Below are 44,308 nucleotides of genomic sequence, written 5' to 3' on the forward strand. Positions count from 1 at the left end.
CATTTCACCAGCCTCGCCGAATCGGCACCTCACGCGCCACGGCTGATTCTCCTGGACGATGCCTTCGCCAAGGTCGACGAATCCACCCACGGTCGGCTGGGCCGTATCCTCGTCGACCTCGATCTCGACTTCATCCTCACCAGCGAACGGCTCATGGGCAGCTGGCCCGAGGTTCCGTCCCTGCACATCTACGAGTGCCTACGTGATCCCCATGTGCGAGGCGTGGCCACCCTGCACTACACCTGGAACGGCCGCCACCGGCGTCTGGTGTCCGTGTGAGCGCACTACCCACCGCGACGCGCGAATGGCTGACGGGCCCCGGGCTCACCCGGCTCTGGGAGAACGTACGCAAACGTCTGGAGGGCAACGGCGTACAGGCCACCGGCTCCCTCCGGCTCACCGCGATGAACCCCCAAGAACGCAACGACCTGTCACTCCTGCTGGGCAAACCCCTCACCGGTGCCGCCGTGACGGTACGGCTCGACGTGCTCGACGCACGACTTCGCGCCTCGGCCGCCGGACTCGGGCTGAGGCAGACCCTGGAGGAAATCGGCCCGCCTCTCACCAACCGCCGTGCCGCCCGCGCGGACGCGACGGCGCGGCGGGAGCAGGTGTGGTCGTCTCTTGCTTCGTCACTGGATGCCTCCCCGCTCACCGGCCAGGAATGGATCCGGCAGTGGTACGACCTGTTGCGCCGGGCCGGCGTTCCGCGAGGGGTGACGCCCGAAGCGGCGGTGTGGACACTCCAGCAGGCGGTCCAGGTCCTCACCACCCTCCTCGGCTCCGAGCGGGGCGGCGCACGCGGCCGAGGTGAACTCGCCGCCATGGCGACCGGCTCCGCACACGGCCTCGACGACGGCTCCTGGCTCGCCCGCCTCGTCCAACGCGGTGTCGCCCTCGCCCACGGCGCCGAGTTCCCCGACGACGCTGCCGGTCGACGCGCACTGTGGCGGCTGGTGTCCGTCACGCCGGATGAGGTGTCCAGCACGGTGCTGACCTACGGGCTGCGCCCCGTCGGCGAGGGCTGGCGGGAGCATGCCCTACGTGAGCGGGCCGAGCATCACGCCGAAACGCACCTGACGCCGCGCGACCTGCACTCCCTGTGTCTGCAACTCCCCGCCGGAACACTCATCCACGTCTGCGAAAACCCACGTGTGGTCGAAGCCGCAGCGGACGCGGCATGCGTCCAGCCCCTGGTGTGCACGTCCGGCAGCGCCGCCACGGTGGTCTTCACACTTCTCGACGCCCTCGCTGTCACGGGCTGCCGCTTCGCGTACCACGGCGACTTCGACTGGCCGGGGATCGCTCTCGCCAACCGGGTCATCCGGCGCTACGAAGCCCAGCCCTGGCGCATGGGCACCGCGGATTACGAGCACCTGGCCGCTCGCAGCCAGGCTGAGGGCATCCCCCAACTGGCGCTCGACGGCCAGCTGATCAACGCGGACTGGGACCCGGATCTCGCCCCGGCCATGACTGCCCTCGGCGTCGCACTCCATGAGGAGGCCACTCTCGACCTTCTGGTGGACGACCTGTCGCGTCAGACGTAGGGGGCGTCGGCGCCATGCTGGGTTCTGGGAGCCATCTGGGAGCCGACCCGCTCCCCGAGCCCCTTCGACACCACCTCACACCAGCACCCTGACCAGGCGAAACACCAATCCATCTGGTGTCGATCCTGACGGAACCTCACTCGGGACCAAGAGGTCGTGGGTTCAAATCCCGCTGCCCCAACAGTTGAAATACCAGGTCAGGGCCCTGATCCGCATCGCGGGTCGGGCCCCTGAGTGGTTGGCCTTGACTGAAGATCGGCAGCGTCCCTCAACCGGTCCGTCACCGCCGCCAGACGCATGATCCCGGCCGACCTTGTCCAGAGCGTCAGCAGCAGTCCATGGGCGCAACGCGGTGATTCTGGAAGGCCGCCTGTTGTCTCCTGCCGAAGCACTAATGTGGACAAACACGTGTGGCGGAAGGATGAGGCATGCCGGAAGTGCCTGCAGAGAAGAACGAGTTGGCGCTGACAGAGGTCTTGAGACAGGCCGAGGTCGGCGAGGCGGTCGCATCCGAGCTCGAGAAGTGGCAGCAGGCACACGACACGCGGATCGTCTTCGACCGATGGCTCACCCCTGGCAAGAGCAGGGCAGTTCTGGCGGCGGTCGCACTGACTGGCCCGGTCTTCAACGGCAAAGTCGTCATGAAGGTGTGTCCTCCGGGTACGACCACTGGCCGGGAGCCCGGTCGGCACGCCAAGGCACTTGAGGAAGCCCCCGAGGGATTCGCCGAGCGGCATCTGGTCAGGCAGCCAGTTGAACCCGTCAGCGTTCCGGGTGGTATCAAGGTGATGTTCCAGGAGATCGCCGGCGGCAGCATTCGCGATGTCCGGCCGCTCTCGGCCACTCTGCGTGGTCGTGAACTGCCGGAACTCGTCGGGGAGGTGGCGCGCTCGATCCTCAGCGACTGGAACCCTACTCCGACGGACATCCGCCGCATGGCAGTGCGAGACTTCGTTCTGGACCATGTGGGCACCCGGACGGATAAGGACGGCCCGGTCGCGAAGCTGGCCGAGCAGCTGGCCTACGATCCGGTGGACGATCAAATGCCACTATGGATCACGTTCGCAACCGGTGGGGTCGTACCTAACGTTGTTGCCTGGCTGGAACGCCCCATCTGGGACGGCCTGGACAGCGCCCACGTGCTCGCGATCCTCGGCCGGGCCCACGGCGATCTTCACGCCGACAACATTCTGCTGCCGATGTCGCCAGTCGCGGACGCCACCGCGTACCGGCTGATCGATCTCTCCGGATACCGGGCTGATGCACCGCTCTCCCGAGACCTCACCCACCTGACGCTCGCTCTCATTCTCAGAGAGTTGCCGGAGCTCACGGAACGCCAACGCAGCGTCCTGGCTGAGTTCCTGGTCGATCCTGAGGCGGACACGGATGCCGTGCTCCATGTTGTGGGTCTGGGCAACCTCTCAAATGACATCGCCCAGGCCGGTGAGGTGTACGCCAGACAGCTGTCGATGCCGGACGACTGGCAGGACCAGTACCTCCTGTCGCTGGCGGGGAACGCGCTGCTTTTCGCGACGCGGGACACGACGGTTGGGCTTCAGGAGCGGGCGTGGTGCTTTCAGTTGGCCTGCAGGTCCCTGGGCCGGTTCTTCTCCATGCACGGACTGCACGCGCCCACAGCGACTGCTCCGCGATGCACCCTCACTCGGGCCGTCGAAGCTACTCCACAGGTCTCGGCCGCAGTCGACCGGCTTGCCGAGAACTGCGACCGCTGGACCGCCCGTCGTACGACCATTGCTGTCATCGACTCAGCCGCTTTCGGGGAGGAAGATCTCCAAAAGTTCGCCGGGCTCGGCTGGAACCTGGTCGTGGAGCTCAACCCGGACACCGATGTCGACGGCGGTTGGAAAGCGGCTACCTCCACGGGCGGCGGCCGGATCCACCGGCTCCAGCTGCGTGATCAGGACATGATGTTCGGCCGCAACAGCACCAACTGGATCGCGGCGGCAGGGATCCGCGGCGCGGACCCGGTCTCTCCAACCACCGCCCTGCGCCGCTGGCGCTCCACGTATCTGCCGTTCGTACGGGAGTCAATTGAAGCGCTCAACCGTCACTCAGGGAGGCCAGCGACCGTCGTCTGCTTCGGCGAGGGCGGCAGCGCTGAACGAGCTCTAGTCGAAGCTTGCATCGACGTCTTCGGCGACCGGGCGAGGATTCTCTCGATCTCGGGCACCGGCGAGGGCAGCCTTGCCGAGTACGACGCCGAACTCCTCGCGTGTGAGCCCGCGGACCTTCTGGGCGCGTTGCCTAAGCCCTCGTCGGTTGAGGCGCTACGTCGGCGGCCGAGGGTGCCGGCCGAGAAGGGCTTCGTGGATGTCCCCGACGGGTTGCTGTCGCGCTTCGAGGACGCGGCGGTACTGCTGCATTCCGAGGTCGGGGTCGAATCGGAGGCGGGCGAGTACGAGGTGGGTGCCTTTTACCGGGGCCGTCCCATCTCGTGGTTCGAGCTGGACCTCCACCTGGATCTGCCGCGGGCGATCACTGAGGACTTTATCGGCCAGGTGCGCACGGCTCTGGAACAGCGCGACACCCTGCGGGTGATGCTCGCCCACAGCCCCGGCGCCGGGGGCACGACCATCGCCCGCCGGGTGGCCTGGACTCTCAAGGACGAGTTCCCCACGGTCGTGGCCCGCAGCAGCCAGGACGAAGCAGTCCTCTCTCAGCTGGCGTCCGACCTGTCGTCCGAGACGGGAAGCCCTGTCCTTCTCCTGTTGGAGCTGCTCTCTGAGTCCTCCCAGGAGCGGTTGTACGAGTTGCTGCGGGCGAGCAGTGTGCCGGTCGTCATGCTGATCACCGCACGCCGCAGTTCTGTCGGCCCTGGTGTCGCCCAGGCGTCGACCCAGCGCAGTCTGCGGGTCGGGGCGATGCAGCGGGACGACCGGTTCAAGATGGCCCGGCACTTCACTGATCTAGTGCCGGACCGAGAGGAAGCCCTATTTGGGTTGGTTACGGAGGATTCCGACCACAGCGTTCCGTTTTTCTTCGCCCTGACTGCATTCAACAATGAGTTCGAGGGGCTGCCCGGATACGTCGCCCCGTTCCTCGACCAGATCTCGGACGTCGACCGGGAGATCTGCATACTGCTGGCCCTGGCCCACCGCTTCAGTGGTGTTCCGGTGTCCTCGGACTTGTTCACGGACCTGCTCGGGGTGGCGCCAGCCGACGACGTGGATCTCCGTCTGCATGTCGACGATCGAGTGCTGCCACTTCTGATCGAGGAGAGCGACGGAATGTGGCGGCTGTCGCACAGCCTGATCGCCGAAGAGGTGCTACGTCAGCTGCTGGCACCGTCTGGAGCGACCACGGGTCCGGAGGACTGGAAGGCCGCGCTGCCGGGTTGGTCCGAAACGCTCATCGCTCAAGCTGGCCGGGTCTTCCAGAACCGCCTCCCGGACGACATGAAGATCCTGCTGGACCGCCTCTTCATCATGAGGGATGCCCGGGAACCCGTGGAGTTCCAGCGGACCGGCACTTACACGGAGCTGCTTCAGCAGATGACCGTGCCCGGGCGCAAGCAGGTGATGCATGCCCTAGTACAGGCGTTCCCGAACGAATCGCACTACTGGGGCCACTACGGTCGCCTGCTGTCCTACGACTCGAGGGACTTCGAGGGGGCCCTGGGCGCGGTGGACAAGGCCATCTTGCTCGCTCCAAGCGACCCGCTGCTGCACCACATGCGAGGCATGGTCTTCCGGAACGAGATCAGGTCCGTGATTGAAAACCGGACCTACTCCCGCCTGGACATGAAGACTCGCGAGGGCCGCATTCTTGAGCTCGTGGAGTCCGCCCGGGCTTCCTTCGACAAGGCCACGGAGCTGGATGACTCCAGCGAGTACGGCCACATCGCCCTGGCTCAGATGTGTATCAAGGTCATCGAGTTCGGGTTCTCGCAGTCCGGAGCCGCCACCTACTCACAGTTCCTTGCCCGACAGAGTGCTGGCGCCTATCGGGCACTGCTGGAGGAGGCCGAGAACGCTCTCGACGCGGTGCTGGAGATTCGCGGCTCGGACCGCCTGTCCTACCGGGCGGAGGAAGCGGAGGTCGAACTGCAGAAGCTCTACGACAATTACCAGGCGTTGTTGCAGGGTTGGCGGAATCTCCTCTCCCGCGCCGACGTGTACAAGCCGCCCGTGCGGCGTCGGCTGGCCCGTGCGTACCGCCAGCGCAGCGGGTCGTGGCGCAAGGCGACGGCGCGTGACGTGCGTCAGGCGGTTGAGCTTCTGAACGCGAACCTCGTGGACAACCCGCGCGACTTTACGAGTCTGCGGGAGTGGCTACAGGCGGCGCGGTTCTTGCCCGCGTCTCTCGACCGCGCGGCCGATTACGTGACCACGTGGGCTCGGACGGAGTCCACCCGGGATGCCCTCTTTTATGACTACGTGCTCGCCTGTCTGCGAGTTCTCGACGGCCAGGACTCGGCTATCGAGGAGTACCGCGTGAAGTTGAACAGGTGCCGCGATCGCACTAATGGCTTCGCCAACCGTCACTCGACCGCCTACGAGTGGTTGGGGGAGGGACAGGAGATGGGTCGGCTGGTCTCCCACCAGGACTTGAAGGAGTGGAACCGCAGAGAGGGAGAACCACCACCTGCTCATCTGGCTCGCCTGCAAGGCCGCGTTTCCCAGATCAAGAGCCGGGCCTCAGGAACCATCGACTTCGGTCGGGGCATCCAGGCATTCACCGTGCCAAGCCGGGCCGGGCTGGTGCGTGGCGTGCATGAGAACTGGCCCGTTACCGCGCTGATCGCCTTCCGCTACGACGGCCCCGAGGCGTGGGCGGTCGAACTCGGTCAGCCTTGATCTGGATGACCCAAGATCCGGCTGTTCAGCCTGAGATAGGCGAAAGTAGCGCAAGAGGCTTGACCGACATCAACGCAGGGAAGCGTCCACGGTGCCGCCGCAGGCTCCGCACGGACTACGTCGACACGCTTCGACGCCGAGCTGCGGACAACGCACAGAACCGCCGATCGGTTACTGCCCGAGAGGGCTGGGCCCCTTGGGAGCCATCTGGGAGCCGACCCGCTCCCCAAACCCCTTCGAATCCGCCCGAGACCGCCACAGCCCAACGCTCTGACCAGGTAGAACAGCGTCTACGCTGGCAAGATCACCAACCGAACCTCATTCGGGACGAAGAGGTCGTGGGTTCAAATCCCGCCACCCCGACAGGTAAGAAAGATCGAGAGAGGCCGTTTCCCCAGGTGGGAGGCGGCCTCTCTCGTTTTTCCCTTAGCGAAGATCATGGCTCTGAGTAGCCCTTCGTGGGGCAGCGTGGGTGCTCGTGCCCCAGTGCTGCCTCAGTCCGGGGCAGCACCTCAGCTACTCCTCGCGCCTTTCTCGCTGCCTATCCCCCCAGTTATCGCAAATCCAAGTATCTATAGGTGAGTTGCGGCCTCGATGGGCACCTCCGCCCACATCGTCTTGCCTACGGATTGACGAGGCGCCGACCCCCAGCGCACGGCCAGGACGTCCACCAGGAGCAGTCCTCGGCCGGACTCGCCCTCGGGGTACGACGAGGGCGGGGCTGTGGGTGGCCGCTTCGCCGAGGCGGCGTCTGCGACCTCGATGCGGACCAGGCCCGCAGCCGTGTCGAGGGTGAGCCGGAGGGCGAAGTCGCGTCCAGGAACCTGGCCGTGCTGTACGGCGTTCGCCGCGAGTTCGTCGACGACGAGGGCGACCGTGCACGACGCGTCCGACGCCGGCGGGTAGCCCCACTCCTCCATACGCCGGACGGCGAGGCGTCGGGCGAGTTGTGCACCTCGCGGTGAGGAGAGGAACTGCTCTGCAAACGAGGGGAGTTCGGGGGCTTCGTCGACGAGAGCGACGGTGTGAGCCGCAAGGGACGTGGTGCTCCGCCGTGGCTCGTGTCCCGGGGTGGTCGTTCCTGTCGGCACGGCTTGTCCGTCCTTGTCTGTCGAGTTGAGTCGTCCCGCGGCGTACGCGAGTCGTCACGTTCTGTGCTCAAGAGTCGTCCGATCGCCCTACGCTCGACAGGTGACACAGCCTTACTTTTCATCCCGTAAGGAACGGAAGTGACGCTTTGGCCAACGGAATTGACCCCAGTACGTCGATGGCGGCGCTGTTCGGCTCGCGGGTGCGCAGGCTCCGTATGGCGGCCGGACTGACGCAGGCCGAACTCGGCGTCAAGGCGCACGTGGTGAGCACCCGGATCACGCAGATCGAGCGGGCGTCCGGGGCGAGGCCGACGCTGGAGCTGGCGCGTGCGCTGGACGTGGCCCTCGACGCGGACGATCTGCTGGTCGACCTGTGGCCGTATGTGTACCGGGAGGCGTTTCCGGACTGGTTCCGCAAGTTCATGGAGTACGCGGCGCGGGCGGTGATCATCCGTGAGTACGCGGCTCATGTGGTGCCTGGTCTGTTGCAGACGGAGGACTACGCGCGGGCGCTGCTGAGAGTCGGCCGGACACTCGGCAGCGAGGAGCAGTTGGAAGAGCGGGTCTCGCTCCGGATGGGGCGACAGGAGCGGCTCTGCACGCCCGATCGGCCCGAGCTGTGGGCGGTCCTCGACGAGGCGGTGCTCAGGCGGCCCGTCGGAGGCCACGTGGTGATGAGGGAGCAACTGGCGCGGCTGCTCGGGACCACCGCGGAACCTCATGTCACCGTGCAGGTACTGCCGTTCGACCAGGGTGAGCACGATGTGCTGGGCGGCTCGCTCACGGTGCTCACCATGCCGGACGGCTCTGAGGTCGCCTACACGGAGGGCGCGCACTACGGCCAACTCATCGAGGATCCGGACGAGGTCAGGAGTTTCGCGCTGTCCTACGATCGGCTGCGGGCGGCAGCTCTGCCCCCGCTCATGTCACTGGACATGATCCGATCCGTGATGGAGGACAACCACCGTGGAGCGAAGGTCCCGTCCCGAACTGAACGGCGCCGCCTGGCGCAAGAGCAGCTACAGCAATCAGGAGGGCGGCAACTGCGTGGAGGTGGCCGACGAGTTCCGGGCCGTCGTCCCGGTCCGTGACAGCAAGGTCCCGCAGGGTTCGGCGCTGTGCTTCGATGCCGCCTCCTGGGCCGCCTTCATAGGCGCTTTGGTCGAGTTGAAGGTCTGAGGCCACCCGCCCCCGAGGCGGCCGGGCCCCGGCCGCCGTCCGTCGTACGGGCTCACCGGGCCCTTGTCCGCGAGGGTCCGGCGGGCCACTGACCTCCCCAAAGAACCGGGGGAAAGAACTACCCGCCCACCCTCCCTCCCCGGCCGCGCAGCCCGCGTCACCCGTACGAGTGACCGGCTTGCAGGGGCGGGATACGGGCGGTTACGTTCGCCGAAACAACCGCAAACAGATACGGCCCTCGACCGGGATTGCCGTCCCGGCACGAGGGCCTGACCGATCAGGAAGACAACACCTTCCCAATGGCTGAGCCGCAGTCTAACGCGCGTCTGCGCGCCGACGCCGGAGCTCCGACCTCCGGCGTGATCCACGTACGCACCCGCCTCACGGCCGACTTCACGGTGATCTCCAACGCCCTCGCCCAGCGACGCGGCAGCGCGGTCACGGTCGGCGTCGCGGCGTACATCTCCTCGTTGCCGGACGGCTCTCCCGTGAGCATCGCCGCCCTGTGCGAGCACTTCAGCGAGGGCGAGATCCTCATCTCGCGGGCGCTGAGGGAACTCGAAGAGGCCGGTTACCTGGAGCGCCGCCGAGAGCGCCTGTCCACCGGGCAGATCCGCACCCGGACGTACTTCTACGACGTCCCCGGCGGCGATCCGGACCCGGACCCGGATCGGGATCGGGTTCGGGATCCGGACGGGCCTCCCGAGCCGCCCAAGCCCCGCCGATCCCGGAAGCAGCCCGCCGACGCTACGGTCGCCCCCGCGTCCGCGCCCGTGGAGGAAACGGTGGCCGCGCCCGTACAGGCCGAGGCTGAGGTCGAGGCAGAGGCACCGATCCCGCTCGCTGAGGCCGACGCCGACCCGCAGGCCATCGCCGTACTCGCCGCCCTGCGCCGGGTCGACCCCCGCCTTGTCCTGTCCGCGCAGGAAGCCGCCCGCCTCGCCCCAGCCGTCACCCGGTGGCTCGCCGCAGGCCTCCTGCCCACCCACATCACGGACCACCTCACCGCACGGCTCCCGGACCACTTCCTGACCCGCCCGGCCGGCATCCTCGCCTACCGGCTCAAAGAGACTCCCCTTGCCCTGCCCGCACCGGCCGGCAGCGCAGAACCTTCCGTACGTCCGGCGGTTGTGCCCATGCGGAACTGCGACGGCTGCGACCGGGGATTCCGCACGGCGGAACCCGGCCGTTGCAGGGACTGTCGATCCGGGAACCGTCTCCGTGCGGCCGGCTGAGCCAGTGGCTGGGTATGCGGTCCACCCGCAGGTGGGAGCCTTGATATGCGACGATGCGAAAATCAGCGCCAAGAGGAGGTGGAGCATGGTCGACAGGTTCCAGGACGGGCTTCTGACGCCCGCACGCTGTGATGCGATCCACCGGGCCGTCGAGAAAGGCGGTCCGGCGGCGTACGCCGTGCGGCACGACCGTATTGAGCGCACTTGGCCCTGACGCCCGTGGGCGGCTGTTCGCGGGCATGCGGACTGGCTGTGGCCCCGTGATCAGTGCCCGTCCGGCGTGCCGCTGCCCGCCACTTCGCTCCGGGCGCCCACAGGGCGGCCCCGCCAACACCGTCCCTGATCCCACCCAGAACCAGAACCAGAACCAGAACCCGGTACGCCGTGCTCCGGAGCGTTCGCGAACTGCTGATGGTTACCTGGCTCGCGCACAACGCCTACGGGAATCCGCGCGCCGCCAGGAGCGGCCCGTGGCGAGGTCGACGACGATGATGCCGTTCGAGCCGTCGGAGCCGTCGGAGTCGGTGATGAAGGCCGTGTCCGTCGCGCCGCGCCGCAAGTCCAAGCGCACGTCGTCGCAGGAGCACTAACGCCCTGCGGTCGGCCGCTCCACCGGCCGGCTCACGCCCGTCAGTTCCTCCGACAGCGTCCACAACCGTCGGGCCACCTCCGCGTCGCTCGCCGCCGCCGACCGTCCGACCAGCGTCGGTCCGCCCCGCATCTCGCCCAGCCCGTCGGGCCCGACGTAGCTCGCCCCGGGCAGGTCCTGCGTCGCGGCGTACAGCGTCGGCAGGGCGCCGGCGCTGTCGTCCTGGGCGAAGAACCTGTTGCCGACCTTCATGAACGCCCGCATCACCGGACTCGCGGCATGGCTCTGCAGGTTGGTCGCCGCATAGCCGGGGTGGGCGGCGAGGGCGCGGACCGGGGAGCCGGACTCCGTCAGGCGGCGCTGGAGTTCCAGCGTGAAGAGGAGGTTCGCCAGCTTCGACTGGGCGTACGCGCGCCGCGGGTCGTAGTCGGACGTCCAGTTCGGGTCCTCGAAGCGGATCCGCCCGTCGGCCCAGCGGTGGGCGCCGGAGGACACCGTCACCACCCGGTCGGTGATGTGCGGCAGGAGCAGGTTCGTGAGCGCGAAGTGGCCCAGATGGTTGGTGCCGAACTGCATCTCGAAGCCGTCCGCCGTCTGCTGCTTCGGCAGCATCATCACGCCGGCGTTGTTGATCAGCAGGTCCAGCGGTCGGGCCTCCCAAGCGTCCGCGAACTCCCGTACCGAGGACAGGTCCGCGAGGTCCAGGCGCCGTACCTCCGTGCTGCCGTTGACCGTCGCCGCCGCTGCCCGGCCGCGCTCCAGGTCCCGTACGGCGAAGACCACGTGTGCGCCGGCGCGGGCCAGCGCGTCGGCCGCGGTGAGGCCGATGCCGCTGTTGGCGCCTGTGACGACGACCGTGCGGCCGGTGAGATCGGGGAGGCGGGGCGCGTCCCATGCGTTGTTCTTCGTCTTCTCAGCCATGAGTCGAATGTAGGCGTCGCCAACAATGCTGTCAATGACAACAATGATGGCAACGACAACTATGCTGGCGATGCCTACATGGAGCTACGATGTCCCACATGCCCCAGAGCCGCCCCTACCACCACGGAGACCTGCGCGCCGCCCTGCTCGCAGCCGCAGAACACACCCTGCGTGAGAGGGGGGTTGGCTCCCTGTCACTCCGCGAGCTCGCCCGCGAAGTCGGTGTGAGCCACGCCGCGCCCGGACGGCACTTCAAGGACAAGCAGGCCCTGCTCAACGACCTGGCGCTGGCCGGGTACGAGCGGCTGGGCCTGGCCCTGGACGCCGCCGATGACCCGGCACTCACGATCGAACCCCGGCTCACCGCTCTCTCCCGGGCCTACCTCGGCTTCGCCGTCGACAACACCGAGCTGCTGGAGTTGATGTACGCCCGCAAGCACGACCCCGACGCCTCGGAGCAGATGGCCGCCGCCGTCGAGCGGACGGTGGGCAGCCTCGTCCAGGTCGTCGCGGACGCCCAGAAACGCGGCGAGATCATCGCGGGCGACCCCGAGGAGCTGAACCTCGTCACCGGCGCCACCCTCCACGGCATGGCCGCCCTCATCTCCGGCGGCGTGCTGACCTCGGAGGCGGCCCTGGCCGGCGTGGACACCCTGGTCCACCACCTGCTCCACGGCCTGAAGCCCCGCTGACGCCGCACGTTTTCAGGTGCTGCCAGGAGCCTTTCGGGAGCCGTCCGCGGCGACCGGACAAGGGCGGCCCACCCGGGAGTCGACGACTGCTGAGGCGAAGCTCGCACGTCAGCAGGACGCACCCCACGGACGGCTGACGAGCCGAAACCATCAACTCCAAAGGGCTGATGAAGTGTTTTCAGGACACGGGGGGTGCTGGCCCATAGGATCCAGGCCGCCGCGTAACGCGCCGGGGCCGGAGGAGCCAGTGCCCAGGCCCCGTGCCGTTTTCGCTCCTATCGTGGAACAAGCACAGCAACGCTCGGCGCCGAGGCAGACAGGCAGGACATGAGGAAACCGCAGATCGACTACGCGGCGGTCTTCCGGGCCCTGCCCGGCATGGTGGCCCTGCTCACCCCTGAGCTGGTGTACGCCGACGTCAACGACGACTTCGTGCGGCTGACCGGGCGGAGCCGTGAGGAGTTGGTGGGGCGTTACATCTTCGACGTCTTTCCCGAGAACCCCAACGATCCGGCCGCCGCCGGCATGCGGGAGACCGAGGCGTCGATGCTCCGTACGGTGGCCACCGGCGAGCGCGACACGATGGCGCTGCTCCGCTACGACATCGAGGACCCCGCGCGGCCGGGCCACTGGCAGGAGCACTTCTGGAGCCCGGTCAACGCACCGGTCCTCGGCCTCGACGGACACGTCGAACTGATCGCGCACCGGGTGGAGGAGGTCACCGAACTCATCCGCGCCTTCGGTGGTCCTGGCGGTGACAGCCGGAACCGTGCGCTGGAGGCCGAGCTGTACACCCGTGCCCGGGAACTGCAGGAGGTCAACGAGCGGCTGCGCGCGGCTCATGCCCGTGAGCGTGAGGTCGCGCTTGCCCTGCAGGCGGCGATGCTGCCCCCGCCGGGGCCGACCGGGGCGCACGATGCCGCCGTGCGGTACCAGCCCGCCGTCGGCACGCTGAACGTGTGCGGCGACTGGTACGACCTGGTCGAACTACCCGGCGGGGGCCTCGCGGTCGCCGTCGGCGACGTCGTCGGGCACGGGCTGGCCGCCGCCTGTGCCATGGGGCAGTTGCGCAGCGCCCTGAGCGGGGCCACCCGTGTCGCGGGCGGGCCCGCCCAGGCACTGGAGGCCCTCGACCTGTACGCCCGTTCCGTCGAGGGCGCCGAGTCGACCACCGTCGTGACGACCTTCATCGACTGGGACAGCCGCACCATCGCCTACAGCTGCGCCGGTCACCCGCCCCCCGCCCTCGTGCACCCCGACGGCACGGTCGCCTTCCTCGACCAGGCCACCGACCCGCCGCTCGGTGCCCGGCCCGAGCGTCAGCCTCGTCCCCAGGTCCGTACGCCCTTCGCCGAAGGGGCCGTCCTGGTGCTGTACACGGACGGTCTCGTCGAACGCCGCGACGAGGACATCGACGCCGGCCTGGCCCGCCTCGCCGGCTCCCTCACCCATCACCGGCACGCGGCTCCCGAGGCCCTGGCCGACGCACTCCTGGCCGACCTCCTGCCAGCCACCGGCACCACCGACGACGCCGCCCTGATCGTCCTGCGTCTGTGAAGCGCCCCAGGCAGGCAGCGCGACAGCAACCCCCGCCCGGTAGACAGGTCCGTCGGAGGATCGCTGCCTCACCCTGGCGCCCACGGCTCCGATCCGGTCCGCTTCGCCAGGCGGAGAAAAGGGTTTCGGCCGGCGACCTGGTGTGTGACAGCGCTGGGCGCAAGTCCACGCTCTCCCGCAAGATCGATGTCGGGTACGCAGCCAGCTGACCAAGGCCTACGCCGGAGGGTGTCCGGGAGGCTCTTGGGAGCCAACCCTCTCCCTGAGTCCCTTCCACACAGCCGGAGACCAACCGGGACCATGTCCCTGACCGGATCAGGCCCCTTGAGTGGTTTGAGGCCGGCCCTTCCGCCGACTGATGCATAGTCAAACTATCTGTGATTTTCGGCATAGCATCGGGCAGTCGTCGACGGCACAAGACGTTGAAATCTGCCGGTGAGCTGGAGGGATCCTGCGATAAGGCGTCGTCGACCCGGCATCGTCTGCCCAATGGTCAATGATCCAAGAGTTGTTGACAGCATCTGACACCAGGGCTTTACGCTGAGGAGTCGGCTCAGAACCCGCTGTTCATATGCACGGATCACGCTGAGGAGGGTGCGGTGAGGCTTTCACTGCCGGGTCGACAGAGAGCGGCCGACGACGTCCGCATCCTTGTGGCGCTGTTTCCGGGGATGTGCCGGTACCCCTGACAGAAGGCCGCGCGGTCGGCGCCGCCGGGAGCACGCCCTTCCCCCCACCAGTTACTCGTTGGAGGACTGTCATGCGCGTGCTCCTCGTGGAGGACAACGCCGCTTGCGCCCAGTACGTCGTGAAAATGCTGCAACGGAACGGATACGAAGCCTGGAGTGTCGAAACGGGCGAGGCCGCGCTGAAACAGCACGATCAGGCCGACTTGATCTTAGTCGACCTCGGCCTGCCCGATCTCGACGGTCTTCAGGTCTGTGCCGAGATCCGCGGCATGTCGGACACCCCGATCATCGCCTTCACCGAGCGGCGCACCGAACTCGAACGGGTGCTGGCCTTCCAGGCCGGCTGCGACGACTGCCTCGACAAGCCGTACGGGATACAGGAGTTGATGGCCCGCGTCGACGCGGTCCTGCGCCGCGCCCGCCCGACGCCCCTCACCAGGCGCATCGTGCGCGGCCCGCTGCAGATCGACGTGGCCGTGCGCGAGGCGCGCCTGGGCGCCGAGTTGCTGTCGCTGACACGCAAGGAGTTCGACCTGCTCCACGTTCTCGCCTCCCGTCCCGACTGCGTCTTCAGCCGGAAGGAGCTCATGGAACGGGTGTGGAACAACGGATCAGCGGCTGCCGGCCGAACCGTCGACACCCATGTCAACAGCCTGCGGCACAAACTGGGCGGCAGCAGTTGGATCGTCAACGTACGCGGTGTGGGCTTCCGTCTGGGGCGGGGAGTCAGCGCCGGAGCGGCGTGAGTGCCGTTCCTGGGCGCCCTGTCCTGAAGCTTGGGGGAAGGTCGTGCCCCGGCCGCCGGCCCCGGTTCCGTACGGGGTCGGCGGCCCTGCCGGTCACTCCCCGTACGGTCGCTTCTCGCGGGCCTCGCGCAGGGACTCACCCCACCACACGAGCTGGTCCAGCATGGTCTTGGCCGCCGCGTTGACGCTTTCGGGCTCTGTCGGGGATCCGTTCTCGTCGAACTTCTCCCAGGCCATGTGGAAGCTGACCTGCTCGCGGATGGTCACCGCGTGCAACTCGGCGAAGACGGGCCGGAGGTGTTCGGCGGCCCGCAGGCCGCCCGCCAGGCCGCCGTAGGAGACCAGGCCGACCGGCTTGGCCTGCCACTGCGTGTAGTGCCAGTCGATCAGGGACTTGAGCGACGCGGGATAGCTGTGGTTGTACTCCGGTGTCACCACGATGAACGCGTCCGCGTTCGTCAGCCGAGGGGTCACCTGCGAGAGCGTCTCGGTGACGTCCGGGGACGGGGACTGCGACAGCCGCACCGGCAGGGGGTGATCGTCGAGGTCGATGTAGTCGACCTCGACGTCGCCACGCTGACGGGCCTGGTCCGCGATCCACCGCGCGGGTGTGGGGCCGAACCTGCCTTCGCGGACGCTGGCGCAGATGACGGCCAGGCGCAGGGGAGACATGGACATGATCCTCTTTCCGGAGTGGGTGGTTGGACTGCCCGGCCGCGCGTACCGCCGGCCGGAGAGGGAAGGCACGAAGCGTCGGCCCGTCAACCGTCAGCCCGCGAGGGCCGGCCGCGACAACGCCTGGAGGTAGATCTCCTCGGACTGCGCACCGGACAGGGTGGCGCCGGTGTCGAGGCGGATGAGCGGCACCTGGCGGACGCCCAGGCCGCGGACCCGCGCCAGTTCCGCGGTCAGTTCCCGTCCGGCCTGCTCGTCGTCGCCCGTGGTGACGAGCGTGACGCCGGTCTCGGCAGCGAGACGGTCGAGTGTGTCCGGGTCGCCGATGTTCAGTCCGTCGGAGAAGTAGGCGCGGAAGAGACGTTCCGCCATTTGTTCCCCACGGCCCTGGCCCCCGGCGGCGGCCAGTAGCCGGTGCGCCCGGAAGGTGTTGACGAAGACCGCTCGGTCGAAGTTCAGCTCCAGCCCCTCCCGGGCGCCGACGGCTGCCATGTGTTCCACCATCCGCTCGGCCTCGGCTCCGAAGTCCCGCCGGTGGCGGTCGGACAGCGGTTCGCCCTGCGCGGGAGCATCCGGGGCGATCCGGAAGGGAAGAAAGGTCACCTCGATCCGAGCGCCGTCGGCGCGACGACGCTCGACGGCTCGTTCCAGGCGGGTGAACGCGAGATAGGAGTGGACGCAGATGAGGTCGAGGACGAACTCGACCCGCCGGGTGGCGCTCGTGTCGGATGGCATGGCTGGACCTTGTGTGAGCGGGGCGGGAGGGAGACGGGCAGGCACCGTGGGCGTCATCGCGCTCGACCGGCCCTGCGGCCGGGTTCCTGTTCCTTGGGTGCCTTGGGTTCCTTGGACAGGTCGGCCGACCCTGGCTGCGGCGTGGGGTCCGGGACGGCGGCCCGCGCTCGTCCCCGGGATCCCATGAGGTAGACAGCGGCGACGACCAGGGCGCCCAGGGCGATGACCAGGAACAGCGGCTGGATGTCGAGGGCGTTGACCACCGGCTGGGTGACGACCGGTGCGAGGAACTGTCCGAGGAAGAGCGCGGTGGTCAGGAACCCCGCGTATCGGCCGCGTGCCTCGGGCGGAGCCGCGTTGATCACCCAGTTGTTGAGGTTCGGCATGAGGACGCCCAGCCCCATGCCCATCACCAGCGTCCCCGCCGCCAGGACGGCGACGTGCGGTGCCAGGAACAGCACCAGGTAACCGGTGCCGATGCACCCGAAGGCCGCCGCGACGAGGGCGTACTCACCGGCCAGGCGCCGGATGTGGGCGAAGCGGAGCGACACCAGGCCTGTGGTGAGGGTCTGGACCGCGATGACGGCTCCGGAGACCACCGAACTCGCGTGGAAGTGGTTCTCGACCAGGAACGGGACCTGCACCGGCACCGAGTAGAACGCGATCTGCCCCAGAAACATCGCCGTGAGTGCTGCCGTCAGACCTGGAGGCCGGCGCCGCCGGGTCGGTGCGGAGCCATCGGCGGCGGAGTCGACGGCCACCGACCGGGTTCCCGGCAGGTACCTGAGCGCGGGGACCATGAGGGCCGCGCCGAGGAGGTAGACGAGGAACACCATGCGCCATCCCAGGCCGGCGAGGGCGCCGCCGCCCACGAGAAGCACCACGCCGCCGAAGGCACCGGCGGCCGTCTGCCGCCCCAGCAGCCGCTGTCGTTCGGACCCCTCGTACAGGTCCGCGATCAGGGCCACGCTGTTGGTCATGACGAGCGAGACCCCGAGCCCGAGAATGACCCGGCCGACGAGGATCATCGCAAGGTCGGGCAGGTAGAAGCCCGAACTGCCGCCCAGCGCGAAGGCGAGCATGCCTATGACGAGGGCGCGCTTGCGGCCGATGCGCTCGGACAGCGCGCCCGCGAAGGGCGAGAACAACACGATGGCCAAGGCGTGCGTGCTGGTGATCATCCTCGCCAGCAGGTCGACATCGGCCGTGTCCGCGAAGGCCGCCCGTATACCGGGCACCGCGGGCGACACCACCGCCCCGGCCATGATCGTCAGGGTTCCGGCGAGCACGAGCACGGCCGCCTGACCGTCGGTGCTCCGCCCTGAGGATTCCTTTGCCGTCGATGCTGGGCGCACGTCTACCTCATCCTCCAGCGACTCGGTGCCCGGTCCTGGGCGGCCGATGCCACCGTAGAAGTTCAACCTAAGTTGAAGTCAAGCGGTGGCCGATGGACCGTCACCGCTGCCCCCACACCGAGAACAGGAGTGTCGTGACGTCCCGGGCCTCCGGCCGGTCGAGGCAGGCGATGAACTCGGCTATCTCCGCCGCGCTCACCCAGCCGTTGTCGACCAGCGGCTGCCCCTGCAACTCCAGGCGGCGGCGCATCAGTTCGTTCTCGTACTCGCCCTGTCCCGGCCCCAGGGGCCTGAGGTGCAGGTCGACGGAGGTCAGACCGGCCTGCGCCAGCCGGACGGGCAACCGGCGGGCGAACCGCATGTCCGCCCCATGGCCGCGGAAGGCCCGCAGGTACGCGTCGATGACCGCGCGTCCGACCGGGGTCGCGGCGTCCTCGGCGGGCAGGAAGTAGAAGTCCTCCGCGACCAGCCAGCCGTTCGGTGCGAGCCAGCGCGCCGCGCGGGCGATGAGGGCGTCGGGGTCGCGGAGTACGGAGAGCACGCCCCTGACGAGGATGAGGTCGAAGGATCCGGGCTCGAACTCCTCGCGCTCGATGTCCCCCTGTCGCACGGTCAGACCAGGTGCCCGCGACGCGTCCAGCAGACCGGTGTCGACATCGACGGCGAGCACGGAGCCGTCCGGCACCCGCTCGGCCAGCCAGTAGGACAGGGAACCGGCCCCGGCGCCGATGTCCAGGCAGCGGGCGTCGGGGCGTAGTGCCAGACGGCTGATGATCTCAGTGGTCAGCGGATCGTAGTTCCGCTCCCACAGCTTCGACAGGATGGCTTCGGACTGGTCCGTACCCTGCTCGTGCCGGCTCATGTGTCACCTTTCGTCACGCGTGTTGTCCGGCCCGCCCCCGCGCGGGTCCGGGGCGACCTCTACGGCCCCCATGGGGCAGCACTCCTCGACGGACCGGGCGATCCGCAGAGCCTCGTCGTCGCGCAACTCGGCTTCGACGGCGACCGCGTGGCCCGCACCGGTCAGCCGGAACAGCTCGGGTGCCATCGCCTGGCACAGACCGGTCCCCCGGCACAGCCGCTGGTCGATCCGCACGGTGGCCCGCACCCCGGCTTCTTCGTCCACGTTCACGCCGCCTCCGCGTCGGCGGCCCGCACCGGGAGCCGGACGAGCCGCCGCATGGCCCAGTTCTCGATGTAGCGGACCTCGTCGCGCGGGATCGCCGCGACGAGCCGCGGAAACCTGCGGAACAGCGCCGGAATCGCCGCCTGCCCCTCCAACCGGGCGAGGGCCGCGCCCAGGCAGTTGTGCAGGCCGTGACCGAAGCCGACGTGGCGCAGCCCGGCGCGGGTGAGGTCGAGCCGGTCCGGGCCGTCGAACTGCCGTGGGTCACGGTTCGCCGACAGCAATGCCGCGATCACCGGTGCCCCGGCCGGCAGCACTGTCCCCGCGAACTCCATCTCCTCGGTCGTCACCCGGAACAGTGCGGTGGTGAGCGCTCCCTCGTACCGCAGGAGTTCCTCCAGCGCGCCGGCCTCCAGGTCGGGCCGGTCGAGCAGCAGGAGGCGCTGGTCGGGGTGGTCCAGCAGGGCCAGCACGGCATTGCCCACGAAGGCCCGGATCGTGTCACTGCCGGCGAGGATCATGGCCGCCACCATGGCCACCAGCTCTTCCTCCGAGAGCCGGTCCTCGTCCTCGCGGGCGTGGACGAGTGCCGTGGTGAGGTCGTCCGCCGGGTTCTGCCGCTTCTGCGCGACCAGCTCCGCCGCATAGTCACAGATCCGCGTGAACCCCTCGGGCACCTGTTCCATGCGGGAGGCGTCCGACGGGAAGGCCTGGGCGAGCGCGTCCACCAGTTCCTTGTGGCGGTCGATGCGCAGGCCCAGGATCTCGCCCATGACCGCCGACGACACCGGACCTGCGTAGTCATCCATGACGTCGAACTCGCCCCGGGCCTCGCACTGGTCGAGGACGGAGGTCACCACCCGCTCCACGGACTGCTGCCACTGCGCGATCCGGCGCGGTGTGAAGGCGCTCATGGCAAGCCGACGCAGCCGGGTGTGCGCCGGTGGGTCGACCACAGTGACCGACTGCTCCAGTACGCTGCCCGCGCCGCTGACCAGGCCGGCCTCCTTGAATTCCGGGTTGCCCCAGGTTCCGCCCTCCGAGCTGAAGCGCGGATCCGCGAGCAGCGCCCGAACGTCGTCGAAACGCGTCACCAGCCAGGTGCGCACATCACCGACCGGGAACCTGAATTCATGGATCGGGGAATTGTCACGGAGCCATGCGAACGTGGGATATGGATCCTGGAAATACTGCGGACTGAACAGCGGGGCACGCGATTCCGCCACCATCGCCATCACTTACCATCCCCTTTTCGAGTTTTTTCGACTTGAAGTCTGCTGTGCACGCGACGACGACAGCAAGACGAGAACTCGGACTTTTTCGAAACAACTTCGTCAGGAAATTCAAGAGGACTGAAAACTCCCGGAAATTCCCGCAGAATCGGCGGTCTCAAGAGTTGAAGCACGGGTGAGGTTTGTCTAACCTCGTGCATGTGTCCAACATCCCCCCGATTCCCAAGGAGTTGACCGTCGGTGAGCTGGCACGGCGCAGCGGTGTCTCCACCTCGGCACTGCGCTTCTACGAGCGCGAGGGACTGATCCGCAGCCGGCGCACCACGGGCAACCAACGCCGCTATCCGCGGGACACCTTGCGCCGGGTCGCCTTCATCCGCGTCTCCCAGCGCGTCGGCATCCCCCTCACGACCATCCACGACGCCCTGCGTGTGCTGCCCGAGGGCCGCGCGCCCACCCAGGAGGAGTGGGCCTGTGTGTCCCAGAACTGGCGGGCGGATCTCGACCGGCGTATCGCGCAGTTGCTCAAGCTCCGTGATGAGCTGGTCGACTGCATCGGCTGCGGCTGCCTGACGTTGGAGCGGTGCGTGCTGGCCAATCCCTACGACGTGCTGGGCGAGGAGGGAGCGGGGCCCCGCAGGCTTCAGGTCGACTGATCAGCGGTCGGCTGGTCGGGAGTCGGCTGGTCGGGAGTCGATCGGTCGGCCACGGTCGGTCTGCTTCGGCGATCCGTGAGGCACTCCTCCAGAAAGGCCAGAGCCCGCAGATGGTACGTACGGGCCGCCCAGCCCAGGCTGATGTTGTGCCCGGCCCGCGGCAGCCGGTCCACGGACACGGTCGGCGACGCCAGCAGACCGGTCATCTCGGCCAGCGTCCCGTCGTCGTGCCGCCACCAGCGCTCGTGCTCGGCGAAGGTGAGCCGGACGGGGGTCCGTACGCGGGACGCGAGGTCGGGAAAGACCTCGGGCCACTGCCGGACCTGACGTTCCTCCTGTTCGGGCATCGGTCCCACGAGCGGCGCGGCGAGGCGGAACGTGTCCGCCGGGTAGAGCCCGAGCGGTCCCCAGTGCAGCGCCGCCGTACGCCGGTCGGGACGGGAGGCGAGCCGGCCCGGGTCGACCGCGTGGCGATGGCCGAGGCCGGAGATGTCCAGCCCGATCAGGTCGGTTCCGGCCGCGGCCAGGGCGAGGGCGAGCTTCCCGCCGAAGGAGTGGGCCACGACGAACACCCCGGCTCCCGTGCCGTGTCGCGGGCCGAAGCCGTTCAGTGCCGCTCGCACAGTGGCGGTCTGCTCGGTCAGCGTCTGCCCCAGGGGCAGCGAGGCGGCGGACAGCCCGTAGCCGGGGCGGTCGAGGGCCAGCACGGTGTAGCCGAGGGCGGCGCCGAGCGTGAGGAGTGACAGCCCGGGATGGGCCCGGCCGTGGAAGTAGCCGGCCCGCATCCCTCCCCCGTGCAGGGCGACCACGACGGCCCGCGGCGGACCGTCGCGCGGTTCGCTGAGCAGCGCCGACAGCCGGATGCCCGCGGCGTCCAGAACGGTCTCCCGCACCTCCGGCTCCGGGAGGGTGTGGGCTCCCGTGGGGCGTGGAGCGCGGCTCGCGGACGGGGCAGCGGCCTGGTTCCGGGTCAATGGTCCCCTCTCCCTCAGCTCGGTCGCGATCGGCGTGGGACGGCCGGTGCACCGTCAGTCGATGCCGCGGATGATGTGCGACTCCGCCGGATCGCTGTCGTCCGCTCCGGCCAGGAGCGGCACCGGAGAAGGCTCGTGGTCTGCCGTGGCGGCGGCCTGCCGTGGCTGCCGTCGAGCGGGCCGGCCCGCTTCCCCGGCCGCTGTGGAGGGGATCAGGGAGTCCAACGCGAAACCTCCGGGATGTCCTGGGCGGCGGTGTGCGCGGCCACGGTGCAGACCAGGTACTCGGGCGGGGCGGCCTCCAGGCGGGCGATCTCGGCCTGCCCTTCGGCGATCCGGGGGTCTGCCATCCAGGCGTCGTAGGCGGAACGGTCCACCCACATCGGGTAGTTGACGAACAGCCTGCCGTCGGAGCCGAGATAGGCGGTGGCTGAGACGAAGCCCGGGAAGTCGCGCTTCCACTGCCCGGTGCGGTGGAGCAGGTCGACGACCGCGCGGGCCGGTCCCGGTCCGCTGAAGTGGCGGGTCGCGACGGCCACGACGCCTGGCGGTCGCCCGGCCGCGGGTCCGGTGATGCCGCCCGCCGAGCTGCCCCCGCGGACCGAGGACGCGAGAACTCCCGGCCGCTCGCCGAGACCACGCAGGACACCGGCGTCCGGGGCGTCGAGGAACGAGGTGCGATAACACCCCTCGTCCGTCCAGCGAGTGTGGTGGACCACCGCGCGGCCGTCGAGGCCCACGTGAACGCGTGACAGGAGGAACCCCGGCGCCGCGCTCACCCAGGCGCCCACCTCCCGCGTGATGGAGGCGACGAGGGCATCGGCCGTGCCGGCGCCGTCGACCCTCAGCACTTCGAAGGCGGCGAAGTGAGTACCGTTCTGGAGCGCCGTCCGTCCTGGCTCGGGCTCCGCATGCGTCCGGTCGGGGGGATGAGCTGATGTCATGGTGTCTCCCAAAGGGGTCTCAGCGGAAGCTGTCCGCGTGTTCCTCGGCCCACTGCCGGAAGGTGTGCGCCGGCCGCCCGGTCACCTCCGCCACGACCGACGAGCCGACCTCGGGCTTCTCGGTGAGCATCGCGAAGTAGTCGAGCGCGCCGTCCGCGTACGACGGCGGCCAGCCGGTCGCCACCATCTGCCGACGCGCCTCCCGCGCATGTACGTCCTCCCAGCGCACGGAGCGCCCGATCACCTCGCCGATGATCTGCGCCTGCTCCTCCTGGGTGAGCGCCTCCGGCCCGGAGACCAGGTACTTCCGGCCGCCGTGACCGCCCTCGGTCAGGACGCGGGCGCCGACCGCGGCCAGATCGCTCTCGTGCACAGGGGTACGGGCCGCGGCCCCGTACGGGAAGCGCACCAGATCCCCGCCGCGGATCTGCGCGGCGAAACCGAGTGCGTTCGCCATGAAGCCCGTTGTGCGCAGGAACGTCCACTCCAGGCTCGTCCGCTCGATCAGCTTCTCCAGGTAGGCGTGGCAGTTGTTGTCGACGGGCTCCAGGCCGATGTGCACGCCCACGGACGACACGAGCGCGATGCGCCGCACCTGCTGCTCGATCTTCTTCAGGACCGCGGGCGCCGTCTCGACGTTCAGCGTGAAGAACGGCCACATCCAGAAGACGGCGTCCGCGCCCTCCAGGGCCGGATCCAGGCTGTCCGGGTCGGCCAGGTCGCCGTAGTGCAGTTCCACGTCCTGGGGCAGCCGGGCGATGCCGGGGTCGTCCTTCAGTACGAGGGCGCGGACCCTGGCTCCGGCCCGCAGCAGGTGGGTGGCGGCGTGCGGGCCGATGTTGCCGGTCGCCGCAGTGATCAGCACGGTGGGCTGTTCGGTCATGAAACGTTCTCTCCTCTGCTCATCGGTACTCGGTACTCGGCTTCTCGGTACTCGGCTTCTCGGTCTGACGTTCGAACCGCGGTCGGACGGCCTGACGGCGCGGAAGTCCCGCCACGGCCACCGCCAGCCCCACCGCTCCGAGGGCGGTGACCAGCCACAGGGCGGACCGGTAGCCCGCGGCCCGGTGCGCTGTCACCAACGCGCTGACCAGTGCGGGCACCAGGACGGCGGCGGTCTGCACCGCGGTCTGGTACAGCCCGGTGGCCATCGGCCGGTCCCCCGTCGGCACGCTGGTGACCGCCTGCACGTTCAGCGCCGCGAAGCTCAGGGCGAAACCGACCCCGACCAGCAGCATCGTCGGCAGCACGTCCGTGACGTACGCCGTCCCCGGGTGCAGGGCCCGCAGGTACAGGGCGCAGCCGACCGTCGGGCCCACGGCGCCCAGGGCGATCAGTCGTCGGGTGCCGAACCGGTGGATCAGCCGGCCGGAGACGGGAGCGATCACCACCAGGGGCAGGCACACCGGCAGGAAGGCGAGCGCGGTCCGCGACGGCGACCACCCCTCGACCGTCTGCAACTGGACCGTGGCCAGGAGCAGCAGGCCCAGGTACGAGCCGTTGAGCACGGCCGCGCCCAGCATCGACCGCGCCAGCGCCCCGTGGGCCAGGACGCGCGGCCTGAGCAGCGGGTCCGCGGCGGACCGCTCCACCAGCGCGAAGACGGCCGACAGAAGTACGGCGGCCAGGAACGCGCCGAGCGGCAGCGGGCTGGTCCAGCCTCGCTCCGGCACCATCACGATGCCGCCTGTCAGCGCTGCCACGGCGGCGATGAGACTGGCGGCGCCGGCCGCGTCGTAACGGCGGCGAGCCGCACCACGGGGTCCGTCGGCCGGTATCAGGCGCACGCCGAGCGCGAACAACAGCAGCACCACCGGGGCCGGGAACAGGAACACCGCCCGCCAGTTCGTCCCGGCCAGCAGGCCGGACACGACCAGGCCGCCGGCGAAGCCGCACGCCGCGACAAGCGTGTAGACCGAGACCGCCCGCTCGCGTTCCGGGCCCTCGCGGAACGTCGTGATGATGATGGCGAGCCCCGTCGGGGCGGTGAGCGCGGCGCAGAAGCCCTTGACCACCCGGGTGGCGATCAGAAGCGCGGCCCCGTCGGCCACTCCGCCCACCACGGACGCGGCGGCGAAGCCCAGCAGGGCGACCAGATAGACCCGTCGCCGGCCGAGCAGCTCCACCACCCGGCCGCCGAAGAGCAGCAGGGCACCGAATCCCAGCGCGAATCCGGTGACGAGACCCTGAAGCGTCGTCAGCGGCAGGTCCAGCGCCCGCCCGACCGAGGGCAGCGCCACGATCGTCATCGACACCTCGATCGAGTCGATGAGCATGTTGCCGGCCAGTACCAGCAGCAGGCCCCACCGGGCGGCGCCCCACTTCCGGGGCCCTGGAACGGCGGAGCCGGCCGACGCGCCCGGCGAGGGACTCATGCGCCGAGCAGGGTGCCACCGGTGGCGTCGAGGAAGGCGCCCGTCACCCAGCGGCCGTCGTCGGAGGCGAGGAAGGTCACCACGTCCGCCACGTCCTCAGGCTCTCCGACCCGGTTGAAGGCGGACATCCGCGCCATCTGCTCCACGGCCTCGGGTATGTCGAACACCGGGTTGCCGTTGCGGGTGATGCCCGGCGCGACGCTGTTGATGGTGATTCCCCGCGGCGCCAGGATCTTGGCGAAGTGGAGGGCGAGCTGTTCCACCGCTCCCTTGGTCATCGCGTAGGCGATCTCGTCGGGGTTGGCGAACCGCGTCAGCCCGGAGGAGATGTTGATGATCCGGCCTCCGGCGGCGAGGTTCGCCAGAGCGCGCCGGATGATGAAGAAGGGGGCCTTGGCGTTGACCGCGAACAGCGTGTCCACCTGCTCAGGGGTGATCTGGTCCAGCGATACACCGCCCGTCTGCCCGGCGTTGTTGACCAGGATGTCCAGATCGGTCGACCCGGTACGTTCCTTCAGCCCGGCCTCGAAGCCGAGGAACAGGTCGTGGACGTCGCCGGGCACCCCGAGTTCCGCCTGGAGGGCGAAGGCCCGGCCACCGTCCTTCTCGATGGACGCGACGACCTCCTCGGCCGCGTCCCGGTTGGCGGCGTAGTGCACGGCCACCAGGGCGCCCTCGGCGGCCAGTCGCACGGCGATCGCCCGGCCGATGCCCCGGCTCGCGCCTGTGACCAGCGCCGTCTTGTCAGTGAGCCTGCTCATGTCTCTGCCTCCGTGTTGTGCGTCGGTCACCACTGCGTGTGCCGGCCGGGTCCGGCCGTACGAACGGACTGCGTCGCCGCTGCTGTCGGCCACTTCGTCGGGCACCGGCGCCGGGGGCCCGAACCACCGCTCCAGCGCCGCTTCCGGACCCTGCGGCCCCGCCTCGGCAGCCCAGACCACGTGACCGTCCGGGCGCACCAGCACCACCTCCGCCCCCGGGTGCGGGTGCGGCCCGGCCGGGACCAGATCGACCCGGTCCAGCCAGGGGCCCGCGGCCCGGCGCAGCAGCGCGTGCCGGGCGGGGTCGCCCGAGGTGTCCAGGAGCAGGCCGCGGCCGGAGCGCAGCAGCGCCGCCGTCGTCGTGGCACCGCGATCGGTGATCAGCTCGGCTGGCATCAGACGGCCGCCGAGCAGCGGATGGCCGGCGGGGCCGACGTCGTAGCGGGTTTCGAGCCCGGAGATGGTCCCGGCCAGTCGGCGTCGAACCGGCTCGTACGCGGTCAGCTCGGCGAGGACGGACCGTACGGCCTCCACCTCGGGGCCGCCCAGCAGGACGGTCGTCTGTGCCTCGATGTCGGCCAGTACCCGCGCTCCGACGGCGTGCCGCTCGCGGTGATAGGAGTCCAGCAGGTTCTCCGGTGCCCGGCCGCGGACCACGGCGGCCAGCTTCCAGCCGAGGTTGACCGCGTCCTGCAGGCCCAGGTTGAGTGCCTGGCCGCCGACGGGCAGCTGCCGGTGGGCGGCGTCACCGGCGAGCAGGATCCGGCCCGCGCGGTAGCGGGCGGCCAGCCGGGAGGCGTCGCCGAAGGCGTTCAGCCACAGCGGGGTTCCGCCGCTGATGTCCTCTCCGGTGACGTGCCGCCACGCTTCGCACACCTCGGCGAACTCCGGTGCGCCGTGGCGGCCGGCGGGCTTGCGGCCGTAGACGTGCACCATCACCCGGGTCACGCCGTCGCCCCGCCGGGCGGCGATCGCGAGCCCGTTGGGGAGGCGCTGGAAGCGGCGGTCGGGGATCTCGATGCCGTTCACGTCCGCGCGGATCAGCTCCCGTACGGCGTCGTGGCCGGGAAAGTCGATGCCCGCCAGTCGACGCGCCGTGCTGCCCTCGCCGTCGCATCCGACCACGTACCGGGCGCGCAGCAGGACCGCTCCGCCGGGTCCGGCGGCTTCGGCCTCCACCATGTCCTGGCGCTCGGTCAGGCCGCGCACCTCGTGGCCGCGTCGGACGTCCGCGCCGAGGGAACCGGCCCACTGCCGCAGGATCGCCTCCGTCCGTGTCTGGGGTACCTTCCACTGGCCCGGACGAGGTCCGGGCAGGCTCAGGTCCAGGGGGATCCCGCCGAAGTGGCCCATGACGTCGTTCGGCAGCTCCCCGAAGCGGTCCAGCAGGCCGCGGCTGTCCAGCACTTCCATGGTGCGGGCGTGCAGGGTCGAGGCCCGGGACTCGGTGGTGGGCGCGTCGAGCCGCTCCAGTACGGTCACCCGCGCGCCGCCGAGCCGCAGTTCCCCGGCGAGCATCAGCCCGACGGGCCCCGCACCGACGACGATCACGTCGGTGTCCAGCGATGGGGCGCCCATGGTCAGCGCTTGTTCTCGGCGTAGTCCTTGGCGTGGCCCAGGGTGGCGCTGCTGTTGGTGCTCAGCGCGCCCCGGACGTACTCCCTGGCGTCGGAGACGGTGGCCTCGGGACCCAGGATCCCGGCGATGTTGGCCGTGTTGAGAACCACGGTGTGCTGCGAGGTCGCGGCGACGCCCCGTTCGTTCTCCGCGAAGGTCCAGATCCCGGTGTGCAGGGTCATCAGCGCGGGCAGGGTGACCTGCTTGTACGCGATCCGGTGGTGCGGGAAGGTCACGCGGTACGACTTGGTGGTGTGTGTGGAGCCGTCCTTGGCACGGGTGTCCATCTCCAGGGTCTGGAGCCCCGGAGTGTCCTCGGTGAGCCGGACGCGGGCCACGTGCGGCAGCCGCCGCTCCCACAGCCCGGCTTCGTCGATGAAGTCGTAGGCGTCCTTGGCAGAGCCGTCGATCTGCACGGTGTCCTCGAAGGAGAAGGTGAACTCCTCGGCCACGTGGGCGAGTTCGACGTTGGTCTGCAGCGAGGCGAGTTCGGAGCGCGAGTTGCGGTCGACGGCCTCGTCGATCCACCTCAGCCCCTCCGGGTCGTCGTCCACGGCCCGGTAGTCGTGCAGCAGCCGGACCCGGGAGGCGGTCTCGGACAGCGGCTCGATGATCCAGGTGCCGCCCATGGCGGCGACCGGTGGCGCGGAGACCTCCTGGCGGAAGGTGATGCGCAGCCGTTCCGGGTCGAGAGTCCGGCGGGACGTCCAGTTCTTGGCCTCCCCGTTGGCGGTGGCCCAGATCCGTATCCGCTCCTCGCCGGCGCCGCGCTCCAGGTGGTCGACGTAGATGGTGGGCGGGAAGATCCGCGGCCAGTTCCCGACCTCGGCGATCAGTCGGTAGACGGCGGTGGCGGGGGCCTCGACGGTGATCTCGTGCTCGACCTGACGCGTCGTCATGATGTCGTTGTCCTCCGAGTGGTCAGAAGTTGCCCAGGCCGCCGCAGACGTTGAGGGCCTGGGAGGTGATGGAGGAGGCGGTGTCGGAGGCCAGGTAGGCGACGAGGCCGGCGACCTCCTCGGGGGTCGAGTAGCGGCCGAGCGGGATCTTCGCCTGGAACTTCTCCAGGATCGCGTCCTCGGTGGTGTCGTAGGCCGCCGCGTAGCCCTGCCGCACCCGCTGGGCCATGGGCGTCTCGACGTAGCCGGGGCAGACGGCGTTGACGGTGATGCCGGTCGGCGCGAGTTCGTTGCCGAGCGCCTTGGTGAAGCCGACCACGCCGTGCTTGGACGCCGAGTAGGGCGCCCCCAGCACCACGCCCTGTTTGCCCGCGGTGGAGGCGATGTTGATGATGCGGCCCCAGTTCTTGCCGCGCATGCCGCCGGTGTTCAGGGCCTCCCGGGCCATCCGGAAGACGCTGTTGAGGTTGGTGTCGATGACCTCCTCCCACAGCTCGTCGGCGATGTCGGCGGTGACGCCGCCGCCACTGCGGCCCGCGTTGTTGACGAGGATGTCCACCGAGCCCCAGCGGTCGACGGCGGCCTGGACGAACGTGTGGACGCCGGAGCCGGACCGCACGTCCAGCGTGGTTCCGTCGGCCGTGTGACCCTGCTCGCGCAGCTGCTTGACGGTGGTGGTGACGTTCTCCGCGTTGCGGGCGCCGACGAAGACCCGGTGCCCCTGGGCGGCCAGGGTCCTGGCGACGGCCAGGCCTATGCCGCTGGTGGCTCCGGTGACGAGGGCGACTCGTTGGTCCTGCTGAGACATGACTTCTCCGGTGCGCGTCGGAAACGGTGGAAGGTGCCGCGTGCGCCCGGTGCCGGTGGTGCGACGCAGCCGTGGCCGGCATCGGACGGGTGGCGGCGGTCAGGCGGCGGTGGCGGCGAGCTGCGCGTTGACGACGTCCCGCAGCGCCCGCGGGGTGGCGGCGTCGGCGAGCGCCGACTCGTCCAGCGTGATGCCGTACTCCCGCTCGATGCGGCTGCCGGTCTCCAGCAGAGCCAGCGATTCGTAGCCCAGGTTGTCGAAGGTGAGGTCGAGGATGTCGCCGTCGAGGTCGACGCTCTCGTCGGCGCCGGCGCTCTCCAGCAGGATCCGCTTCAGGTCGTCCAGGGTGAACTGCACGGTGGGTGACTCCGTTTCCGTTGCTTACGGGCGGTGTGGGCGTGCTTCGGGGAGGAGCGGAACGTGTGTCGGTGTCAGGCGGCGGCCCGGACGACCATCGCCGAGTTGAAACCACCGTGGCCGCGTGCCAGCACCAGGGCGGCGCGCACGTCGGCGGGCCGCGGGGCGCCCGTCACCAGGTCGAGCTGGTAGTCGGCGACCGGCTCGACGTTGACCGTGGGCGGTATCAGGCCCTCGGCGATGGCCAGGACAGCCATCGCCAGGTCCAGCGGGGCCGCTCCGGAGTACAACCGTCCGGTCATCGTCTTGGGCGCGGTGACGGGGACGCCCCGCGGACCGAAGACGGCCGTGATCGCCTCGGCCTCGGCGCGGTCCTCCTCGGGCAGCGCCGCCGCGTCCGCGAACACCACGTCGATGTCGCGGGCCTCGGCACCGGCGTCGGCCAGCGCCAGTTCGACGGCCCGGCGCAGGCCGCGTTCACGGCCGCTGCCCGGCCTGGGGTCGAAGGTGGATCCGTAGCCGGCGATCTCACCGTAGGGCCGCGCGTCGCGCCGCCGCGCCGCCGCGGCATCCTCGACGACGAGGATGGCGCCGCCCTCACCGGCCACATGACCGCGCGCCGCCGCGTCGAACGGCAGATACGCGCGCCCGGGGTCGTCGCTGCCGCTCAGCCGTCCACCGGCCAGCTGGGCCACCCATCCCCAGGGGCAGACCGAGGCGTCGACGCTGCCGGAGACGATCAGCGGGGTCCCCTTGCGGATCTGCCGTCGGGCCTGTGCGACCGCGTCCAGGCCACCGGCCTGGTCGCTGACCACCACCCCGCTCGGCCCCTTCATCCCGTTGCGGATGGAGATCTGGCCGCTGTTGACGGCGTAGAACCAGGCGAAGGACTGGTAGGCGCTGACGTACTGGCTGCCCTTGCTCCACAGCTGTCGCAGCTCGTTCTGTCCGAACTCGAAGCCGCCCGACGAACTGGCCGTGACGACACCCATGTCGTACTCGGGCAGTTCCTCGGGCCGTACTCCGGCGTCCGCGAGAGCCCAGTCCGTGGCCACCAGGGCGAGCCTGGTCATCCGGTCGGTCTGCGGCAGCAGGCGGCTGGGCAGGTGCTCCTCGGCGGCGAACCCCGGCACCTCACCGGCGAGCCGCGCCGGGTAGCCCGACGGGTCGAACCGGCTGATGCGGCCGATCCCGCTCTCGCCCCTGAGCATGGCCGACCAGCACTCCTTGAGCCCCAGCCCGTTGGGCGAGGCGACGCCCAGCCCGGTGATCACCGCCGGCTCGCTCATGCCGCCCTCCGGTCCGGACGGGCGAGGACCATCGCGGTCTGGAACCCGCCGAAGCCGCTGCCGACGGTCAGGACCGCGTCCGTGAGCTGGTCCCGGGCGGTCAGCGGTACGTAGTCCAGGTCGCACTCGGGATCGGCGGTGTGCAGGTTCGCCGTGGGTGGCACCAGGTCGTGCTCGATGGCCAGGGCCGACGCCGCGATCTCGATGGAGCCGATCGCGCCGAGCGAGTGGCCGACCATCGACTTGATGGAGCTGACCGGTGTCCGGTAGGCGTGCTGGCCCAGGCTCCGTTTGAACGCGGCCGTCTCGTGCCGGTCGTTCTGCTTGGTGCCCGAACCGTGTGCGTTGATGTAGTCGATCTCCTCCGGGTTCATCCGCGCCTCGTCCAGCGCGACCCGAACGGCCTCGGCCATCTCCGCACCGTCGGGCCTCAGCCCGGTCATGTGGAAGGCGTTGCAGCGTGAGGCGTAGCCGGCGATCTCGGCGTAGATGTGCGCGTCGCGCCGTTTCGCACTCTGAAGCTCCTCCAGGACGAACACCGCGGCGCCTTCGCCCAGTACGAAGCCGTTGCGTGTTCCGTCGAAGGGGCGGGAGGCGTGCTCGGGATCATCGTTGCGCGGGGTCGTGGCCTTGATCGCGTCGAAGCACGCCATCGTGATGGGCGAGATCGGGGCGTCCGTCGCTCCGGCGATCACGATGTCGGCGGAACCCTCCCGGAGCAGTTCCACCGCGTGGCCGACGGAGTCCAGGCCCGAGGTGCACCCGGTGGAGACCACCGCGCTCGGCCCTTCGGCGCCCACCGCCCAGGCCACCTCCGCCGCGAACGAGCTGGGCACGAAGTGGTCGTACAGGTGGGGTACGGCGTACTCGTGGTCGACGAGATGGAGGCGACCGCCGTCGCTCACCACCCGGTACTCCTGGTCCAGCCCCATGGTGGCGCCCACCGCGCTGCCGATGGTGACCCCGATCCGGTGCGGGTCCTGCTCCTGCGGCTCAAGACCGCTGTCGGCCACCGCCTCCCGCGCGGCCACGACGGCCAGTTGGGCCGCCCGGTCCATGCGGCGCGTCTCCTGCGGGGTCAGCCCGTGCGCCGCGGGATCGAAGTCGATCTCCGCCGCGACCCGGGAGCGGAACTGGGACGAGTCGAAGAAGGTGATGCCCCGGGTCGCCGTACGACCCTCGCTGATCAGGTTCCAGAAGTTCTTCACGCCGATGCCGCCTGGCGCGACGACACCGATTCCGGTGATGACCACCCGACGCCCCGTCACGCCGACGCCTCCCAGCGGTAGAAACGCGTCGCCATGGCGTCGGCGGGCGAGCGCCAGGTGGCCGGGTCGTACGCCTCGATGTAGGGCTTGAGGTCCTCGCTGATCCCGACGAAGCGCGGGTCCGGCTTGGCGTCCTCGATGCGCCGACCGCCGTCGTCGGAGGCGAAGTCCTGGAGGTGGAAGTACAGACCGCGGTACGAGAACAGCTGACGGCGGCGGGTGCCCATCAGGTGCGGCATCTCCGTCTCGTCGAACGCGCCGAAGATACGGGCGACATCGTCACTCGCCCCGGGCTCCATCCGGGCCACGATGAGTGTGCTGTGCATGATCTCTCCTCACAACCAGTGGGGTGTTCGTCGAAGAGCCGGACGACGGGCTGGCCGTCGTACAACCGGATGCGCGGTTCTGTGGGCAGGGGATCGGCGGGCACGGGGTCAGTGGGCAGGGCCGAACCAGCGCTCCAGAGCCATCGGCAGATCGCTGTGGCTGCCGGGCGCGGCCCAGGCGACGTACCCGTCGGGCCGCACCAGGACGGCGGAGCTGCCGGCCAGCCGCTCCTGCCCGGCCGTCCCCCGGGGTGCCGCGGTCACGATGTCCACCCGGTCCCGCCAGGCGGCCGTCCGGCGGCGCAGTACGGCGTTGTCCGCCAGGTCCAGGAGCACGCCCCGCCCCGCGTGCAGGGCCCGCGTGCTGCTGGTCTCGATCCCGTCGCCCACCAGGTCCACGTGCGGCATACGCCGTCCGAGCAGGGCGCTGACGCCGCCTCCCACGCCGTACCGGATCTCCAGGCCGCTGACCATGCCGGCCAGGTGACGGCCCACCTCCGGATAGCGGATGAGTTCGTTCACGACGTCACGCAGAGGCTGTATCTCGGGACCGCTGAGGAACAGCAGCCCCTGCGCCTGGGTGTTCAGCAGCAGCCGCTCGCCGACCGGGTGGCGCTCGGCGTGGTAGGTGTCGAGCAGGCTCTCCGGCGCCCTGCCCCGGACAACGGCGGCCAGCTTCCAGCCGAGGTTGGCCGCGTCCTGGATGCTGGTGTTCATGCCCTGCCCGCCGGCCGGCAGGTGGATGTGTGCGGCATCGCCGGCGAGCAGGACCCGGCCCCGCCGGTACTCGGTGACCTGACGGGTCGCGTCACCGAAGGAGCTCACCCACACCGGTTCGCCGTGCGAGATGTCGTCGCCCGTCAACCGCTTCCAGGCGGCGGCCACTTCGTCGTACTCGGGTGGAGTCGTACGCCGCCGCGGCGGGGTGCCGCGCTCACAGACGATCAGCCGGGTGATCCCGCCCGGCAGCGGACCGATCATGATCATGCCGCCGGGCAGGGTCTCACCGATCATCTGCGGTTCGAGGTCGAGGCCCTTGACGTCGGCGAGGAACATCTCCATCGTCGCCGCCGTGCCCGGGAAGTCGAAACCCGAGGACTTGCGCACCAGGCTGCGCCCGCCGTCACACCCCACCAGATACGGGGCGGTCAGCCGCTGAGCGCCCGCCGGCCCGCGTACCTCCACCGCGACCGCGTGGCCCTCGTCCGCCAGCGCTGTGACCTCATGGCCACGCCGGATGTCGGCCCCGAGGCTCGTGGCCCACTCCTCCAGCACCGTTTCGGTCTGTGACTGGGGCACCGTCTTGGCTGCCTGGTGGGCACCGTCGAGCAGACCGAAATCGACCGGCAGGCCGCCGAAATGGCCCTGGTTGCTGATCTCGATCTCCCCGAACCGGGACAGCAGTCCCCGTTGGTCGAAGACCTCCATGGTGCGTGCGGTGAAGCCCAGGCCGCGGGACTCACCCGTGCGGTGGTCGAGACGCTCCAGGACGATGACGTCGACACCGGCCAGGCGCAGCTCTCCGGCCAGCATCATGCCCGCCGGTCCCGCGCCCACGACTATCACTTCGGCGTCCATGTGCCTCTCCTTGGTCATAGTCCTGCTCCCTCGGAGTTTCTTCGGGTTTTCCGGCGTCACATGCCGACCGGCTGGAATTCTTCGACCGGTGATCCATCAATTTCCCGTCGCGCATTTCCGGCGGGGTTTCAATATCATCTGCCGGCGACCCTCGGGCGTCAATATCCCCATTTACAAATGACTGTGAGGCTGCGTCCAAGAATGCAAAGTGGCGATGGGCAGGCCGCACCCCTGATCGAGGGAGGTAAGAGTTTGTCAGATGAATGCAAAGTCTGTGGCGCGCCATGAAGTCGCATGCCAGGATCGTGAGCCGGATTTATTCAGCAACCCTCAGGCAGGTCAACAAAATAAACACACTCTCTTAACCGTAGAGTAACCCCAAAGAAACGAACGCGCGCCAGTGCACTCCGCGCGAGTCAGGACCTGGTTACTGCACCAAATTTCGCTATCGCTCATGACGGGGGAATCGACCATGCGCATACTTCTCGCCGACAGCGACGTCACTCTGGCCGACTGCGTGTCCAACGGCCTGCGCCGCCAGGGGCACGAGGTCCATCATGTGGCGACGGGGAACGAGGCGTTGCGGGCGTATCAGCAGGCCGACGTCATCCTCCTCGATCTCATGATCCCCGGCCTCAACGGCCTACAGCTGTGCCGGGACATCCGGGGCGCCTCCGATGTGCCCGTCGTGGCTCTCAGCGGTGACCACGCCGAGACGACCAGGGTGCTGGCCCTGCGCGCGGGAGCCGACGACTGCCTCGACAAGCCGTACGGGTTCCGGGAACTCGTCGCCCGTGTCGAAGCGGTCGCGCGCCGCGCCCGTACCGCGTGGCCGGACACGTCGCCCCCTCTTGCCGGGGATCTGCTGCGTATCGACCCCGTCATCCGGGAAGCTCGCATCGGCGACCGGCGGCTCTACCTGACCGAGAAGGAGTTCGGCCTGCTACGGCTGCTGGTGGCACGTGCCGACACCGTCGTCCCGCGCGAGGAGATCATGGCAAGGGTCTGGGGCGACACCTGGAACAAACGGAGCCGCACCGTGGACACCCATGTCAGCAGCCTGCGTCGCAAGCTGGGGCACGAGGAGTGGATCACCACGGTCCGCGGCGTGGGATTCCGGTTCACGCTGCGCCGTCAACCACCCTCGGCCGGCGCCCTGGAACAGGCGACCAGGCATCCCGGCGACCACCGTACGAGGCGCTCGCGCGCCACCGGACCGCTGACGGCGATTGGCCGCACCGCCTGACGGCACGGCCGTCGGGCATCGGGCATCGGGCATCGGGCATCGGCCGCCGGCCGGATCAGACGCGAAAGGCGATCACGAGTCCATGCGCACCGCGCTCGCCCACACCTTCCGCTCCCTGTCCGTACGCAACTTCAGGCTCTTCGCCGCCGGGCAGGTCGTGTCCGTGACGGGCACCTGGATGATGATCACCGCTCAGGACTGGCTGGTTCTCTCCCTGACCGACGACTCGGGCACCGCCCTGGGACTCGTCACCGCGTTGCAGTTCACGCCCCTCCTGCTGCTCACGTTGTACGGGGGGCGGCTCGCTGACCGGTACGACAAACGCACCCTGCTGGTCGGAGCCAATCTGGTGTCCGGTGTGCTTGCCCTGCTGCTGGCACTGGCGGCGCTCACCGGCACCGTCCGGTTGACACACCTCTACGTCGCCGCCCTGGGCATCGGCATGGTGAACGCGGTGGAGATTCCGACTCGGATGTCGTTCGTCAGCGAGCTGGTGGGACCGAAGCTACTGCCCAACGCCTCCGCGCTCAGCACCGCCTACTTCAGCATCGCCCGCGTGATGGGTCCCGCCGTCTCCGGAGCGCTCATCGCCTGGCTCGGCGCCGGATCGGTCATGCTGCTCAACGGATTCAGCTATCTGGCGACCGTGGCCGGCCTGTTCATGATGCGGCCGGGCGAGCTGCACCGCGTCCCGGCAGGCCATGGTTCGTCCCGCATCGTCGACGGCCTGCGGTACGTGGCGTCCCGGCGGGATCTGACACTGCCGCTGGCGCTGGTGGCGGTCGTCGGGCTGTTCGGACTGAACTTCCAGGTCACCCTGCCGCTGATCGCCAGGACAGTGTTCGGCGCCGATGCCGCCTCCTTCGGGCTGCTGACCACGGCCCTCGCCTCGGGTTCGCTCCTGGCCGCGTTCGTCACCACGGCCCGTCGCAGCAGGCCGTCCAGCAGCCTGGTGACGGGATCCGCGCTCCTGCTCGGCCTGGTGGAGGTGATCGCCGGGTGGGCGCCGACGTTCGTGGCCGCCATGGTGTCGCTGTTCCTGACGGGCCTGGCGTCCACGTACTTCGCCCAGGCCGCCAATCACCGCATCCAGCTCGGCAGCCGTCCGGAGTACCGGGGCCGGGTGATGGCCCTGTACACGCTGATCCTCCAGGGAACCACTCCGCTGGGCTCGTTGCTGGTGGGCGGAGTCTCCGGAGCGCTGGGTGCCCGCTCGGGCCTGTGGCTCGGCGGACTGGTGTCGATGGCGGCGGGGGCGGTGGCCATGGCGGCCGACCGCCGGCGTCCCGACGGAGATCCGCCCCGGGGCGGCACTCCCGCCGACGCTGACGTAGCCGACGTACTGGACAAGCAGTGACGTGACCAGGGCCTGTCCGGCGGATCAGGCCCTAGACAAGCAGCAGGGACTTGCCGAGGGTGGTGCGCCGGGCCAGGGAGGTGTGGGCCTCCCTCGCCCCCTCCAACGGGTAGGTCGCGCCGACGACCGGACGGATCCGGCCCTGCGCGGCCAACGTGAGTGCCTCCGTGAGCAGTTCTCGCACAGTGGCCTGATCGGGCGACCCGGCCTTCAGAAGGTTGGTCACCCGCACCCGTCGTTGTTCCGCCGCCCCCGGACCGATGTGGGCGAACTCCCCGCTGGAGGTGCCATAGGTGATGAACCGACCGCCGTCGGCCACCGCCCCGAAAGCCGCCTCACCGAGTTCTCCTCCCGCACCGTCGAAGGCCAGGTCGACGCCCGCCCCGCCGGCCGCTTCGCGCACCCGGTGCTGCCATCCCCGCTCCGAGTAGTCGACCGCGGCCTCCGCGCCCAGTTCACGGGCCAGCGCGAGTTTGCGCGCGCCCCGGGCCGCCGCGACGACGCGTGCGCCGGCGTCACGCGCCAGCTGCACCAGCAACGAGCCCGCTCCGCCGGCCGCCGCTGTCACCAGGACCCACTCTCCCCTGCTGATCTTCGCTTCCCGGGTGAGGATCAGGGCGGTGACTCCGTCGTGGAGTAAGGCGGCCGCCTCGGCGGAGCCCAACGGTTCGGGGACCTCGACCACCACCTCCGAGGCAGCGACGATCTGCTCGGCGTAGCCGCTGGTCGCGCGGGCGACCACATGGCGTCCGACCCAGTCAGGATCCACGCCCTCTCCCACGGACAGCACCCGACCCGCTCCGCCCCCACCTGGGACGTAGGGCAGCCGGAGGGGGAAGAACTCCTTTCCCCAGCCGCCTCGCAGCAGCGTGTCGAGATAGATGACGTCGGCGGCGGCCAGCCGCACCACGACCTGTCCCGGACCGGCGACCGGATCGGGAATCTCCTCGGGGACCAGTACCTCGGGCCCACCGAACTCCCGCACCTGGATCGCGCGCATCGGACCACATCCCTGTCTGGACCTGCATCGTGTACACAACGTAGAACCTCAAGCGAAGTTGAGGTCAAGTCGGCCTCAACGGGAACCAGGCATACGGGTGGGCAGCGTCTCCGGGCCCTGGTCCATCTTCCGCAGCTCCTCACGGTGGCGGGCCAGCAGCGCCGGCTCGGCGAAGAGGGAGGCGCCGACGGGGGTGGTGGACTCGTGGAACCGCACCGCGTGCCGGGCGATCTCGGCCAGCCGCTCCTGCACGGGCCGGGCCTCGGGGACGGCGGTGTACTCGGCGAGCAGCGGCAGGATCCGGGGCAGCCGCTCGTGCAGCACCCGGACGAAGATCTCTTCCTTGCTGCCGAAGTGCTTGTAGAGCGCCGCCTCCGAGCAGCCCGCGGCCCGCGCGATCTCCTTGGTGGAGAGGACTGAGGCGCGGCCACGAGCGGGTCCTTCCGGGCTTGACGGGGCGGAAGACAGAGCCTCACCCTAGGGGTGAGTGAACACTTACCCACCTCCGTGAGGGTCCTGCCCGAGGAGCGCAGACATGAGGATCGCCGTCTTCGGTGCCACCGGCGGAACCGGTCGGCACCTGGTCCGGCAGGCCCTGGAGACCGGCCACGAGGTCCGCGCCCTCGTCCGCGACCCTGCCAGGCTGCCGACCCCGCGTCCCGCCGGGCTGGAGGTCGTCACGGTCACCGACATGACCGACCCCGCCGCCCTGAGCCCGCACCTCGGCGACCGCGACGCCGTCCTCTCCGCACTCGGCACCACCACCAGGACGGCCGGCTTCGTCGCCCCCGCCGTCCATGCCGTCCTCACCGCCATGGCGGAGAACCACGTACGCCGTCTCCTCGTCGTCAGCGCCGCCCCGGTCGGGCCCGTCCCCGAGGGCGAGAGCCTCGCCTATCGCGCCCTCCTGCACCCCCTCGTCAGCCGCGTCTTCCGGAACATCTACGCCGACCTCGGCGAGATGGAGCGTCTTGTCGGTGCCAGCGCCAGTGACTGGACCGTGGTGCGACCACCCCGCCTCCTGGACAGGCCAGGCACCGGCCGCTACCGCGCCGATCCCGCCGGAAACGTGCGCGGCGGGCGTTCCATCGCCCGCGCCGACCTCGCCCACGCCATGCTCCGAATGCTCACCGACCCGGCGACCGTCAAACAGACCATCGGCGTCGCCGACTGACATCACGGCCGACCGCCCCGCCTCCCGATCGCGACGTCGTTCCGGCACAGACGTGGCGGGACCCAAGACCCAGCGGTGGACAGCGGACGCTCGGCGTAAGCGTCAGAAACAAGCCGAGGCGTCCCGTCGACGAAACCGCCGGGCGCGGGCACCGGTGGTCACGGCACGCTCCCCAAGGGCAGTTTCACCCCGAAGTACGTGACCTTCACCGACGGGTTCCTCGGCGACCCGATCCGCGCCGACGTCTCCTGACCCGCCTGGAGGCGGAGGAGCGCAGCCGTCGCGTTGACATGGATCCTCGCCGGACGTTCACTGGCAGCACGGCGCGGCGCCGGGCGGAAGGGGGCCGCTCCGGATCACCCACCAAGGCTTTCGCCTCACCGTGCTCGGCCGGGTCACCGCGGGCAGGTGACCACAGCGCCGATGCAGGACCGACCGGGTCTCCGGGAGCCTGGAACAGGCCGTCGGGAAGACCGAGGACGCCTTCGGGCGCAACGGAAGCGGCACCTACAGATGTACGACCAGACACGCGCCCAGCAGTCTTCCGACCAGCCTCCCGGCCGCTCCCAGCGCCGGACCAGCGGCCCTGAGCCGCTGCTCGGGGCAAATGAGCGGGACGAAATCGTGCGGCGGCTCGGGCGAGCCATCAACCACTTCGCCGACACCCCGCGTGAGGCGTTGGCAGAGGCCGAAGGTGCCTACGACGACGCCGTCGCCCAGCTCGTGAACGCCCTCGCGGAACGGCGTCGTCTTCTCCACGAGGGCTGGCAGGGGCACGATCCCGAGACGCAGTCCGACGAACTCCGGCTCTCGCTCCGGCAGTACCGGGAGATCACCCAGCGGCTGCTCCACCTCTAGGGCCTGCGCAGGGCGCCTGCGCAGGTCCTTGACTACCCTTGCCTTTAAGTTCCCTTTGCGTGGCAATATCGCACAAAAGTTCTAAGGAACGGGACATGGGTACCGTTGTCGGCCTGCCAGCCGTAAAGCGAAGGTCTCTCGCCGTCACTGTCGCCGTTGCCGTGGGTCTCGGGCTCGTCGGGGCCTGTGGGGGCGGGGGCAGCGGTAGTGGCGGCGGCGGTGGTGATCGGATCACCGTCGGGGTTCTGCTTCCCGGTGGCGGGGCCTCGCGGTTCGGGCAGTTCGACAAGCCCCTTATCGAGGAGAGGCTCAAGGAGCTCTGTCCTGACTGTCCTGCCGCCAATGTCGCCGCCACACCCGATCCCCAGGTTCAGCAGCAGCAGTTCGAGGCCATGATCACCCGGGGTGTCGATGTGGTCATCCTCGCCGCCGTCGATCCCCAGCTGATGCGTCCGTCCGTCGAGTCCGCCCATCGGGCCGGGATTCCCGTCGTCGCCTACGACCGGCTCGCGCAGGGGCCGATCTCCGGGTACGTCACCTTCGACGGGGAGGAGGTCGGGCGGCTTCAGGCCGAGGCTCTGCTCACCGCCATGGCGGCCGACGGCGGTGAGGGGCGGCGCATCGTCATGATGAACGGGGCCACCACCGACCCCAACGCCGGGTGGTACAAGGAAGGCGCGCTCAAGGTCCTCAAAGGCAAGGTGACCATCGCGAAGTCCTACGACACCGTCAGGTGGCGGCCCGAGAACGCCTACGTCAACATGACCGGCGCCATCGCCGCCCTCGGTGCCGAGAACATCGACGGTGTCCTCTCCGCCAACGACAGCATGGCCGGTGCCGTCGTCTCCGCCTTCAACGCCGCCAAGGTCAGGCCGCTGCCGCCCATCACCGGGCAGGACGCCGATCTGCTGGCCGTACGGCGGATCGTCAAGGGCGATCAGTACATGACCATCTACAAGCCCTTCAAGCGCGCGACCGACGCCACCGTCCAGATGGCCGTCGCCCTCGGGCGCGGTGAGGAGGTCGGGGCCATCGCCACCGGCACCGTCGACAGTCCGACCACCAAGGACGTGCCCGCGGTTCTGCTGCCGTCCGTCTCGGTGACTGTCGGCAATATCGGGGAGACGCTGGTCAAGGACGGTATGTACACCGTCGACCAGATCTGTACGCCTGCTCTCCGGTCCGCCTGCGATCGGGCCGGCCTCACCTGACGCACATCCCCACAGCGCCCACGGGAAGGAGGTGGCTCGTGCCCGGTCAGCCTCTGCTGGCGTTGCGCGGTGTCTCCAAGCGGTTCGCCGCCGTACAGGCGCTGGTCGACATCGAGCTGGAGGTCAGGGCCGGGGAGGTGGTCGCCCTCGTCGGGGACAACGCCGCCGGCAAGTCCACCCTGGTGAAGGTGATCTCCGGGGTCGGGCCCCCGGACAAGGGGGTCATCGAGTGGGAGGGGAGTCCTGTACAGATCAAGCATCCCCAGGACGCCAGCGTGCTCGGGATCGCCACCGTCTATCAGGACCTCGCCATGTGCGAGAACCTCGACGTCGTCGCCAACCTCTTCCTCGGGCGGGAGATCCACCGCTTCGGTGTTCTCGACGAGGTGGAGATGGAACGGCGTACCCGCGAGCTGCTGCACACCCTCTCCATCCGGATCCCCGATGTGCGGGTGCCGCTCGCCAGTCTCTCCGGCGGACAGCGGCAGGTCGTCGCGATCACCCGGTCCTTCCTCGGCTCGCCCCGGCTGCTGCTGCTCGACGAACCCACCGCCTCCCTGGGCATCCAGCAGACCAACCAGCTTCTCGACCTGATCGAGGAGCTGCGCGACCAGGGGCTCGGGGTGCTGCTCATCAGCCACAACATGAGTGACATCAAGGCCGTCGCCGACCGGGTCGCCGTGCTGCGCCTCGGCCGCAACAACGGTCTCTTCGACGTGAACACGACCTCCCAGGAGCAGATCATCTCCTCCATCACCGGCGCGGCCGACCATGCCGTCGCCCACCGGCCGCACCCGGAAGAGGGGTGGCCGTGAAGACCAACGTCAGCGTGGCCGTGAAGGGGCGGGTCTCGGCGTACGCCGGTGCCGTGCGTCGGAGGGTTCGTGAAGGCGGCCTCGGGCCCGCGCCCGTGCTGCTCGCCCTCGCCGTCACCTGGGTGGTCTTCCAGAGTCTCAACGACAAGTTCCTCTCGCCGCGCAATCTGTCCGTCCTCAGCGTCGACATCGTCGGGACCGGCATGGTCGCCGTGGGCATCGTGTTCGTGCTGCTGATCGGTGAGATCGATCTGTCCGTCGGGTCGCTCGCCGGGCTGGCCGGCGCCGTGTTCGCCGCGCTGAACGTCAACCTCGGTATGACGGAATGGCTCGCCGTGCTCATCGCCGTCATCTGCGGTACGGCCATCGGGGCGCTCCACGGGTTCCTGTTCGCCAAGTTCGGCGTACCCGCGTTCGTCGTCACCCTCGCCGGGCTGCTGGCCTGGAGCGGTCTGATGATCTACCTGCTCGGGCCCGACAGCTCCATCCACTTCAGCGAGGACGGGCTGGTCGCCACGCTGACCAGCCGCTACTACAGCGCCCCCGGCTTCACCTACGGTCTCGCGGCGGTCTGTACGGCCGCCTATCTGTTCTTCTCCCTGCGCGAACGCGGGCGGCGCGCCGGTGCCGGGATGCCGTGCCGGCCGGTGGGCGAGATCTGGGTACGTACCGTGCTGCTGGCGATCGTCGCGTTCACGACCGTCGCCGTGCTCGGGAACTTCGAGGGGCTGCCGCTGGCGCTGCTGATCTTCCTCGGGTTCATCGTCGCCTCGGACCTGCTGTTGCGCCGTACGCCCTACGGACGGCAGGTGCTCGCGCTGGGCGGCGGGGTGGAGGCGGCCCGGCGAGCCGGTGTCGATGTGACGCGCGTACGGGTCTCGGTGTTCATGGTGGCGGGGACGCTCGCGGCGGTCGGCGGGCTGTTCGTCGCGTCGCGGTTCACCTCGGCGAGCCAGGTCTCGGGGTCCGGCATGCTGCTGATCAACGCGGTCGCCGCCGCCGTCATCGGCGGGACCAGTCTGTTCGGGGGGCGGGGCTCGACGTGGTCGGCGCTGCTGGGGGTGCTCATCATCCAGTCGATCGCCTCGGGCATGGCGTTGCTGGGCGTGCAGACCGCCCTTCAGTTCATGATCACGGGTGGAGTGCTGATCACCGCTGTCATCTTCGACTCCCTGGCTCGCCGGACGGCCGCCTCGCGGGTACGGGCCTGAGGGCAGGGGAACAGCGCGGTCACGGTTCCTCTCCCCACGCCCCCGCGTGCGGGCCGAACCTGTTCTCGTTCTCGTACGCCGCCATCCGGGCGTTCCTTGCGTCGGCCTCCGGCCCGTCCGGCAGGTGGTAGACCTCGCCCGCGCTCGCGGATCCGGCCTGCACCCGGGTGGCCGTGGTGAGCCGTCGGTGTACGTACCGGGTCAGGGCGTCCGGGATGCCGTCCGGTGTCGCGCCCGCCAGACAGTCGCCCAGTACCGCCGCGTCCATGATCGCCTGGGCCGCGCCCTGGGCCTGGAACGGGACCATCGCGTGGGCGCTGTCGCCGAGGAGGGTCACCCGGCCCAGGTGCCAGCGGGTGAGCGGGGTGCGGGTGTGGATGGCGTAGCGGAACACCTGGCCGGCGCGTTCCAGGGCCGTGAGCAGCCGGGGGTCCCAGCCGGCGAACTCGCGGAGCTGCTCCCCCGGTTCGGCCTTGGCCGTCCACGACTCCGTCCACTCCGCCCATGACTCGGGTGCCGTCTTCGCCGTGAACACGGCGACCAGGTTGAGGAGTTCGCCGCCGCGGACCCAGTAGTGGACGACGTGCCGGCCCGGGCCGAGCCAGCCCGCGTACTCCGGCAGGTCCAGGTCGGCCACCTCGGCGGCCGGGAGCAGTGCGCGGTAGGCGGCGGTGCCGGAGAAGACGGCCTCGTCGGCGCCGAAGAGCCACTGGCGGGCCGAGGAGCGCACCCCGTCGGCGGCGACGACCAGGTCGGCGGCCAGGCGCTCGCCGTCGGCAGTCGTGACGTACGCCTGCCTGTCGTCCTGGTCGATGCCGACGACCTCCGTGTCCAGGCGGACCGACCCGGGCGGGACCCGATCGGCCAACGCCCGGTGCAGGTCGGCCCGGTGGACCTGCAAGTAGGGCGCCCCGAACTCGGCCTCCGCCTCGGTCCCGATGACGTACCGGCAGATCTCGGTGCCGTCGGACCAGGTGTGGAAGGTCAGCCGGGCGGGGCGCGCGGCGCGGGCGGCGACGGTGTCGAGCAGGCCCAGGCGGCGCAGTACGCGGGTGGCGTTGGGCGCGAGCTGGATCCCGGCACCGATCTCGGTGAAGCGGCGCGTCCGCTCGACGAGCGTGACGTCGTACCCGGCCGCGCGCAGACTCAGCGTGGCGGCCAGCCCGCCGATACCGGCCCCTACGACGATCGCCTTCACGCCCACTCCCCTCAGCAACCCGACCCGGCGAAGCACCCGGCCCTATCTTTCCTCGCCCCCGCCGCCCCTACCCGTCCCTCCCCCAGAGGGGGGACCCCCACTGGGGGCTGCGCCCCCAGACCCGGGACAAACCCGGCGTGCAGCTGCCGCTTCCCTCCGCACCGCCCCACAACGCCGTGGGGGCCCCGGCCCACCCCCCC

General features: G+C 69.7%; 41 protein-coding genes and 1 pseudogene (1 of these 42 running past the window's edge). 17 read left to right on the top strand and 25 right to left on the bottom strand.

Translation table 11 applies throughout. The features are described from left to right. From ACWCRB_RS10105 to ACWCRB_RS10115, 3 genes are all read left to right on the top strand, one after another. Positions 1-279: the end of a TIGR02680 family protein gene (locus ACWCRB_RS10105; RefSeq protein WP_450995596.1), read on the top strand. 4,011 nt of this gene lie to the left of the window's left edge; only the last 279 of its 4,290 coding nucleotides appear in the window; its start codon lies off the left edge, out of view; the stop codon is at positions 277-279. After that, positions 276-1,547, top strand: coding sequence for a TIGR02679 family protein (locus ACWCRB_RS10110; RefSeq protein WP_450995597.1), 1,272 nt, complete (start codon positions 276-278; stop codon positions 1,545-1,547). The genes ACWCRB_RS10105 and ACWCRB_RS10110 overlap by 4 nt, the downstream gene beginning before the upstream one ends. 428 nt (positions 1,548-1,975) lie before the next feature. Continuing rightward, the gene (locus tag ACWCRB_RS10115; RefSeq protein ID WP_450995598.1) at positions 1,976-6,364 is read left to right on the top strand and encodes a hypothetical protein; all 4,389 of its coding nucleotides are present in this window, start codon (positions 1,976-1,978) and stop codon (positions 6,362-6,364) included. Between the two features lie 572 nt (positions 6,365-6,936). Here ACWCRB_RS10115 and ACWCRB_RS10120 read toward each other — a convergent pair. Beyond that, positions 6,937-7,455, bottom strand: a complete 519-nt coding sequence (locus tag ACWCRB_RS10120) for an ATP-binding protein (protein ID WP_450995599.1) — start codon at positions 7,453-7,455, stop codon at positions 6,937-6,939. A gap of 176 nt (positions 7,456-7,631) precedes the next feature. On the opposite strand from ACWCRB_RS10120, the gene ACWCRB_RS10125 reads away from it, so the two are divergent. The 3 genes from ACWCRB_RS10125 to ACWCRB_RS10135 all read left to right on the top strand — a co-directional run bounded on the left by ACWCRB_RS10125 (position 7,632) and on the right by ACWCRB_RS10135 (position 9,869). Beyond that, positions 7,632-8,546: a helix-turn-helix domain-containing protein gene (locus tag ACWCRB_RS10125; protein ID WP_450995636.1), complete on the top strand. Its 915-nt coding sequence runs from the start codon at positions 7,632-7,634 to the stop codon at positions 8,544-8,546. Next, entirely contained in the window at positions 8,509-8,634 is a 126-nt protein-coding gene (locus ACWCRB_RS10130) for a DUF397 domain-containing protein (protein ID WP_450995637.1), read from the top strand. The genes ACWCRB_RS10125 and ACWCRB_RS10130 overlap by 38 nt, the downstream gene beginning before the upstream one ends. A gap of 299 nt (positions 8,635-8,933) precedes the next feature. Beyond that, on the top strand, positions 8,934-9,869 hold the full coding sequence (locus tag ACWCRB_RS10135; RefSeq protein WP_450995600.1) for a hypothetical protein: 936 nt from the start codon (positions 8,934-8,936) through the stop codon (positions 9,867-9,869). A gap of 586 nt (positions 9,870-10,455) precedes the next feature. Here the strand turns inward: ACWCRB_RS10135 and ACWCRB_RS10140 are convergent. Continuing rightward, entirely contained in the window at positions 10,456-11,379 is a 924-nt protein-coding gene (locus ACWCRB_RS10140; protein WP_450995601.1) for an oxidoreductase, read from the bottom strand. Between the two features lie 89 nt (positions 11,380-11,468). Between ACWCRB_RS10140 and ACWCRB_RS10145 the strand changes: the two genes are divergently transcribed. The 3 genes from ACWCRB_RS10145 (at position 11,469) to ACWCRB_RS10155 (ending at position 15,063) form a co-directional block, all read left to right on the top strand. Beyond that, positions 11,469-12,071: a TetR/AcrR family transcriptional regulator gene (locus ACWCRB_RS10145; RefSeq protein WP_450995602.1), complete on the top strand. Its 603-nt coding sequence runs from the start codon at positions 11,469-11,471 to the stop codon at positions 12,069-12,071. A 327-nt stretch (positions 12,072-12,398) separates the two neighbouring features. Then, entirely contained in the window at positions 12,399-13,628 is a 1,230-nt protein-coding gene (locus tag ACWCRB_RS10150; RefSeq protein WP_450995603.1) for a PP2C family protein-serine/threonine phosphatase, read from the top strand. 760 nt (positions 13,629-14,388) lie between these two features. Continuing rightward, positions 14,389-15,063 carry a response regulator transcription factor gene (locus ACWCRB_RS10155; protein WP_450995604.1) on the top strand — a complete coding sequence of 225 codons (675 nt, stop codon included), beginning with the start codon at positions 14,389-14,391 and terminating at the stop codon, positions 15,061-15,063. Positions 15,064-15,156: 93 nt separating this feature from the next. On the opposite strand, the gene ACWCRB_RS10160 is transcribed toward ACWCRB_RS10155, so the two are convergent. The 6 genes from ACWCRB_RS10160 to ACWCRB_RS10185 all read right to left on the bottom strand — a co-directional run bounded on the left by ACWCRB_RS10160 (position 15,157) and on the right by ACWCRB_RS10185 (position 20,063). Then, positions 15,157-15,741, bottom strand: coding sequence for an NADPH-dependent FMN reductase (locus ACWCRB_RS10160; RefSeq protein WP_450995605.1), 585 nt, complete (start codon positions 15,739-15,741; stop codon positions 15,157-15,159). A gap of 90 nt (positions 15,742-15,831) precedes the next feature. Then, positions 15,832-16,473 (bottom strand): DsbA family oxidoreductase, encoded by a 642-nt coding sequence (locus tag ACWCRB_RS10165; RefSeq protein WP_450995606.1) that lies wholly within the window; start codon positions 16,471-16,473, stop codon positions 15,832-15,834. 53 nt (positions 16,474-16,526) lie between these two features. Continuing rightward, positions 16,527-17,828 carry an MFS transporter gene (locus ACWCRB_RS10170; RefSeq protein ID WP_450995607.1) on the bottom strand — a complete coding sequence of 434 codons (1,302 nt, stop codon included), beginning with the start codon at positions 17,826-17,828 and terminating at the stop codon, positions 16,527-16,529. A gap of 100 nt (positions 17,829-17,928) precedes the next feature. Further along, on the bottom strand, positions 17,929-18,690 hold the full coding sequence (locus ACWCRB_RS10175) for a class I SAM-dependent methyltransferase (protein ID WP_450995608.1): 762 nt from the start codon (positions 18,688-18,690) through the stop codon (positions 17,929-17,931). 3 nt (positions 18,691-18,693) lie between these two features. After that, positions 18,694-18,960 carry a ferredoxin gene (locus ACWCRB_RS10180; RefSeq protein ID WP_450995609.1) on the bottom strand — a complete coding sequence of 89 codons (267 nt, stop codon included), beginning with the start codon at positions 18,958-18,960 and terminating at the stop codon, positions 18,694-18,696. Beyond that, on the bottom strand, positions 18,957-20,063 hold the full coding sequence (locus tag ACWCRB_RS10185; RefSeq protein WP_450995610.1) for a cytochrome P450: 1,107 nt from the start codon (positions 20,061-20,063) through the stop codon (positions 18,957-18,959). Before ACWCRB_RS10185 ends, ACWCRB_RS10180 begins: the two co-directional genes overlap by 4 nt. 332 nt (positions 20,064-20,395) lie before the next feature. On the opposite strand from ACWCRB_RS10185, the gene soxR reads away from it, so the two are divergent. Beyond that, positions 20,396-20,842, top strand: a complete 447-nt coding sequence (gene soxR, locus ACWCRB_RS10190; RefSeq protein WP_450995638.1) for a redox-sensitive transcriptional activator SoxR — start codon at positions 20,396-20,398, stop codon at positions 20,840-20,842. On the opposite strand, the gene ACWCRB_RS10195 is transcribed toward soxR, so the two are convergent. From ACWCRB_RS10195 to ACWCRB_RS10255, 13 genes are all read right to left on the bottom strand, one after another. After that, entirely contained in the window at positions 20,830-21,735 is a 906-nt protein-coding gene (locus ACWCRB_RS10195) for an alpha/beta hydrolase (RefSeq protein ID WP_450995611.1), read from the bottom strand. The two genes, soxR and ACWCRB_RS10195, sit on opposite strands and share 13 nt — an antisense overlap. A 135-nt stretch (positions 21,736-21,870) precedes the next feature. Further along, a complete protein-coding gene (locus tag ACWCRB_RS10200; protein WP_450995612.1) occupies positions 21,871-22,041 on the bottom strand; it encodes a hypothetical protein in 171 nt (56 codons plus the stop codon). Then, entirely contained in the window at positions 22,029-22,760 is a 732-nt protein-coding gene (locus tag ACWCRB_RS10205) for a hypothetical protein (protein WP_450995613.1), read from the bottom strand. The genes ACWCRB_RS10200 and ACWCRB_RS10205 overlap by 13 nt, the downstream gene beginning before the upstream one ends. A 19-nt stretch (positions 22,761-22,779) precedes the next feature. Continuing rightward, a complete protein-coding gene (locus tag ACWCRB_RS10210) occupies positions 22,780-23,643 on the bottom strand; it encodes an NAD(P)H-binding protein (RefSeq protein ID WP_450995614.1) in 864 nt (287 codons plus the stop codon). Positions 23,644-23,662: 19 nt separating this feature from the next. Further along, the gene (locus tag ACWCRB_RS10215; protein ID WP_450995615.1) at positions 23,663-25,135 is read right to left on the bottom strand and encodes an MFS transporter; all 1,473 of its coding nucleotides are present in this window, start codon (positions 25,133-25,135) and stop codon (positions 23,663-23,665) included. After that, positions 25,132-27,474, bottom strand: a complete 2,343-nt coding sequence (locus ACWCRB_RS10220; RefSeq protein ID WP_450995616.1) for an SDR family oxidoreductase — start codon at positions 27,472-27,474, stop codon at positions 25,132-25,134. Before ACWCRB_RS10220 ends, ACWCRB_RS10215 begins: the two co-directional genes overlap by 4 nt. Positions 27,475-27,476: 2 nt before the next feature. Further along, entirely contained in the window at positions 27,477-28,412 is a 936-nt protein-coding gene (locus tag ACWCRB_RS10225; RefSeq protein ID WP_450995617.1) for an aromatase/cyclase, read from the bottom strand. Positions 28,413-28,434: 22 nt separating this feature from the next. Further along, positions 28,435-29,220 (bottom strand): 3-oxoacyl-ACP reductase FabG, encoded by a 786-nt coding sequence (gene fabG, locus ACWCRB_RS10230; protein WP_450995618.1) that lies wholly within the window; start codon positions 29,218-29,220, stop codon positions 28,435-28,437. A gap of 99 nt (positions 29,221-29,319) precedes the next feature. Then, positions 29,320-29,577, bottom strand: a complete 258-nt coding sequence (locus ACWCRB_RS10235) for an acyl carrier protein (RefSeq protein WP_450995619.1) — start codon at positions 29,575-29,577, stop codon at positions 29,320-29,322. A gap of 74 nt (positions 29,578-29,651) precedes the next feature. After that, positions 29,652-30,866: a ketosynthase chain-length factor gene (locus tag ACWCRB_RS10240; RefSeq protein WP_450995620.1), complete on the bottom strand. Its 1,215-nt coding sequence runs from the start codon at positions 30,864-30,866 to the stop codon at positions 29,652-29,654. Beyond that, positions 30,863-32,134: a beta-ketoacyl-[acyl-carrier-protein] synthase family protein gene (locus ACWCRB_RS10245; RefSeq protein WP_450995621.1), complete on the bottom strand. Its 1,272-nt coding sequence runs from the start codon at positions 32,132-32,134 to the stop codon at positions 30,863-30,865. Before ACWCRB_RS10245 ends, ACWCRB_RS10240 begins: the two co-directional genes overlap by 4 nt. Beyond that, entirely contained in the window at positions 32,131-32,460 is a 330-nt protein-coding gene (locus ACWCRB_RS10250; protein WP_450995622.1) for a TcmI family type II polyketide cyclase, read from the bottom strand. Before ACWCRB_RS10250 ends, ACWCRB_RS10245 begins: the two co-directional genes overlap by 4 nt. Positions 32,461-32,568: 108 nt before the next feature. Continuing rightward, the gene (locus ACWCRB_RS10255) at positions 32,569-34,038 is read right to left on the bottom strand and encodes an FAD-dependent monooxygenase (RefSeq protein ID WP_450995623.1); all 1,470 of its coding nucleotides are present in this window, start codon (positions 34,036-34,038) and stop codon (positions 32,569-32,571) included. A gap of 472 nt (positions 34,039-34,510) precedes the next feature. Here ACWCRB_RS10255 and ACWCRB_RS10260 point away from each other — a divergent pair, with 472 nt between their 5' ends. Together ACWCRB_RS10260 and ACWCRB_RS10265 are read left to right on the top strand one after the other, a co-directional pair. Further along, a complete protein-coding gene (locus tag ACWCRB_RS10260; protein WP_450995624.1) occupies positions 34,511-35,284 on the top strand; it encodes a response regulator transcription factor in 774 nt (257 codons plus the stop codon). Positions 35,285-35,366: 82 nt separating this feature from the next. Continuing rightward, the gene (locus ACWCRB_RS10265) at positions 35,367-36,641 is read left to right on the top strand and encodes an MFS transporter (RefSeq protein ID WP_450995625.1); all 1,275 of its coding nucleotides are present in this window, start codon (positions 35,367-35,369) and stop codon (positions 36,639-36,641) included. Between the two features lie 31 nt (positions 36,642-36,672). Here the strand turns inward: ACWCRB_RS10265 and ACWCRB_RS10270 are convergent, their stop codons facing one another. The 3 genes and pseudogenes from ACWCRB_RS10270 to ACWCRB_RS10280 all read right to left on the bottom strand — a co-directional run. Next, the gene (locus ACWCRB_RS10270; RefSeq protein ID WP_450995626.1) at positions 36,673-37,641 is read right to left on the bottom strand and encodes a zinc-binding dehydrogenase; all 969 of its coding nucleotides are present in this window, start codon (positions 37,639-37,641) and stop codon (positions 36,673-36,675) included. Between the two features lie 75 nt (positions 37,642-37,716). Next, complete coding sequence (locus ACWCRB_RS10275; RefSeq protein ID WP_450995627.1) at positions 37,717-37,965, bottom strand: hypothetical protein; 249 nt, start codon at positions 37,963-37,965, stop codon at positions 37,717-37,719. A gap of 12 nt (positions 37,966-37,977) precedes the next feature. Next, positions 37,978-38,109 (bottom strand): annotated as a pseudogene (locus tag ACWCRB_RS10280) (TetR/AcrR family transcriptional regulator); the annotation flags it as partial. A 67-nt stretch (positions 38,110-38,176) separates the two neighbouring features. Here ACWCRB_RS10280 and ACWCRB_RS10285 point away from each other — a divergent pair. The 5 genes from ACWCRB_RS10285 to ACWCRB_RS10305 all read left to right on the top strand — a co-directional run bounded on the left by ACWCRB_RS10285 (position 38,177) and on the right by ACWCRB_RS10305 (position 42,910). Beyond that, positions 38,177-38,815 carry an NAD(P)-dependent oxidoreductase gene (locus ACWCRB_RS10285; protein WP_450995628.1) on the top strand — a complete coding sequence of 213 codons (639 nt, stop codon included), beginning with the start codon at positions 38,177-38,179 and terminating at the stop codon, positions 38,813-38,815. A gap of 513 nt (positions 38,816-39,328) precedes the next feature. Further along, complete coding sequence (locus tag ACWCRB_RS10290) at positions 39,329-39,673, top strand: hypothetical protein (protein ID WP_450995629.1); 345 nt, start codon at positions 39,329-39,331, stop codon at positions 39,671-39,673. 95 nt (positions 39,674-39,768) lie between these two features. Continuing rightward, positions 39,769-40,884 (top strand): sugar ABC transporter substrate-binding protein, encoded by a 1,116-nt coding sequence (locus tag ACWCRB_RS10295; protein ID WP_450995630.1) that lies wholly within the window; start codon positions 39,769-39,771, stop codon positions 40,882-40,884. 38 nt (positions 40,885-40,922) lie between these two features. Next, positions 40,923-41,699: an ATP-binding cassette domain-containing protein gene (locus ACWCRB_RS10300; RefSeq protein WP_450995631.1), complete on the top strand. Its 777-nt coding sequence runs from the start codon at positions 40,923-40,925 to the stop codon at positions 41,697-41,699. Continuing rightward, complete coding sequence (locus ACWCRB_RS10305; protein ID WP_450995632.1) at positions 41,696-42,910, top strand: sugar ABC transporter permease; 1,215 nt, start codon at positions 41,696-41,698, stop codon at positions 42,908-42,910. Before ACWCRB_RS10300 ends, ACWCRB_RS10305 begins: the two co-directional genes overlap by 4 nt. A 19-nt stretch (positions 42,911-42,929) precedes the next feature. Here the strand turns inward: ACWCRB_RS10305 and ACWCRB_RS10310 are convergent, their stop codons facing one another. Further along, positions 42,930-44,108, bottom strand: coding sequence for an FAD-dependent monooxygenase (locus ACWCRB_RS10310; RefSeq protein WP_450995633.1), 1,179 nt, complete (start codon positions 44,106-44,108; stop codon positions 42,930-42,932). Positions 44,109-44,308: the final 200 nt, after the last annotated feature.

It is taken from the genome of Streptomyces sp. NPDC002156, from assembly GCF_053593675.1.

Coding starts and splice junctions, on each gene's coding strand:
- ACWCRB_RS10205 (WP_450995613.1), bottom strand. CDS start 22,760: ATGACATCAGCTCATCCCCCCGACCGGACGCATGCGGAGCCCGAGCCA.
- fabG (WP_450995618.1), bottom strand. CDS start 29,220: ATGTCTCAGCAGGACCAACGAGTCGCCCTCGTCACCGGAGCCACCAGC.
- ACWCRB_RS10285 (WP_450995628.1), top strand. CDS start 38,177: ATGAGGATCGCCGTCTTCGGTGCCACCGGCGGAACCGGTCGGCACCTG.
- ACWCRB_RS10215 (WP_450995615.1), bottom strand. CDS start 25,135: ATGAGTCCCTCGCCGGGCGCGTCGGCCGGCTCCGCCGTTCCAGGGCCC.
- ACWCRB_RS10290 (WP_450995629.1), top strand. CDS start 39,329: ATGTACGACCAGACACGCGCCCAGCAGTCTTCCGACCAGCCTCCCGGC.
- ACWCRB_RS10155 (WP_450995604.1), top strand. CDS start 14,389: ATGCGCGTGCTCCTCGTGGAGGACAACGCCGCTTGCGCCCAGTACGTC.
- ACWCRB_RS10135 (WP_450995600.1), top strand. CDS start 8,934: ATGGCTGAGCCGCAGTCTAACGCGCGTCTGCGCGCCGACGCCGGAGCT.
- ACWCRB_RS10140 (WP_450995601.1), bottom strand. CDS start 11,379: ATGGCTGAGAAGACGAAGAACAACGCATGGGACGCGCCCCGCCTCCCC.
- ACWCRB_RS10160 (WP_450995605.1), bottom strand. CDS start 15,741: ATGTCCATGTCTCCCCTGCGCCTGGCCGTCATCTGCGCCAGCGTCCGC.
- ACWCRB_RS10145 (WP_450995602.1), top strand. CDS start 11,469: ATGTCCCACATGCCCCAGAGCCGCCCCTACCACCACGGAGACCTGCGC.
- ACWCRB_RS10175 (WP_450995608.1), bottom strand. CDS start 18,690: ATGAGCCGGCACGAGCAGGGTACGGACCAGTCCGAAGCCATCCTGTCG.
- ACWCRB_RS10240 (WP_450995620.1), bottom strand. CDS start 30,866: ATGAGCGAGCCGGCGGTGATCACCGGGCTGGGCGTCGCCTCGCCCAAC.
- ACWCRB_RS10260 (WP_450995624.1), top strand. CDS start 34,511: ATGCGCATACTTCTCGCCGACAGCGACGTCACTCTGGCCGACTGCGTG.
- ACWCRB_RS10150 (WP_450995603.1), top strand. CDS start 12,399: ATGAGGAAACCGCAGATCGACTACGCGGCGGTCTTCCGGGCCCTGCCC.
- ACWCRB_RS10125 (WP_450995636.1), top strand. CDS start 7,632: ATGGCGGCGCTGTTCGGCTCGCGGGTGCGCAGGCTCCGTATGGCGGCC.
- ACWCRB_RS10165 (WP_450995606.1), bottom strand. CDS start 16,473: ATGCCATCCGACACGAGCGCCACCCGGCGGGTCGAGTTCGTCCTCGAC.
- ACWCRB_RS10270 (WP_450995626.1), bottom strand. CDS start 37,641: ATGCGCGCGATCCAGGTGCGGGAGTTCGGTGGGCCCGAGGTACTGGTC.
- ACWCRB_RS10115 (WP_450995598.1), top strand. CDS start 1,976: ATGCCGGAAGTGCCTGCAGAGAAGAACGAGTTGGCGCTGACAGAGGTC.
- ACWCRB_RS10220 (WP_450995616.1), bottom strand. CDS start 27,474: ATGGGCGCCCCATCGCTGGACACCGACGTGATCGTCGTCGGTGCGGGG.
- ACWCRB_RS10295 (WP_450995630.1), top strand. CDS start 39,769: ATGGGTACCGTTGTCGGCCTGCCAGCCGTAAAGCGAAGGTCTCTCGCC.
- ACWCRB_RS10265 (WP_450995625.1), top strand. CDS start 35,367: ATGCGCACCGCGCTCGCCCACACCTTCCGCTCCCTGTCCGTACGCAAC.
- ACWCRB_RS10250 (WP_450995622.1), bottom strand. CDS start 32,460: ATGCACAGCACACTCATCGTGGCCCGGATGGAGCCCGGGGCGAGTGAC.
- ACWCRB_RS10210 (WP_450995614.1), bottom strand. CDS start 23,643: ATGACCGAACAGCCCACCGTGCTGATCACTGCGGCGACCGGCAACATC.
- ACWCRB_RS10225 (WP_450995617.1), bottom strand. CDS start 28,412: ATGACGACGCGTCAGGTCGAGCACGAGATCACCGTCGAGGCCCCCGCC.
- ACWCRB_RS10255 (WP_450995623.1), bottom strand. CDS start 34,038: ATGGACGCCGAAGTGATAGTCGTGGGCGCGGGACCGGCGGGCATGATG.